This is a genomic window from Acinetobacter sp. LT1, from assembly GCF_059800965.1.
Window position 1 is genome coordinate 1 of sequence record NZ_JBBAXE010000020.1, and the last position, 57,671, is coordinate 57,671.

General features: G+C 39.1%; 54 protein-coding genes and 2 pseudogenes (1 of these 56 running past the window's edge). 18 read left to right on the plus strand and 38 right to left on the minus strand.

All coding sequences use genetic code 11. The features are described from left to right. Positions 1-110 precede the first annotated feature (110 nt). The 8 genes and pseudogenes from WBW42_RS16210 to WBW42_RS16245 all read right to left on the minus strand — a co-directional run. A pseudogene (locus tag WBW42_RS16210) lies at positions 111-206 on the minus strand (GNAT family N-acetyltransferase); the annotation flags it as partial. A 405-nt stretch (positions 207-611) separates the two neighbouring features. Beyond that, positions 612-1,187, minus strand: coding sequence for a DUF4126 domain-containing protein (locus WBW42_RS16215; protein ID WP_032070578.1), 576 nt, complete (start codon positions 1,185-1,187; stop codon positions 612-614). 122 nt (positions 1,188-1,309) lie between these two features. Then, positions 1,310-1,444: a zinc ribbon-containing protein gene (locus tag WBW42_RS16220; protein ID WP_080777074.1), complete on the minus strand. Its 135-nt coding sequence runs from the start codon at positions 1,442-1,444 to the stop codon at positions 1,310-1,312. Between the two features lie 331 nt (positions 1,445-1,775). Continuing rightward, positions 1,776-2,042, minus strand: coding sequence for a hypothetical protein (locus tag WBW42_RS16225; RefSeq protein ID WP_005071845.1), 267 nt, complete (start codon positions 2,040-2,042; stop codon positions 1,776-1,778). A gap of 158 nt (positions 2,043-2,200) precedes the next feature. Continuing rightward, the gene (gene acnD / locus WBW42_RS16230; RefSeq protein ID WP_032070577.1) at positions 2,201-4,807 is read right to left on the minus strand and encodes a Fe/S-dependent 2-methylisocitrate dehydratase AcnD; all 2,607 of its coding nucleotides are present in this window, start codon (positions 4,805-4,807) and stop codon (positions 2,201-2,203) included. Then, positions 4,807-5,964: a bifunctional 2-methylcitrate synthase/citrate synthase gene (gene prpC / locus WBW42_RS16235; RefSeq protein WP_004795430.1), complete on the minus strand. Its 1,158-nt coding sequence runs from the start codon at positions 5,962-5,964 to the stop codon at positions 4,807-4,809. The genes acnD and prpC overlap by 1 nt, the downstream gene beginning before the upstream one ends. A gap of 259 nt (positions 5,965-6,223) precedes the next feature. Beyond that, positions 6,224-7,108 carry a methylisocitrate lyase gene (gene prpB / locus WBW42_RS16240; RefSeq protein WP_002120750.1) on the minus strand — a complete coding sequence of 295 codons (885 nt, stop codon included), beginning with the start codon at positions 7,106-7,108 and terminating at the stop codon, positions 6,224-6,226. Further along, positions 7,101-7,811 carry a GntR family transcriptional regulator gene (locus WBW42_RS16245; protein ID WP_001153627.1) on the minus strand — a complete coding sequence of 237 codons (711 nt, stop codon included), beginning with the start codon at positions 7,809-7,811 and terminating at the stop codon, positions 7,101-7,103. The genes prpB and WBW42_RS16245 overlap by 8 nt, the downstream gene beginning before the upstream one ends. 45 nt (positions 7,812-7,856) lie before the next feature. On the opposite strand from WBW42_RS16245, the pseudogene WBW42_RS16250 reads away from it, so the two are divergent. Then, positions 7,857-7,991 (plus strand): annotated as a pseudogene (locus WBW42_RS16250) (hypothetical protein). Between the two features lie 335 nt (positions 7,992-8,326). Next, complete coding sequence (locus tag WBW42_RS16255; protein ID WP_002120735.1) at positions 8,327-9,541, plus strand: amino acid aminotransferase; 1,215 nt, start codon at positions 8,327-8,329, stop codon at positions 9,539-9,541. Between the two features lie 48 nt (positions 9,542-9,589). Here the strand turns inward: WBW42_RS16255 and dld are convergent, their stop codons facing one another. The 4 genes from dld to lldP all read right to left on the minus strand — a co-directional run bounded on the left by dld (position 9,590) and on the right by lldP (position 15,170). Further along, a complete protein-coding gene (gene dld / locus WBW42_RS16260) occupies positions 9,590-11,296 on the minus strand; it encodes a D-lactate dehydrogenase (RefSeq protein ID WP_032070576.1) in 1,707 nt (568 codons plus the stop codon). Between the two features lie 292 nt (positions 11,297-11,588). Then, complete coding sequence (lldD, locus tag WBW42_RS16265) at positions 11,589-12,734, minus strand: FMN-dependent L-lactate dehydrogenase LldD (protein WP_045126663.1); 1,146 nt, start codon at positions 12,732-12,734, stop codon at positions 11,589-11,591. Continuing rightward, a complete protein-coding gene (gene lldR, locus WBW42_RS16270) occupies positions 12,731-13,483 on the minus strand; it encodes a transcriptional regulator LldR (RefSeq protein WP_002120807.1) in 753 nt (250 codons plus the stop codon). Before lldR ends, lldD begins: the two co-directional genes overlap by 4 nt. A 19-nt stretch (positions 13,484-13,502) precedes the next feature. After that, positions 13,503-15,170, minus strand: coding sequence for an L-lactate permease (gene lldP / locus WBW42_RS16275; RefSeq protein ID WP_170815249.1), 1,668 nt, complete (start codon positions 15,168-15,170; stop codon positions 13,503-13,505). Positions 15,171-15,544: 374 nt separating this feature from the next. On the opposite strand from lldP, the gene WBW42_RS16280 reads away from it, so the two are divergent. Further along, complete coding sequence (locus WBW42_RS16280) at positions 15,545-16,915, plus strand: phosphohexomutase domain-containing protein (protein WP_016802479.1); 1,371 nt, start codon at positions 15,545-15,547, stop codon at positions 16,913-16,915. A 241-nt stretch (positions 16,916-17,156) separates the two neighbouring features. Here WBW42_RS16280 and pgi read toward each other — a convergent pair whose 3' ends face one another. The 17 genes from pgi to tviB form a co-directional block, all read right to left on the minus strand. Continuing rightward, entirely contained in the window at positions 17,157-18,833 is a 1,677-nt protein-coding gene (gene pgi, locus WBW42_RS16285) for a glucose-6-phosphate isomerase (protein WP_002120828.1), read from the minus strand. Continuing rightward, positions 18,830-20,092 carry a nucleotide sugar dehydrogenase gene (locus WBW42_RS16290; protein WP_002120822.1) on the minus strand — a complete coding sequence of 421 codons (1,263 nt, stop codon included), beginning with the start codon at positions 20,090-20,092 and terminating at the stop codon, positions 18,830-18,832. The genes pgi and WBW42_RS16290 overlap by 4 nt, the downstream gene beginning before the upstream one ends. A gap of 17 nt (positions 20,093-20,109) precedes the next feature. Beyond that, entirely contained in the window at positions 20,110-20,985 is an 876-nt protein-coding gene (gene galU / locus WBW42_RS16295) for a UTP--glucose-1-phosphate uridylyltransferase GalU (RefSeq protein ID WP_005079612.1), read from the minus strand. 29 nt (positions 20,986-21,014) lie between these two features. Next, positions 21,015-21,617 carry a sugar transferase gene (locus WBW42_RS16300; protein WP_002120766.1) on the minus strand — a complete coding sequence of 201 codons (603 nt, stop codon included), beginning with the start codon at positions 21,615-21,617 and terminating at the stop codon, positions 21,015-21,017. 36 nt (positions 21,618-21,653) lie between these two features. After that, positions 21,654-22,457 carry a glycosyltransferase gene (locus WBW42_RS16305; RefSeq protein ID WP_032025572.1) on the minus strand — a complete coding sequence of 268 codons (804 nt, stop codon included), beginning with the start codon at positions 22,455-22,457 and terminating at the stop codon, positions 21,654-21,656. After that, complete coding sequence (locus tag WBW42_RS16310; RefSeq protein ID WP_032070573.1) at positions 22,450-23,352, minus strand: glycosyltransferase family 2 protein; 903 nt, start codon at positions 23,350-23,352, stop codon at positions 22,450-22,452. Before WBW42_RS16310 ends, WBW42_RS16305 begins: the two co-directional genes overlap by 8 nt. Continuing rightward, entirely contained in the window at positions 23,345-24,328 is a 984-nt protein-coding gene (locus WBW42_RS16315; protein ID WP_017400312.1) for an EpsG family protein, read from the minus strand. Before WBW42_RS16315 ends, WBW42_RS16310 begins: the two co-directional genes overlap by 8 nt. Positions 24,329-24,424: 96 nt before the next feature. Further along, positions 24,425-25,507, minus strand: a complete 1,083-nt coding sequence (locus WBW42_RS16320; RefSeq protein WP_002120759.1) for a glycosyltransferase — start codon at positions 25,505-25,507, stop codon at positions 24,425-24,427. 7 nt (positions 25,508-25,514) lie between these two features. After that, positions 25,515-26,066 (minus strand): dTDP-4-dehydrorhamnose 3,5-epimerase, encoded by a 552-nt coding sequence (gene rfbC, locus WBW42_RS16325; protein WP_017400311.1) that lies wholly within the window; start codon positions 26,064-26,066, stop codon positions 25,515-25,517. Further along, complete coding sequence (gene rfbA, locus WBW42_RS16330; protein ID WP_016802687.1) at positions 26,056-26,946, minus strand: glucose-1-phosphate thymidylyltransferase RfbA; 891 nt, start codon at positions 26,944-26,946, stop codon at positions 26,056-26,058. The genes rfbC and rfbA overlap by 11 nt, the downstream gene beginning before the upstream one ends. Further along, on the minus strand, positions 26,943-27,836 hold the full coding sequence (rfbD, locus tag WBW42_RS16335; RefSeq protein ID WP_017400310.1) for a dTDP-4-dehydrorhamnose reductase: 894 nt from the start codon (positions 27,834-27,836) through the stop codon (positions 26,943-26,945). Before rfbD ends, rfbA begins: the two co-directional genes overlap by 4 nt. A gap of 2 nt (positions 27,837-27,838) precedes the next feature. Beyond that, positions 27,839-28,906 carry a dTDP-glucose 4,6-dehydratase gene (gene rfbB, locus WBW42_RS16340; protein WP_032070572.1) on the minus strand — a complete coding sequence of 356 codons (1,068 nt, stop codon included), beginning with the start codon at positions 28,904-28,906 and terminating at the stop codon, positions 27,839-27,841. 18 nt (positions 28,907-28,924) lie between these two features. Then, positions 28,925-30,088, minus strand: a complete 1,164-nt coding sequence (locus tag WBW42_RS16345) for a nucleotide sugar dehydrogenase (protein WP_016802684.1) — start codon at positions 30,086-30,088, stop codon at positions 28,925-28,927. A 16-nt stretch (positions 30,089-30,104) separates the two neighbouring features. Next, a complete protein-coding gene (locus WBW42_RS16350; RefSeq protein ID WP_002120719.1) occupies positions 30,105-31,352 on the minus strand; it encodes an oligosaccharide flippase family protein in 1,248 nt (415 codons plus the stop codon). Next, entirely contained in the window at positions 31,349-32,284 is a 936-nt protein-coding gene (locus WBW42_RS16355) for a glycosyltransferase family 2 protein (protein WP_032063258.1), read from the minus strand. Before WBW42_RS16355 ends, WBW42_RS16350 begins: the two co-directional genes overlap by 4 nt. Before the next feature lie 10 nt (positions 32,285-32,294). Then, a complete protein-coding gene (locus WBW42_RS16360; protein ID WP_032070571.1) occupies positions 32,295-33,155 on the minus strand; it encodes a glycosyltransferase family 2 protein in 861 nt (286 codons plus the stop codon). A 29-nt stretch (positions 33,156-33,184) separates the two neighbouring features. Further along, the gene (gene tviB, locus WBW42_RS16365) at positions 33,185-34,459 is read right to left on the minus strand and encodes a Vi polysaccharide biosynthesis UDP-N-acetylglucosamine C-6 dehydrogenase TviB (protein WP_032070570.1); all 1,275 of its coding nucleotides are present in this window, start codon (positions 34,457-34,459) and stop codon (positions 33,185-33,187) included. A 354-nt stretch (positions 34,460-34,813) separates the two neighbouring features. Here tviB and WBW42_RS16370 point away from each other — a divergent pair, with 354 nt between their 5' ends. The 5 genes from WBW42_RS16370 (at position 34,814) to bamJ (WBW42_RS16390) (ending at position 40,215) form a co-directional block, all read left to right on the plus strand. Then, the gene (locus WBW42_RS16370; RefSeq protein ID WP_002120808.1) at positions 34,814-35,914 is read left to right on the plus strand and encodes a polysaccharide biosynthesis/export family protein; all 1,101 of its coding nucleotides are present in this window, start codon (positions 34,814-34,816) and stop codon (positions 35,912-35,914) included. A 4-nt stretch (positions 35,915-35,918) separates the two neighbouring features. Next, on the plus strand, positions 35,919-36,347 hold the full coding sequence (locus tag WBW42_RS16375; protein WP_002120825.1) for a low molecular weight protein-tyrosine-phosphatase: 429 nt from the start codon (positions 35,919-35,921) through the stop codon (positions 36,345-36,347). Positions 36,348-36,366: 19 nt separating this feature from the next. Then, positions 36,367-38,553, plus strand: coding sequence for a polysaccharide biosynthesis tyrosine autokinase (locus tag WBW42_RS16380; RefSeq protein WP_163114357.1), 2,187 nt, complete (start codon positions 36,367-36,369; stop codon positions 38,551-38,553). A 191-nt stretch (positions 38,554-38,744) separates the two neighbouring features. Further along, on the plus strand, positions 38,745-39,470 hold the full coding sequence (gene bamJ / locus WBW42_RS16385) for a BamJ family beta-barrel-assembly machinery protein (protein ID WP_009387700.1): 726 nt from the start codon (positions 38,745-38,747) through the stop codon (positions 39,468-39,470). A gap of 49 nt (positions 39,471-39,519) precedes the next feature. Beyond that, positions 39,520-40,215 carry a BamJ family beta-barrel-assembly machinery protein gene (bamJ, locus tag WBW42_RS16390; protein ID WP_025464203.1) on the plus strand — a complete coding sequence of 232 codons (696 nt, stop codon included), beginning with the start codon at positions 39,520-39,522 and terminating at the stop codon, positions 40,213-40,215. 48 nt (positions 40,216-40,263) lie between these two features. Here bamJ (WBW42_RS16390) and murJ read toward each other — a convergent pair whose 3' ends face one another. Beyond that, a complete protein-coding gene (murJ, locus tag WBW42_RS16395; RefSeq protein ID WP_170825815.1) occupies positions 40,264-41,814 on the minus strand; it encodes a murein biosynthesis integral membrane protein MurJ in 1,551 nt (516 codons plus the stop codon). Positions 41,815-41,886: 72 nt separating this feature from the next. Then, on the minus strand, positions 41,887-42,456 hold the full coding sequence (gene ampD, locus WBW42_RS16400) for a 1,6-anhydro-N-acetylmuramyl-L-alanine amidase AmpD (protein WP_016802679.1): 570 nt from the start codon (positions 42,454-42,456) through the stop codon (positions 41,887-41,889). Positions 42,457-42,627: 171 nt separating this feature from the next. On the opposite strand from ampD, the gene nadC reads away from it, so the two are divergent. Next, positions 42,628-43,473 (plus strand): carboxylating nicotinate-nucleotide diphosphorylase, encoded by an 846-nt coding sequence (gene nadC / locus WBW42_RS16405; protein ID WP_045126664.1) that lies wholly within the window; start codon positions 42,628-42,630, stop codon positions 43,471-43,473. Here the strand turns inward: nadC and WBW42_RS16410 are convergent. The 6 genes from WBW42_RS16410 to WBW42_RS16435 form a co-directional block, all read right to left on the minus strand. Next, complete coding sequence (locus tag WBW42_RS16410; RefSeq protein WP_000938939.1) at positions 43,470-43,637, minus strand: ABZJ_00068 family colistin stress protein; 168 nt, start codon at positions 43,635-43,637, stop codon at positions 43,470-43,472. The genes nadC and WBW42_RS16410 overlap by 4 nt on opposite strands. A 378-nt stretch (positions 43,638-44,015) precedes the next feature. Beyond that, positions 44,016-46,184: a phosphocholine-specific phospholipase C gene (locus tag WBW42_RS16415; RefSeq protein ID WP_032070568.1), complete on the minus strand. Its 2,169-nt coding sequence runs from the start codon at positions 46,182-46,184 to the stop codon at positions 44,016-44,018. A gap of 20 nt (positions 46,185-46,204) precedes the next feature. Continuing rightward, positions 46,205-46,339, minus strand: coding sequence for a hypothetical protein (locus WBW42_RS16420; RefSeq protein ID WP_255787789.1), 135 nt, complete (start codon positions 46,337-46,339; stop codon positions 46,205-46,207). 132 nt (positions 46,340-46,471) lie between these two features. Next, a complete protein-coding gene (rph, locus tag WBW42_RS16425; protein ID WP_002120794.1) occupies positions 46,472-47,188 on the minus strand; it encodes a ribonuclease PH in 717 nt (238 codons plus the stop codon). Between the two features lie 159 nt (positions 47,189-47,347). Further along, positions 47,348-48,490: a fatty acid desaturase family protein gene (locus tag WBW42_RS16430; RefSeq protein WP_080777080.1), complete on the minus strand. Its 1,143-nt coding sequence runs from the start codon at positions 48,488-48,490 to the stop codon at positions 47,348-47,350. A 30-nt stretch (positions 48,491-48,520) separates the two neighbouring features. Further along, a complete protein-coding gene (locus WBW42_RS16435) occupies positions 48,521-49,546 on the minus strand; it encodes a ferredoxin reductase (RefSeq protein WP_032070566.1) in 1,026 nt (341 codons plus the stop codon). 173 nt (positions 49,547-49,719) lie between these two features. Between WBW42_RS16435 and WBW42_RS16440 the strand changes: the two genes are divergently transcribed. Further along, positions 49,720-50,358: a TetR family transcriptional regulator gene (locus WBW42_RS16440; RefSeq protein ID WP_000027531.1), complete on the plus strand. Its 639-nt coding sequence runs from the start codon at positions 49,720-49,722 to the stop codon at positions 50,356-50,358. Positions 50,359-50,496: 138 nt separating this feature from the next. Continuing rightward, positions 50,497-51,144 carry a TetR/AcrR family transcriptional regulator gene (locus WBW42_RS16445; protein ID WP_032012571.1) on the plus strand — a complete coding sequence of 216 codons (648 nt, stop codon included), beginning with the start codon at positions 50,497-50,499 and terminating at the stop codon, positions 51,142-51,144. Positions 51,145-51,235: 91 nt separating this feature from the next. Here the strand turns inward: WBW42_RS16445 and WBW42_RS16450 are convergent, their stop codons facing one another. Further along, positions 51,236-51,853, minus strand: a complete 618-nt coding sequence (locus WBW42_RS16450) for a thiol:disulfide interchange protein DsbA/DsbL (protein WP_005804825.1) — start codon at positions 51,851-51,853, stop codon at positions 51,236-51,238. A gap of 180 nt (positions 51,854-52,033) precedes the next feature. Between WBW42_RS16450 and ubiG the strand changes: the two genes are divergently transcribed. The 7 genes from ubiG to WBW42_RS16485 form a co-directional block, all read left to right on the plus strand. Further along, entirely contained in the window at positions 52,034-52,747 is a 714-nt protein-coding gene (gene ubiG / locus WBW42_RS16455) for a bifunctional 2-polyprenyl-6-hydroxyphenol methylase/3-demethylubiquinol 3-O-methyltransferase UbiG (RefSeq protein ID WP_005804826.1), read from the plus strand. After that, on the plus strand, positions 52,744-53,445 hold the full coding sequence (locus tag WBW42_RS16460) for an HAD family hydrolase (protein ID WP_080777078.1): 702 nt from the start codon (positions 52,744-52,746) through the stop codon (positions 53,443-53,445). Before ubiG ends, WBW42_RS16460 begins: the two co-directional genes overlap by 4 nt. Before the next feature lie 68 nt (positions 53,446-53,513). Continuing rightward, on the plus strand, positions 53,514-54,260 hold the full coding sequence (locus WBW42_RS16465) for a YciK family oxidoreductase (protein WP_002120710.1): 747 nt from the start codon (positions 53,514-53,516) through the stop codon (positions 54,258-54,260). A gap of 216 nt (positions 54,261-54,476) precedes the next feature. After that, entirely contained in the window at positions 54,477-54,890 is a 414-nt protein-coding gene (locus WBW42_RS16470) for an RcnB family protein (RefSeq protein WP_005071792.1), read from the plus strand. Positions 54,891-55,101: 211 nt separating this feature from the next. Next, on the plus strand, positions 55,102-55,431 hold the full coding sequence (locus WBW42_RS16475) for an RcnB family protein (protein WP_002120775.1): 330 nt from the start codon (positions 55,102-55,104) through the stop codon (positions 55,429-55,431). 120 nt (positions 55,432-55,551) lie between these two features. Beyond that, positions 55,552-56,907 carry an amino-acid N-acetyltransferase gene (argA, locus tag WBW42_RS16480; RefSeq protein WP_016802669.1) on the plus strand — a complete coding sequence of 452 codons (1,356 nt, stop codon included), beginning with the start codon at positions 55,552-55,554 and terminating at the stop codon, positions 56,905-56,907. Positions 56,908-57,242: 335 nt separating this feature from the next. Continuing rightward, a protein-coding gene (locus WBW42_RS16485; protein ID WP_032057290.1) for a sulfonate ABC transporter substrate-binding protein crosses the window boundary here: on the plus strand, positions 57,243-57,671 show its beginning. 540 nt of this gene lie beyond the right edge of the window; the window shows 429 of its 969 coding nt (coding positions 1-429); the start codon lies at positions 57,243-57,245; its stop codon lies beyond the right edge, outside the window.

Consider the following 57,671-nt stretch of genomic DNA (forward strand, 5'->3'; position numbering starts at 1 on the left):
TTTACTGCTTCAATTTTGAATTCTTCAGGGTATCGTTTACTGCTCATAAGCACCTCGTTAATTAGCCATTTTATCTAACTAAAAGGTGTCTACAAAATCGGTGGCTATTCAGTCAAAGGGTGACGATCTTCATCTGCTAATTCATTAATATAGTTGTTATAACTCTCTTTAAACCTTAAATGAGGTTTTACCAACATAACGGTCATTTATTCATTACTCCCGATAAAATTGTTCTTTTTACAACCAAACTTAAACATAACATATTGTTATCAATAGCAACTCTTATTCTTCTCAACATCTTAAATGATTAGGTAAAAGTAAGCCCCCTCTATTCGCCCCCTCTGTAACTACAAAACGCCCTACACCATGTTTCAATGTACGTTTTAACCTACAAACTTTTAGGGATTTTGCGGATTGGCGACACCCTCCTTCTTTACTATTATGAACTCATGCAGGAACAGGATGTTCCGGAACACAAAACAACAATAATAGGTTCAAGCACCAGGAGCGTGAGATACGACAGGAGTCATATCTAGTACCCAAATACGAAAAAGCCCAACAGGATGTTGGGCTTTTTTTATTGCTGTTTAAAAATGATGTTTAGGCTAAACCTATAGAGGACTATGCGCCTGTTCTTGCTTTTTATGGCGTATCCAACGTACCGCTAAAATTACCGCAATCAGCACTACTACCGCGACAAGCGCAGGCACTAACATGGCTGAAACTGAAAGTAAGATTGCTCCAATCCACTCTCCTGTCGCAACGACAAAATTACCCAAGCCACCCGTAGTTGCAGTCGAAACACCGCGTGCAGCGACTGTACTCATTTGCACCACACCAGCCGTACCACCGCCCACAATAATCGCTGCCGCCCAACTGGCAAACTGAGACATTTCGCCACTACTAACCGCCATTGTCGCTAATGTACCCGCGATCATCGCCGCAGGAGTCGCGACTGTGTCTAAGGCATTATCGACCCAAGGAATGTAATAGGCTGCAATTTCACATACCGTTGCCACGCCCAAAGCCAAACACACCGATGGCAGAGCTAACCATTCAAATCCTTTCGATGGCTCAAACCATCCCATCATGGTGGCAATGCTCATGACCAGTAGCGGCACAAACACGCGAAAACCGCAGGCAGCGCTCAGCCCCACGCCAATACATAAACCCAATATTGTTTCCATAACGGTTTCCTTTTCATGCCCATCGCGGGTCTTGTTATGTAAGTCTTATTTTTAAACTAACAAAAAGCCCCATCGGGTGACAGGGCTTTTTGTTAAATGCGAACGCAAATATTATTTCATTCTTAACGTTTAAACTCAGTGCAATAGCATTTAGTGCAAGGTGGTAAAGGGTCTGTGTTAATTTCTAAAAACACTCTATGTCCGCACTGAGCACAGAAATAGAAGCCTGTTCCGGGTTTTTCGCCAGCTGTTACCATGATTACATTCCTATAATCGTATATATATTAAACAGGAATATAACCCACTTAAAGTGAATGTCAATTGTCCATTTCGCCCGATGATGATGGCATAAATGCAAAAAATGTTATTTGTACGATTTATCTTACATAGATTTAGGGATTTAGCGGATTGGCTGTCTCCTGCTTTTTTTCTAATATGAACTCATACAGGAACAGGATGTTCCGGAACATAAAACAACAATAATAGGTTCATGCATCAGGATCGTGAGATACGACAGGAGTCATATCTAGCAACCAAATACAAAAAAGCCCGACAGGATGTCGGGCTTTTTTTATACGATAAATCACTTTAAAGAAAATACATTCGAATCAAATTTGCCGCAATAAGCATAAGAATAATAGCTGTTAAACCTGTCAACAAATTGAGTAGTACTTTAGCGATATTTGATAAGTTTGCTTTATAGATCTTAACATTTATACCATAGGCACTTGCTCCAAGAGCTCCACCAATAGCACCTCCAACCAACATAAGTACGAGTGGCCAGCCACATAATAGATGAGCTTTAACTGGTAACTTCCTCTCAGCTTGATTATCTAATTTATTTGTTGTTTCCAATTTTTGATCCTTTTTTATATGGATATTTATCTAAAAAAATCTATTTTAAATGCAATTTTTATGAGGCTATCAACTCTTTTTACACAATGTATAGTAAAAAACCCCATCATCAAGATAGGGCTCTTTAGAATAATTTTCAATCAGTTGTAGACTAAAAATTAAGCCACTTGGCCTTCTAAAAAGTCTTGCGCAAAACGCTGTAATACACCGCCCGCTTCATATACAGAAACTTCTTCTTCTGTATCTAAACGGCAAGTCACAGGCACTTCAAGAATCTCTTCTTTACCATCCGCTGTGGCACGTTCAATCACTAAAGTTAAAGTCGAACGCGGCGCAATATTACCAATCACACTATAAAGCTCTGTACCATCTAGTTTTAACGTCTTGCGGTTTACGCCCGGTTTAAACTCAAGTGGTAACACGCCCATACCCACCAAGTTAGTACGGTGAATACGCTCAAAACCTTCAGCCACAATCGCTTCAACACCTGCAAGGCGTACACCTTTTGCAGCCCAGTCACGGCTTGAACCCTGACCGTAGTCAGCACCCGCAATAATAATTAACGGCTGCTTACGGTTCATGTAGGTTTCAATCGCTTCCCACATACGCATCACTTCGCCTTCTGGCTCTACACGCGCTTTTGAACCTTGCTTAATGGTACCGTCTGATCGAACCACCATTTCGTTATAGAGTTTCGGGTTGGCAAATGTTGCACGTTGTGCAGTCAAGTGGTCACCACGGTGCGTTGCGTATGAGTTGAAGTCTTCTTCTGGTACGCCCATTTTATGAAGGTATTCACCCGCAGCCGAGTCCATCAAAATCGCGTTTGAAGGCGACAAGTGGTCGGTAGTGATGTTGTCACCCAAAATCGCAAGCGGACGCATATTCGCCAAAGTACGTGGTGCAGCCAACGCCCCTTCCCAATATGGTGGACGGCGGATGTAAGTACTTTGCGGACGCCAGTCGTAAAGTGGGCTTTTCGCTTGCTCAACTTCACCTAAGTCAAACATTGGAATGTAGACTTTACGGAACTGTTCAGGCTTCACGGCTTCTTTAACTAAGGCATCAATTTCAGCATCAGACGGCCAGATGTCTTTGAGGTAAATCGGGTTACCTTCTTTGTCATGACCTAACGCATCTTTTTCGATGTCAAAACGAATCGTACCTGCAATTGCATATGCCACAACAAGCGGTGGAGATGCCAAGAATGCTTGTTTTGCATAAGGATGGATACGGCCATCGAAGTTACGGTTACCAGAGAGTACTGCTGTTGCGTACAAGTCACGGTCAATAATTTCTTGTTGAATGACTGGATCTAACGCACCCGACATACCATTACAAGTCGTACAAGCGTAAGCCACAATACCAAAACCAAGTTGTTCTAAGTCTTTTAGAACACCCGCTTCTTCAAGGTAAAGTGCAGCCGCTTTTGAACCCGGTGCAAATGATGATTTCACCCAAGGTTTACGAACTAAACCAAGTTCATTTGCCTTACGTGCCAACAAACCTGCCGCCACAGTGTTACGTGGGTTAGAAGTATTGGTACACGAAGTAATTGCGGCAATAATGATTGCGCCATCTGGCATTAAGCCATCAGAACGGTTTTCAACAACACCTGCAATGCCTTTTTCTTTTAGGTCCGCAGTTGAAACACGTGCATGTGGGTTTGATGGGCCAGCAATATTACGTGTGACTGTCGATAGGTCAAAACGAAGTACACGTGGGTACTCTGCTTTGGTCATGTCAGCTGCCCATAGGCCGATTTCTTTTGCGTACTGTTCAACCAATGCCACTTGAGCATCTTCACGGCCTGTGAGGCGTAAGTAGTCGATTGTGTTTTGGTCGATGTAGAACATCGCAGCCGTAGCGCCATATTCTGGAGTCATGTTCGAAATGGTTGCACGGTCGCCCACAGACATACTGTCAGCGCCTTCACCAAAGAACTCAAGGTAAGCACCAACCACGCGCTCTTTACGCAAGAACTCAGTCAGAGCAAGTACGATATCTGTTGCTGTAATGCCTGCCTGACGCTGACCTACAAACTCAACACCAATAATGTCTGGCAGACGCATCCAAGATGCACGGCCCAACATTACATTTTCAGCTTCTAAACCACCCACACCCACAGAAATTACGCCCAAAGCGTCTGTATGTGGTGTATGTGAGTCTGTACCGACGCAAGTGTCTGGGAATGCTACGCCATCACGCGCCTGAATCACCGGAGACATTTTCTCTAGGTTAATCTGGTGCATAATGCCGTTCCCCGCAGGGATTACATCGACATTTTTAAATGCTGTTTTAGTCCACTCAATAAAGTGGAAACGGTCTTCGTTACGACGGTCTTCAACAGCACGGTTTTTTGCAAAAGCGTCTGGGTCAGCACCACCGTATTCCACTGCTAAAGAGTGGTCGACAATCAGTTGTGTTGGCACAACTGGGTTAACTTTAGATGGGTCACCGCCTTTGTCTGCAATTGCATCACGTAAGCCTGCAAGGTCAACCAATGCAGTTTGACCCAAAATGTCATGACACACCACGCGCGCAGGGTACCAAGGAAAGTCCAAGTCCTGACGGCGTTCAATCAACTGCGTTAAATAGGCAGTTAAGTTCTCGGCATCGGCACGGCGTACCAATTGCTCTGCAAGTACTTTAGATGTGTAAGGCAGTTTTTCGTATGCGCCTGGCTGAATATCTTCAACGGCTTGACGCACGTCGTAATATTCAAGCTGGGTTCCTGCCAGCGGTTTACGGTATTTTGTGTTCATTAACCACGCTCCGCCAATGGTTTAAATTCGAGGTTTTCAGGGCCTGTGTAGTTCGCGCTTGGACGAATGATTTTGCCGTCTTGACGTTGTTCAATCACGTGCGCTGACCAGCCTGCTGTACGTGCAATTACGAATAACGGTGTAAACATTGCAGTTGGAACACCCATTAAGTGATAGCTCACCGCACTGAACCAGTCGAGGTTCGGGAACATGTTTTTCACTTCTTTCATCACTGCTTCTAAACGCTCAGCGATGAGGTACATTTTGGTGTTCTCTTGTGCTTCTGCTAAGTCGTGCGCAACTTTCTTGATCACTTCGTTACGTGGGTCAGAAACTGTATATACAGGGTGACCAAAACCGATCACAACTTCTTTATTTTCAACACGTTTACGGATGTCAGCTTCTGCTTCGTCTGCGTTGTCGTAACGCTGTTGAATCACGAATGCAACTTCGTTTGCACCACCGTGCTTAGGTCCGCGAAGTGCACCAATACCGCCTGTAATTGCTGAGTACATGTCTGAACCTGTACCTGCAACTACACGTGACGTAAATGTCGATGCGTTAAACTCGTGCTCAGCATACAAAATAAGCGATGTATGCATTGCTTGAATCCATTCTTCAGATGGTTTTTCGCCATGAAGTAAATGTAAGAAATGCGCTGCAATTGAGTCGTCATCTGTTTCAACTTCAATACGACGACCGTTGTTGCTGAAGTGATACCAATAAAGCAGCATTGAACCTAAGCTTGCCATTAATTTGTCAGCAATGTCTTTTGCGCCCGCTTCGTTATGGTCTTCATGTTCTGGCGTTAAGCAACCTAGAACTGAAACACCTGTACGCATCACATCCATTGGGTGTGCAGACGGTGGTAATTGCTCAAGTGCAGTTTTAAGTGCTGCAGGTAAGCCACGAAGTGCTTTTAATTTTGCTTTATACGCTTTGAGTTCAGCTTTGTTTGGTAATTTGCCATGTACGAGCAAGTGAGCAACTTCTTCAAACTGGCTACCTGCTGCAAGGTCAAGAATGTCATAGCCACGATAGTGCAAGTCGTTACCGCTACGTCCTACGGTACACAGTGCTGTGTTGCCTGCAACTTGTCCGCTAAGTGCAACTGATTTTTTTGGTTTGAAGCCTGTTGTTGTTTCATTTGAGCTCATAGAATCATCCTTTATATCAACCAGAATTTGTTGTTTGTTCAATTTTTACTTGGGTAAAAACGCGACAGCTTCTTGCCGAGTTCTCATCCAATTTTTGGATTAACCTGCCGTTCGCCTTACTTTTCACGGATGAAAAGTAAGCAAAAATCCTTGTTGGTCTGACGATATATCCCTATATCGCAGTCCAACGTAGCGGCATCCATGCCGCCCTCACGATAGCCAAGACCATCGCTTCCCCTTCTTTTAAAAGAGGGCTTGTTTATTTCTTTTTAGCAAATGCGTTGTCTAAGTAGTCTTCAAACGCGTAGTAGTTAATGCGTTCATATAGCTCTTTACGCGTTTGCATAATATCAACCACGTTCTTTTGCGTGCCTTCTTTACGCAAGGTTTCATACACAGTTTCGGCTGCTTTGTTCATAGCACGGAAAGCAGAAAGCGGATAAAGCGCAAGGCTTACATCGGCAGATGCTAACTCTTCAGTAGTAAACAGTGGTGTAGAACCAAACTCGGTAATGTTTGCCAAAATTGGTGCGCCAGTCTTCTGAGCAAATTGCTTGTACATATCAAGCTCGGTAATTGCTTCAGGGAACAACATGTCTGCACCCGCTTCAATGTAGGCACCCGCACGGTCAATGGCAGCTTGTAAGCCATCTACAGCCAATGCATCGGTACGCGCCATAATCACGAAGCTGTCATCACCACGCGCATCGACCGCTGCTTTAATACGGTCAACCATTTCTTCTTGAGTCACAATGGCTTTGTTCGGACGGTGACCACAACGTTTTGCGCCCACTTGGTCTTCAATATGCATTGCCGCAGCACCAAACTTGATCAGTGCTTTTGTAGTTCGAGCAATGTTAAATGCAGAAGCACCAAAGCCTGTGTCAGCATCGACTAATAATGGAAGATCACATACATCGGTAATACGGCGTACGTCTGTCAACACATCATCAAGGTTACTGATTCCCAAATCAGGTAAGCCTAAAGAACCAGCGGCTACACCACCACCTGATAAGTAAATCGCTCTATAACCTGCACGTTTTGCCAAAAGTGCATGATTGGCATTGATGGTTCCAACCACTTGTAATGGCTTTTCTTGGGCTACTGCATCGCGAAATAGCTGACCTGCGGATTGTTTAGCCATTGTTATGTTCTCCTTGTGCTTGTAGCAGTGTTTGCTCAATAATTTTGTAAGAAGCATTGATATGTCGATGCATGAGCAGCTCGGCAAGTTCACCATCGCCTTCTGCAATTGCATCTAAAATACGGATATGTTCGTCCCAAGCTTTGCTCGGTCGATCGGGTGTGTTTGAAAACTGAATTCGGTACATACGGATGAGGTGATAAAGCTCATCACATAGCATTTTTTCTAGGGTTTTATTGCCACTACTTTTGATAATGCAGTAGTGAAAATCGTCCTGCCCTTCTTGCAAGTAATATCCCTTACCTGCTTTAAAGTTTTCATCTTCAGCATGCATACGCAAAACATCACGTAGCGCCAAGATTTGCTTTTTATCAATATGCTGTGCCGCAAGTTTGCAAGCCAAACCTTCTAATGACGCACGAATCTGGTAAAGCTCTTTAAACTGTTGCAGTGAAAGCGAAACCACGCGCGCGCCCACATGTGCAGTGCGCTCAACCAAACGTTGACCTTCGAGGCGATGAATCGCTTCACGCAAAGGCCCACGGCTAATACCATAAGTCCGCGCCAGTTCAGGCTCAGAAATTTTGCTACCTGCCGGAATTTGACCCAAAACAATCGCCGTCTGTATTTGTTTAAATACATTCTCGGTCAGTGTTCTTCCCTGACTTTGTAGTGGCTCTGGTGCGAAGGTCAAATCTTGCATATTGTCGACAATTTTTAATCAATTATGAGTTTTATAGCGGTATGAATGAAAAAAATCAAGGTGATTGTTGACACTTCACAGAACGCATCAGGTCAATTTTTATAGCCTCACCGCTTATATCACCTTATATTTAAAGCATTAAACCACTTGCCAATTAGTATTTATAAAACAGTTATTTAATATTATTTTACCTATAGATTTATGGCACTTTTTTAGCTACTTTTCGACCTCTAATCTTTTGTTTCAAACTTTAGTCTACAACCAATGTATTACAGCAAGATTGTAGACAATCTGCTTGAATGAAAGCATGAGTTAGAAATTAGTTTCTATTTACCGTAATTTCTTTTAAATCTTTTTATCATTTTCATCCAAAAAATATCGATATTAGTGAAATTATCAGGTGCTTCACGGTAGCTTTATTGATACATTATTGAGCATCGACATAGTTGTAGCGTATTTTTCGAGACAGAAAAAACCCAGCACTATGCATATTGTTGAATGAAAGGACTTTTTTGATGTTTCAACATATCCCCCCATACGCAGGCGATCCAATTCTCTCTTTAATGGAACAGTTCAATGCTGATACTCGTTCTGAAAAAGTAAACTTGAGTATTGGTCTTTATTATAACGAAGACAGCATTGTTCCTCAGTTAGAGACCATTATTGAAGCGCAAAAGCGTATCGAGCCTAAAAACGGTAAAACCAAACTTTATTTGCCAATGGAAGGCTTCAAACCTTACCGTGAAGCAATTCAAGCACTTTTATTCGGTGCAAACAGCCCAGCAGTTAAAGCTGGCCGTGCTGTAACCATCCAAACACTTGGTGGTTCAGGTGCATTGAAAGTTGGTGCGGATTTCTTAAAAACTTATTTCCCAAATTCAGACGTTTGGGTAAGCCAACCAACTTGGGACAACCACGTTGCGATTTTCAATGGCGCTGGTATCAAAACTCATTTCTACCCATATTTCGATGCAGAAACGCGCGGTGTAGATTTTGACGGTATGTTGTCTACACTTAAAACTTTGCCTGAGCAAAGCATTGTGTTATTGCACCCATGCTGCCACAACCCAACTGGTGCTGACTTAAACCCAGCGCAATGGGACCAAGTGATTGCAGTATTAAAAGACCGTAACCTTATTCCATTCCTAGACATCGCTTACCAAGGTTTTGGTGACGGTATGGAAGAAGATGCGTATGCAATCCGTGCTTTAGACCAAGCAGGTCTAAACTTCATTGTGAGCAACTCGTTCTCTAAAATCTTCTCTTTATATGGCGAGCGCGTTGGCGGCTTAACTTTCGTATGTGACGATGCAGAAGCTGCTCAGTGCACATTCGGTCAGTTGAAAGCGACTGTACGCCGTATTTACTCTAGCCCTCCTACAACAGGTGCTTGGTTAGTTGACGAAGTGTTAAATGACGCTGCACTTAACCAACAATGGCAAGGCGAAGTGAAAGAGATGCGTGAGCGTATTATTAAAATGCGTAGCATCTTGAAAGATGAACTTACTAAAGCATTACCAGACCGTGACTTTAGCTACCTTGTAAACCAAAAAGGTATGTTCAGCTACACAGGTTTAACTGCTGAGCAAGTGGATATCTTGCGTGAAGAATATGCAATCTACTTAGTACGTAGTGGCCGTATTTGTGTAGCAGGTTTAAACATGAACAATGTTTACACTGTTGCTAAAGCAGTTGCAGAAGTGCTTGCTAAATCAGTAGAAGCAGCATAAATCATCTATTAAAAAAGGCGCTTCGGCGCCTTTTTTTATGTCTCGATATTAAGATTTAGCTTTGCCCCAATATTTCAGTTTTGAGGTATGACCAATCCCTACATTAAAACTATTGGTTGGGTCGAGTTTTTGATAGAAATTGGCTAAAGCAGGTTTAGCAATGTAGAGATGCCCGACATTATGCTCTGCCGGATATTCAGCACGGCGCGCATCAAGTAATTTCCACATTTGATGTTCCATTTCTAATGGGTCATGACCCTTTTTAAGAATATAGTCCTGATGGAACACATGACAAAAGAAATGTCCATAATAGAGTTTATGGAGGATTTTATTTTCCATCTCGGCCGGCAGTTGCTCTACCCACTCACGGTCATTACGACGTAAAGCAATATCAAGCGCCACAATATCTTCAACTTCACTACGGTGCGTATCGCGATAACGAATTGCAGCTCCTGCAATCGCAAAACGGTGTAAGAAGGCCTTTCGCCCTTCTTCTTCGCTGCATACGAAATAACCGCCTGACTGGTGCACTGCAAAATATTCTTTTAAAAACTGCTCAGTCTGTGCTTTTGAATTATTTTCGACACGTAAAACTAAATGGTGCTCATAACGGTCTCGATACTCGGTCATACGCTTAGGCAAATGACTTGGTAAAAAGAAGGTAATCGCCTGTAAAATCTGGTCTGTTAAACCTTTAATTTTAAATTTTTCTAAAAAGCCATCGACTTTATCTTTCATCGCAAAGGCTTTTGGAACATTGGCTGTGCCAAACTTTTCAATAAATAAAAACGTGTCTTTTCCATACTTTTCACCAATCAAGTAAGCATCTCGATGAATATATTCGCCTGCAATTGGCAAGCTTGGCAGTGAGGTCAGTAAGTAACGACGAATCGCTGTTAAGTCATCGGCATCATTAGTACCAATATAAAAAACATTGCTCTCTACTTTTTCATAAGTATCAAGACGTACCGCAAACACACAGACTTTACCTGCCGAACCCGAAGCCTCAAACAAACGTGACGGGTCTGCATTAAAACGTGCAGGTGTATCTTCATCAACTTGCGTTACATCATGCGCATAGCGATGGTCGGACGCCTGCTTTTCGCCATCATCTAAAATATCTAAGGCTTGGTATTGCTGTTTCTCTAAACGAGTCAAAATTTCTTCAGGAGTCGAGCCTAAATTCACACCTAAATGGTTCACCAGTTCTAATTGACCAGCAGCATTCACCTGAGCATATAACGCCAGTTCAGTATACGCAGGACCACGGCGTACCAAGGCACCACCAGAGTTATTACACACCCCACCAAGTACCGATGCACCTATACAAGATGAACCAATTACTGAATGTGGCTCACGGTCATAGCCTTTTAAAATTTGCTCTAAATTATCTAAGGTCGCACCCGGCAAACAAATCACTTGCTTACCGTCATGAATGACCTGAATGCCCTTTAATCGGCGCGTACTCATCACCAAAACAGGACGGTCATAATCATCGCCATATGGGGTTGAACCACCAGTGAGTCCTGTATTGGCCGCCTGCATAATCACAATACAGTCTGCCTCAATTGCAGCCTGCAACACTTGCCATTGCTCTAGCAAGGTCCCCGGCACCACCACAGCAAGCACTTTCCCCTCACCAAAACGACGACCTTGGCGGTACTGACGCGTACTTTGATCATCGGTCAAAACATAAGAACGCCCTACAATATTCTGTAAACGTTCGATCACTGCTTGAGGAGAAAATGTTTGCATGATGGTTTCCTTTTGGTCATCCATTTATCAAATTAGACCAACACGACGGGATCTTACCGTTTGTAATTTATAATTTAATTAGCTCATTCCCTAATGTGAATCAGCCCTGTATTTACTATCGTGGTTGGCGGCATGGATGCCGCCGTTTCGATGCGGTAGCAAGGACGTACCGTCATCGAAACTAAAGTTTTTGGTTACTTTTTTAAAAAAGTAACGTCAATTAGCTACTTACATTGAACTTTTTCCGATAAGACTCCGTCGTGCCAATATCATCAAAGTTAATACGGAAATGTTAGAACTTCATCGCCTGTACTAAACAATCCGCATTAATATCCGAAATCGACTTAGCACCCGTTAAGGTCATCGCAACACGTATTTCTTTATCGATCAAATCAAGTAAGTTCGAGACCCCTTGTCCACCTGCTGCTGCCAAGGCATAAACAAACGCACGGCCAAGTAAAACCGTATCTGCACCGAGTGCCAACATACGCACCACATCCAGGCCATTACGAATGCCTGAGTCAGCCAAAATCGCTAAATCACCTTTGACGGCATCGGCAATTGCAGGCAATGCACGAGCAGACGACATCACACCATCTAACTGACGACCACCGTGATTTGATACCACAATCCCATCTGCACCAAAACGCACGGCATCTTTGGCATCTTCAGGGTCTAAAATACCCTTAATCACCATTGGCCCATCCCAAAATTCACGAATCCACTCAAGGTCTTTCCATGAAATGGATGGGTCGAAGTTCGAGCCTAACCAGCCAATATAGTCTTCAAGCCCAGTCGGTTTACCTAAATATTTAGAGATATTACCCAAGTCATGCGGACGCCCCATTAAGCCGACATTCCACGACCAATGTGGATGGAACATAGACTGCATATAACGGCGCATCGCAGCATTTGGTCCACTCATCCCCGAATGGGCATCACGGTAACGTGCACCTGGCACAGGCATATCTACAGTAAACACAAGTGTTGAACAGCCAGCTGCTTTTGCTCGTTCCAAAGCATTACGCATAAAACCACGGTCACGTAATACATAAAGCTGGAACCACATTGGGCGGTTAATCGCAGGTGCAACTTCTTCAATCGGACATACCGAAACCGTTGAAAGCGTAAATGGAATACCTTTTTTATCGGCTGCCATCGCGGCCTGCACTTCACCACGGCGTGCATACATACCTGTTAAACCCACAGGAGCTAATGCAACCGGCATAGACAAAGTTTCGTTAAACAGTTTTGTCTCTAAACTTAACGCTGACATGTCGTTGAGCACACGTTGACGCAATGCAATTTCTGACAAATCTTGTACGTTACGCTTTAAGGTATATTCCGAATACGCTCCACCATCAATGTAGTGAAATAAAAATGGAGGTAAGCGACGTTGTGCCGCAGCACGATAATCATTGCCAGAAGAAATAATCATTTTGAATCAACTCTATTTAAACGATTTGCACGTTTCTGGCGAGCTTCATCTTCATCCAGAGAACGCACATGATTAATCACAAATTCAATATGACCGCAGACAGCTTGGCGTGCGGCTTCGGGATCTTTACGATCAATAGCATCCATCACCTGAAAATGCTGCTCGCTGAGCAAGTCACCATTGACCGGATCGTTATAAACTTTCTTACGTCCTAACAAGACGTTGTATTGCAGCAAATCAAACAGGCTACGCATCATTTGAATCAGCACCACATTATGAGATGCTTCAGCAATCGCTAAGTGGAATTCAGCATCGGCCACCGCAGCCTGTGCTGAGTCACCCGCATTTTGATGGCGACTAATTTCATTAAAATAATGATGGATTTTGGCGCGATCTTCAGGCGTTGAGCGTAATGCGGCATACCAAGCTGTGCCACCCTCAAGCAATAACCGCGCCTCTTGCACATCAAAACGGTACAGCGGATCTTCTTCAATCAGGTTACTAATCGGGTTCACAATCAGTTGCTGTGGCCACTGTTCAGGTAACTGCTGAATATAAGTCCCATCGCCACGGCGGCTACTGAGCACCCCTTGACTATTGAGCTGTTGAATTGCTTCACGCAAAGACGGACGAGAAACTCCTAAACTAGTTGCAAGCTGGCGTTCGGCAGGCAAACGGTCACCTTTTTTCATGTGACGCTCTTCAATTAATGCCTGCAATTTCATGACCACTTGATCGGAGATTCTCATCGCGTTTCCTTCACTGGAGTTATGGAATCATCCACGGAACCAGATAAGCCTGAACCGTAATAATGATGCCAACAAAGACAGTGAATATGATGCTATGTTTTACCGTGAAACGGAACAAGTCAGATTCTTTTCCAACTAAGCCTACTGCTGCACACGCAATCGCAATTGACTGTGGAGAAATCATCTTACCTGTCACACCACCACTGGTATTAGCAGCTACCAATAACACTTCCGGAATACCAATTTGCTGAGCCGTAGTCGCCTGTAGAGCCGAGAACAAAGCGTTTGAAGAGGTATCTGAACCCGTAAGGAATACACCAAGCCAGCCCAAAAATGGTGAGAAGAAAGTAAACGCATGACCCGTATGCGATAGAGCCAAAGCCAAAGTTGCAGATAAACCTGAATAGTTCGCAATAAAAGCAAAAGCCAACACCATACCAATTGAATAAATCGGTGTTTTTAACTCATTGAGTGTTTCACCAAAGGTTGTAACTGCCTCACTTGCTTTCATTTTCAAGAAAATAGCAGTGATGATTGCGGCAATAAAAATTGCAGTACCTGTTGCAGAGAACCAGTCAAACTTATAAATCGCTTCGTATGGCTTCATCTCTGCCACAATTGGCGGCATTTTTTCGACCAATTTATGCAAATACGGCACTTCAAGTTTAAAAATCCAGTGCTCAAGAGCGCCATCTTTTGCAAATAATGCTTTAAATGGCTTAATACTCCAGATGGTGACCATCACCGTTAAGATGGCAAATGGAGACCATGCCTTCACAATTTTGCCAATGCTATAACGTTGAACCGTAGTAGGTTGTTGAGTTAAAGTTTGACCCGCCTCAGGTTCAAAACGGAAAATATGTTTGGGTTTCCAAACACGGAACAGTAAAGTTAAGCTCACCAATGATGCAATTGCTGCAGTAATGTCTGGTAACTCTGGACCAATGAAGTTAGATGTAAGATATTGGGCAATCGCAAAAGCACCACCACCGACTAACACCGCAGGCCAAGTTTCTTTAACACCACGCCAGCCATCCATAATCGCCATGATCCAGAACAGCACAATAATGACTAAAAATGGCAACTGACGACCCACCATCTGGCTAATTTCCATGGTGTCTACACCAGAAACCTGCCCCGCTACAATAATTGGAATACCCATTGCACCGAATGCCACTGGCGCCGTATTTACAATTAAACATAAACCAGCAGCATAAAGTGGTTTAAACCCTAAACCGACAAGGAGTGCAGCGGTAATTGCTACAGGAGCACCAAAACCCGCCGCCCCTTCAAGGAAAGTACCAAATGCAAAACCAACTAATAGCATTTGCAAACGTTGGTCTTCGGTAATTGACAAAATGCTTGACCGAATAATCTCAAACTGGCCTGTTTTTACCGAAATTTTGTATAGAAAAACTGCCCCGATAATGATCCATGAAATTGGCCATAGACCGTAGAAGAAACCGTAAATGATTGACGCAAAGGCCATTTGGCCCGGCATTTGATAGAAAAAGAGCGCAATCAATAATGCAATAATGACTGTGCCCGTACCCGCGATACTGCCTTTTAAACGAAAAACTGCTAATGCTAAAAAGAAGAAAATAATCGGGATTAATGCAACCGCACTGGACAGCCAAATATTATTTAAAGGGTCATAAAGTTGTTGCCACATATTGAGCATTGTCATCTCCTTGAAATGCCGGGGCGAATTTTTGTACCTTAAATTCTTAAACATTCAACACAATTGGTATGACCAATTAAAAATTAAGTGCAAATGTTGTTCCTTAAACCACAGGAGACATCATAAATGCAGATATTAGCAAGATCAATCATTAAATAGTCACCATAATTGGTAAGACCAATAGTACTAAGTAAAATCAAGCTCTTTCTAATTTAGAAATTTTCTTATTAGACTAAAGTCTTAAAAATACTTTCTTATAAACTTAAATATGACTTACAGAAATGAAGTGAAAAATTTGAATATAAAAACTATAAACATACCTGTTTCATGATCTATGTATAATGTGCACACAACTCAAACCACTTGTATTGAATTGAATAATGACTACTTTAACGTGTTTTAAAGCTTATGATATCCGAGGTAAACTCGGCACCGAATTGAATGAAGAAATCGCCTATAAAATTGGCCGCGCATATGGACAAATCTATAAACCAAAGACCGTGGTTGTAGGTTGTGATGTTCGTCTAAGCAGTGAATCTTTAAAACAAGCGACCATCCGCGGTTTAAATGATGCGGGTGTGAATGTGCTTGATTTAGGCATGACAGGAACTGAAGAAGTCTATTTCGCCGCTTTCCATTTAGATGTACAAGGTGGTATTGAAGTAACTGCGAGTCATAACCCAATGGACTATAACGGTATGAAATTGGTTCGAGAAAATGCTCGTCCAATTAGTGCTGATACCGGTTTAAAAGAAATTCAGGCTTTAGCAGAAACCAATAACTTTGAAGAAGTTAGTCAAAAAGGTACAACGCAAAGTTATAACATTTTACCTGAGTTCGTTGATCACTTAATCACCTACATTGAACCTGTAAAAATCCGCCCCCTTAAATTGGTGGTAAACGCAGGTAATGGGGCTGCGGGTCATGTCATTGATGCCATTGAAGAAAAATTTAAAACGCTTAACGTACCTATTGAATTTATTAAAATTCACCATGAAGCAGATGGTACTTTCCCAAATGGGATTCCCAACCCAATTTTAATTGAAAACCGTGACAGTACCCGTAATGCTGTAATTGAGCATAAAGCAGATATGGGAATTGCCTGGGACGGCGACTTTGACCGCTGCTTCTTATTTGATGAAAAAGGTCAGTTCATTGAAGGCTACTATATTGTTGGTCTATTGGCTCAAGCTTTCTTGATTAAGCAATCAGGCGAGAAAATTGTGCATGACCCGCGTTTAGTGTGGAACACATTTGATATCGTAGATGAATACAAAGGTGTCGCTGTACAGTCAAAATCTGGTCATGCGTTCATTAAAGATGTGATGCGTGAACACAATGCGGTATATGGCGGCGAAATGAGTGCCCATCACTATTTCCGTGACTTTGCTTACTGCGACAGCGGTATGATTCCTTGGTTACTCACTATTGCCCTACTTTCTGAAACAGGACAATCACTTTCAACCTTAGTTGAAAACATGATTACCAAGTTCCCTTGCAGTGGTGAAATCAACTTTAAAGTAGCTGATACACAGATCACTATTCAAAAGATTTTTGATTTTTATGCCGATCAAAATCCACAAATTGACCGTACCGATGGTGTAAGCCTCGACTTTGGCGCATGGCGTTTTAACGTCCGTGCTTCAAATACTGAACCATTATTACGTCTCAATATTGAAAGTCGTGCAGACCGTCAAGCTCAGCCAATGCAGCGTTATGTAGATGAGTTGACTAGGTTGATTCAGTCTTAGTTTAAGTCATACAAATAGAATAGGAGGACACTATAGTCCTCCTATTTTTTATCACTTCTAAAACATCCCATAAGTAAGATTAGTGCCATCCAATACATCATGATTCAGGTGCTTATACTATTTTTGATCAACCACAGTACAGCCACGAAAAAGGCTTCTCGTCATATCGAGAAGCCTTTTTAAATAGGTTAGAATATTGATATATCATTTATTATAATAACCCAATATTCATCTTTATTATTTATTCGCTTTTCCCTAACAAAATTTTCAACAAACCACGTGTCGAGGCATCAAATGCTGATAAATCACTTTGCTTACGATTTAAAATTGGTAAAAGCTGATCAGCAATTTGCTTCCCTTTTTCAACTCCCCATTGATCGAATGGGTTAATGTTCCATATCACTGACTGAACAAATACTTTATGTTCATACAGAGCAATGAGCATACCTAAGCTATAAGGGTTAAGCTCTTGAAGTAACAATGTTGAGCTTGGCTGATTACCTTCATACTGTTTGTAAATTGGCAAAGTTTCTAACTCAGCAGTATTCAGCGCCTGATTACCAAATGCAAGTAATCTCGACTGAGCCAAACAGTTGGATAAAGCTAAATGATGCTGCTCAACCAATGCTTCAGCACTATCAGCATAGGTAAAATGGTCTGCATTATATCGGTGGATTGGAGCAATAAAATCACAAGTTACCGAGAATGATCCTTGGTGTAATAACTGGTAAAATGCGTGCTGTGCATTTGGACCAACTTCACCCCAAACAATAGGACATGTATCTAATTCAACTTTTTGACCATCACGTTGTACTGATTTACCGTTAGACTCCATTTCAAGCTGCTGTAAATAAGCAGCAAAATATTTCAAACGGCCATCGTAAGGTAAAACTGCATGAGTTTGCATATTTAAGAAATTATTATTCCAGATCCCCAATAATGCCATTAGAACTGGTATATTCCGCTCAAATGGTGCTTGTTGGAAATGTTCATCAACAGCGTGAGCACCAGCTAAAAGCTGTTTAAAACCATCTACACCGATCAATAAAGCAATTGGTAACCCAATACAAGACCATAGTGAGTAACGCCCTCCTACCCAGTCCCACAGCAATAACTGGTTTTCAGGAGCAATTCCCCATTCGGTCATTTTATTAGCTTTGGTCGATACTCCAATAAAATGACTCTTCAATACACGAGTACATTCCCCTAATGCTTTTTCTAACCACTGACGAGCTGTATGTGCATTTGATAACGTGTCAATCGTACCAAATGACTTAGAGGAAATAATAAATAATGTTGTTTCTGGGCGTAGTCTATGTAGCTTTTCAGAAAGCTGACTACCATCCATTGTTGAAACAAAATGTACATTTAAAGGCTTTTCTGTTTGCACTTTAAAGTCAGACAATGCATGAGTTACCATAAGTGGCCCCAAGTCGGACCCACCTACTCCAATATTTACTACATCCTGAATAACTTCACCAGTTGCACCACGATATTGTCCAGCATGGATTTTTTCAACCAATGCATACATTCGTTCAAGCTGTAAATGAACTTGTTTGGTCAGTTCAGGAAACTGTGCATGTCCCTCTGGTAAACGTAATGCCCAATGCATCGCTGCACGTTGCTCTGTACAGTTTACTTTTTCTTGTGAAAATAAACGTTCAATCCATGGTTTTAATTGCTTGGCATTAGCCAAAGTCACCAACTGATCTAAAACAGTTTGATTTACACGATGTTTACTATAATCAAAAAGAAGTTGATCAAAATGAACGGAATACTTCTGAAAACGTTCTGGCTCCGCAGCAAACAACTCATTTAAGTGAAGATGTTCATACTGTTTCCCTAATGACTTTAACTGTGACATAAGCATTGAGCTTGGCAGCTTTTCTTTTGGGAATTGCTCTATATTTTTACTCATAAACGACCTACTCCTTCATATGCAAAACCTCGGGCCTTGACATATGCAGGGTCATAAATATTACGCCCATCCAAAATGAGTGGATGTTTCATGTTTTGTTGTAACCGTTTAAAATCTGGCCCCCAATATTGCTTCCATGCCGTCACCAAACAAAGCGCATGAGCGCCATTAACTGCATCATATTGATCAGCGCATAATATTAAATCATCACGTTTGCCATATTTTTTTTCAATTTCATTTAACGCTAGTGGGTCATGTAAACGCACTCTTACCCCCTGCGCCCACAATGCCGTTAACAAGACATGAATTGGCGAATTATGTGTACTGGAGGTATTTTCCTTAAAGGCCGCCCCCCAAATTGCAACGGTTTTTCCATTTAAATCACAATGATAATAATTCCATAATTTACGGAATAAAATTTCTTTTTGTTGCTCATTAATTTCCCAAACCTGTTCTAACAATCGACTTTTTATCCCAGTTTTTGATACAGTACTCGATAAAGTCAGAATATCATGAGAAAAGTTTTCGCCACCAAACCCCGCACCAGCGGATAAATACGCTGCACCAATACGTGTATCTGCTGCAATACCATGTTTAACATTGGCAATATCAATACCCAATTTTTCCGCAACTACAGCCAAGTCATTCATATAACTAACGCGCGTTGCCAACATGCCCGAAATGCTCAGCTTGGTAAACTCCGCGTCTAGTATTGGCATAAAAAGATATTGATAACTAAAACGGAAAAACGGTCGTAATAATTCGCGCATAATATCGCATGCATATTCAGTTTCTGCGCCAACGATTACATGTTTTACATTAAGGACACTATTGATAGCATTGCCTTCCTGGATTACATCAGGAAAATACACCCACTCATCTTTTGGTAAATACTGTTTAAGTTTTTGGGTTCCTTGTAAGCCAAAAGTTGAACCATTAATCATTAAACGAGGATGAATAATTGGACGCTGGCTAAGTTTTTCTACTGTATTTAAAGCAAGCTGCAATTGCGTTGGACTATAACAGAATAAATAAACTTCAGCGTCTAACGGAATTGCTGAAAAAGAACATTCTTCTAAAAAACCAGCTTGGCGTTGTTTATCTAAATAGGAATTTACTTCTTTATCTTGAAACGTCAAGATACAAGCTTGTTCCTCACAGGCAGGGCTGGTACACCAAAATACCTGATTACCATACTCAGCCAACAATGCTGCCATTACTCCGGCATGTAAAGTTGCACCAAAAACCGCAATTTTCATTTTATACCTACAATCTCTTATTGTTCTAACTCAGCAATCATCGTTTTAAATGCTTGTCCTAATTGCGGGTGTTCAACCCCATAGTGCAACACAGCCTTTAAATAGCCTAACTTACTACCACAGTCAAAAGTTTGACCTTGCATACAATAAGCTTCTACATGGTCTGTTTGCTGTAATAAAGCAATCGCATCAGTCAATTGAATTTCATTGCCAGCACCTTTAGGGGTTTGTTCTAAAAGTTGCATAATTTTTGCGGGTAAAATATAGCGTCCAACTACTGATAAATTTGACGGTGCGGTGCCTATAGCAGGCTTTTCTACAATGCCTTGCATGACGATACTTTCACCAGCAGCAGGTGAATGTGACACATCGACGATACCATACTGATCAACCAAATGTTCTGGCACAGCTTCAACCATAATTTGGGCAGCATGTACTGTTTCGTAACGCTCTATCATACGAGCCAAATCATTTTTTTCAGATTTATTTTTAACCAACACATCAGGTAAAAGTACAGCAAAATCATTATCACCTACTATACTCTTAGCACAGAGTACCGCATGCCCTAAGCCTAAAGGCTTTGGTTGACGTACACTCACAATACTGACATCTTTAGGTAAAATATCAGTAATTTCTTTAAGCAAATCATATTTTTGTTTTTGTTCTAATGTTGTTTCCAATTCAAAGTCATGGTCAAAATAATCTTCAATAGCAACCTTCGCAGAATGAGTCACAAAAATAATTTGCTTTATACCTGCTTCAACTGCCTCACGTACCACATACTCAATGGCAGGGCGGTCAACAACTGTAACCATTTCTTTGGGAATCGATTTACTCGCTGGTAAAAAACGGGTACCTAAACCCGCAACTGGCAAAACTGCTTTTTTAATCATTGAACTGTTACCAACTATTATTTAAAAACTTAATTATCTCGGGAACCAGTGAAACGACTTGCGCCCACTGCTTGATCCGGTGCGTTAATTCCTTCTTTTTTCAGCATGACTTCTGCTGTTTTAAACATAATTTTAAAATCGAGCCAAAGATTTTGTGTATTCACATACTGCACATCTAGATCGAACTTTTCTTCCCAACTCAAATTATTACGTCCACTTACCTGTGCTAGACCAGTCATACCCGGTCGAACTTCATGACGACGCATCTGCTCTGGTGTGTAATATTCCAAAAAATCTGGCAACTGGGGACGTGGTCCTACAATGCTCATATCGCCTTTAAGCACATTAATCAGCTGAGGCATTTCATCGAGTGTAGTAGAACGTAACTTTTGCCCAAAAGGGGTAATCCGCTCTTCATCTGGTAAAATATTACCTTCTTGATCAACCGCATCCTTCATAGAGCGAAATTTAATCATTTTAAATAATTTACCATCTTTGCCCGGACGTTCTTGTAAGAAAAAGACAGGGGAACCTAAGTTTTTCCTAACTTTATAAATTACAATCAAAAAAACAGGCATTAGAAGAATTAAGGCAGATAGGGCAATAATGATATCTACAAGCCTTTTTAACATCTGAATATACCTACAAATTTCATTTTAAATGCTTCATTATTTAGAAAATTGATTTAAACATTTTGCGTTAAGCCTACTACGCCCCATATCATAAATCCATCCCCATTTATTGAAGTATTGTATCGCGCTTTTTAAGTGTGCTTTAAGTAATTGTTTGTTTTTATATGATGCTTGTTCGTGAACATGCACTACTTGTGCTAATGGATAGTACACTGTACCAAATTGGTCAGCACAACGACGAGATATATCCACATCTTCCATATACATAAAGAAACGTTCATCAAAACCATTAATTGCTAAAAGTTTTGCCGCATCGAATAACATAAAGCAGCCTGAAAGATAAGGCACAAAATATGGCTGATTAAGTGAATAATCTTTTAACAAATATTGTTGATCAAGCTTTTTGGCAAAAGATGGGGAAAAGCGACGGGCAAACAGGTTCAAGGGAGTTGGTATTAACCGCGCACCATGTTGGTCTTCACCAGTATCATAGACAATTTTTGGTAAAAACAAACCTTCAGGTCGGCTTTGAGCAAAGTCTAGCAATTGGGCAAATTGCTCAGCATCAAAGTAAATATCTGGGTTACAAATGAGAAAATAATCGCTTTTTGGCGCATATTTACGGATGGCAATATTATGTCCATAACCAAAACCAAAGTTACCTTCTGATTTTTCATAAACAACTTTAGGATGTTGAAATGTTGCAGCCCAGTTACTTGAATGGTTATCTACCAAAATAACTTTTTCAATGCTTGGAGTGGCAAATAAACTGTCGAGTGTTGCTTTTAACTCTGCATAGCTATGTTTATATAAAACGATCGAAGCAATGACTTTAGACATCTTTATTTTGTCCCATAAGCAACCCGTCCTTTAACCCTCTAAAATATGATTTAATATATTGCCATTTGTTTTTTTCAAAACAGATTAGAATAATCTGATGTACACCATTAAAGAGCATTTCTCGAACTACTAACATAGACGGCACATGTGGTTCACGCATCATAAAAAAAGCATTTCGCACCCGAAAATATCGTCTAAATGCAGAATGAACCGGAACATTAAAAAATTTTAGATTTAATACATTATCTCCAATTGTATGGCGCATAACAGCCTGGGCAGAAACAAAGTTCTTATAGCCTAAATACTCAGCCCGTAAACACCACTCTGTATCAACATAATCAATAAAGTAATAATCACGCATTAAGCCAACAACTTTGAGCGTTTCTACTGAAATTAAAGAACCAGATGAAATGAGTAAGGTAGAATGCAAGGGCTTCGTAATTTGAGATACATCATGCTTTTCTCTAAAACCACTTTTAGTCACACTAATAGTTTTATAGTAAAAATTATAACGGTCATCAATAAACCGTGGACCAATTGCACCAACTTTCTCACCTTGCCCCTGCAAGTATTGATAGTCTGAATATAAGGCCTGGACATAGCCATCGGGAATAGAGCTGTCTTGATCAAAGAATAAAATATAATCAGCACCATTTTCTATTGCAAATTCAATACCTTTATTTTGTGCTGTAGCAATACCATAGTTTTTTTCAAGAAATATACTTTTAGCTTCATGAATATTTTTGAGTTGGGCTGAGTCTACATTTGTAGAACAGTTATCTACAATACAAGGAATCACAGACTGACTTGACAACTGCTTAACTAATTTTTTTACATTCTCCAAAGACGGGTTAAATGTAACAATTATCGCCCAAACGTTAGATAAGCTAGACATTAAATAATACTCTAATAAAATTAATATTCACAACAGGTGGTGAAGATAGGAAATATGTATTAAAGAAATATGGAATCAATACAAAAAATGAAACTAATTTATATATTGAGGCATAAGGAGAATTATAAATCAAACCTAAAGCCAACAAACAGAAAAATAATGAAATATCTGCATATCTGATCGCAATACTAGGATATGTAGATCCGACTATAAAATATAAAACTAATAACATTAAAGAAATAAATGCCATTATAATATTAATATTATTATACTTCTTATCAATATAACAAATAAAAATAACGAAAAGACTACTTAAAAAAATATATAAATTTTTAAAAGAATATGGATTAAAAATTTCACTATAACTATCTACATTATAAACTTCGTAGTTAGATCGAACAATTAATTGACTAAATATATAGACCACCAAACTAGACAATGAAAAGGCCAATATCTTTCTATTAGAAAAGAAATAAAATATAAAATATAAAACTATAACAATTGATGTCCCATAATGACATAATAAGGCCATTAAACAGAACAGAGCCTTAATCCATAACTTATCAACAATAATAAAGGCATATACTAATAAAGATATAGCTAATCCCATACGTATTTGAGTCATTTCCCAAATTGGAAAGAAGACAACTAGATACATAAAAAGCATATATAAAAATGACAAAAATGATTTCTTATAAAAAAAATCATAAAATGCTCTAATTTTTAGTAATAGACCAAAAAAAGCAAAAAAACCAAGCATCCAAATAAAGCCATTATTAATATAATGAAATATATTTGAAGCTATTTTAAAAACAGGTTCAACATTTTGATGCCCATATGAATAATAATCTAGATATGTATAATAATCACTATCAACATTTGGCCCTCTATTTGCAACCACAATTGAAAGCAATAAAATACCTATTGCAATAAAAAAGAAAAAGAAATTTCTTTTCTTTAGAATAAGACCATTCATAACTCACACCAATATTAATATTTCATTTCTTCATATCATTATATTTTCTCTAACCAATATAATCAGGAAAAAATATATCTTAAAAAAACAAAAAATTTACTTAAGCTTAGACAATAAAATTCCTATTTGGCTCTTCCATAGAAATCTGTCAGAGAATTTAACTATATTTTGACGGTTAAAATCACTTTCACCAAGCCATTGTATAATTTCAGGAATATCAATTATATCTTCACTTGCTGGAACCTTATAAACGAATGCACTTTCCTCAAGGTCATCATCAATTTCTGAAAAAATAACTGGCAGACCTTTCGCAATATATTCTCTATTCTTCAAGGAATTCAAATAATAAATATTACTTCTATGGCGCCCTAAACTTCCTACACCAATATGGCTCATAGCATATATAGCTTTTAACTCATCCCCACTTTTATGCCCATGAAAAGTTACTTTATCTTTTAAGCCATATTCATCCACCATATTCTGAAGAGATGATGAAACTTCATTTTCTCCTCCCACGATATGGAAATGCAGATTAGTTCCATTATAATTTTTTAATGCGAGGATAAAACGGTCTATCCCATGCCAAAAGCTAATCGAAGATACACTAATAAAATGAATTACATCTCTACTTGGTTCTTCAAAATATATTTGCTCTGAAGCATCAATACCATTAGATATTTTTATACAATCAATACCATATATTTTTTTATCACTCGAAAATGTAACTATTTTATCTATATATTTTCTTAAACTTTTTGTTACCAGTAAGTTTTCTATCCAAAACCCTACCTTTGCCCTTGAAGTTAATAATTCACCATAATATGGATAAGTTGGTAATTCCAAGATAATATATTTAAATTTTGGACGGATTTTCTTGAGAAAAGATAAAAAATATGGAGTGAAATAGAACTTCCTAATATAAAGTATTTCATATTCAGGTTGAGTAGATAGATATCTCTCAACACTTTGAAGTATTTCTTTAGTTCTTTTAAAAACTCCTTCTTCTGTAAGAAAGAATTTTTGCGCATGAATTGTATATTCTGTATTAGAACATCCAGCTAACTCTGTAACATAACCATTTTGCTCAAAAGCTTTCACTTGGGCATTAATTTTCTTGGCCAATCCATCACTAGGATTAGCCAAGTCAACAGTATTAGTTAAGAAAAATAATTTCTTCATTCTTGCCTTATTTTATAAACAAAGATGCGACTTGATCTTTATCACTCACCAATACTTCATCAACTTCCGCCAAAGGCCAGTCAATTGCAAGTGTTGGGTCATTCCAAATAATGGCCCCTTCACTTTCTTTATTGTAGTAGTTTGTGGTTTTATACAAGAACTGGGTATTATCTTCTAAAGAGATAAAACCATGGGCAAATCCTTCAGGAATCCAAAACATAGTTTTGTTTTCTGCACTGAGTTCTACCCCAACCCATTCACCATAGGTTTTTGAGTCTGGGCGAATATCTACAGCCACATCCCAAACGCGACCTTGTACAACACGTACCAGTTTTCCTTGTGCATAGGGCGCGTTTTGATAGTGTAAACCACGCAACACACCTTTTTGTGACAATGAATGGTTATCTTGCACAAAAGTTGGAACTGGTAAATTTAAATCTTCAAGTGCTTGAGCAAAGCGTTGTTGGTTAAAACTTTCCATAAACCAACCACGGTCATCACCAAAAACACTTGGGTGAAGAATCAAAAGCCCTTCAATTTTAGTCGTTTCAACCTTCATTTGATTCTTCCCAAACTTTTTTCAAATATTGACCATATTCGGTTTTTTTCAATGCTTCTGCACTATCTAAAAGCTGTTCTTTACTAATCCAGCCTTGGTGGAAGCCAATTTCTTCCAAACATGCCACTTTGAAGGACTGACGCTTTTCAATGGTATAAATGAAATGGCCAGCTTCAAGCAAAGATTCATGTGTGCCTGTATCTAACCATGCAAAACCACGACCAAGTAATTCAACGTTAAGTGAGCCGTCTTGTAAGTAAGCGTTGTTAATGTCAGTAATTTCCAGCTCACCACGTGCAGAAGGTTTCACCTGTTTTGCAAACTCAACGACACGGTTATCGTAGAAATATAAGCCTGTTACTGCATAAGGCGATTTTGGTTGGGTTGGCTTTTCTTCTATACTTAGCACTTTGCCAGCCTTATCAAACTCAACAACACCAAAACGCTCAGGATCTGTCACATGATAACCAAATACCGTTGCTCCATGCTCACGTGCAGAAGCAGCCTCTAATTGATGACTAAAGTGCTGACCATGGTAAATATTATCTCCCAAGATCAAGCAAACATTGTCTTGACCAATAAACTCTTCACCAATTAAGAAAGCTTGAGCCAAACCATCTGGAGAAGGTTGCACTTTATAGCTGAGTTCAATACCAAATTGCGAACCATCACCCAAAAGTTTTTCAAAGTTTGGTAAGTCTTCCGGAGTTGAAATAATCAATACTTCACGAATACCCGCAAGCATTAATACTGAAAGCGGATAGTAAATCATTGGTTTATCATAAATCGGCAAAAGCTGTTTTGACACACCTTTAGTAATTGGGTGCAAGCGTGTACCTGAACCGCCCGCTAAAATAATACCTTTACGTTTTAAGCTCATTTGTTTAAAAGCTCCATTAATGCGCGTTTAACACCTTCTTGCCAGACTGGTAGAGTCAATCCAAAAGTGCGTTGTATTTTCTGATTATCTAATCGTGAATTGTGTGGTCGTGTTGCAGGCGTTGGGTAAGCACTTGTTGGGATCGGGTTAACCTTTTGTATCGCCAACTCTTGCCCCAAAGTACGGGCTTGTGCAAATGCATAGTTTGCGTAGCCAAACCAAGAAGTCTCACCACTTGCCACCAAGTGATAAATACCAACTTTGTTTGCGTCTGCCACAGTTTGTGGAATAGCCTGCGCAGTGATGTCAGCAATCAATTCAGCTGAAGTTGGTGCACCAATCTGATCATCAATAATTGACAATTCTTCGCGTTGTTGAGCTAGGCTCAACATAGTTTTCAAGAAGTTTTTCGCTCTTGAAGCATATACCCACGAAGTTCTGAATATTAAATAGCGACAGCCACTATCAACAATCGCTTGCTCACCCAAAGCCTTGGTTTTCCCATAAATATTTAATGGTGCAATTGCATCAGTTTCCACAAAGGCTGTTGTTCCCATACCTTCAAAAACATAGTCTGTTGAGTAATGCACCAATAAAGCATTCGTTTTCAAACAGGCTTCAGCTGCAGCTTTTACAGTTTGATGATTGACGATATCAGCTTGTTCTTGCTCAGTTTCCGCCAAATCGACAGCCGTATAAGCAGAAGCATTGACTACCACATCTGGTTGTACTGCCAAAATCGTGTCATAAATCGCCTGTGGTTGGGTCATATCACCAGACAAGCCATCTAAACCATGGCGGTCTAAAGCAATGATATCTCCTAAAGGTGCAAGAGCGCGTTGCAGCTCCCACCCCACTTGTCCATTTTTGCCAAGCAATAAGATTTTCATAGTTATCCTTGATATTGCTTGTTTAACCAAGACTGGTATTCACCACTTTGTACGTGCTCAACCCACTCTTTGTTATTTAAATACCATTCAACTGTTTTACGTAAACCAGTTTCAAATGACTCTTCCGGTACCCAGTTGAGTTCGTCTTTGATTTTGGTTGCATCAATTGCATAACGCACGTCATGGCCTGGACGGTCTTTTACATACGTAATCAGATCTTTATACTGTGTAACACCTTCCGGTTTATTTGGTGCAAGTTCTTCAAGTAGATCACAAATTGCATATACAACATCAAGGTTAGCTTTTTCGTTATGCCCACCAATGTTGTATGTTTCACCTACCACACCTTGAGTCACTACCGTATAAAGCGCACGCGCATGGTCTTCTACAAATAACCAGTCACGAATTTGCTGACCATTTCCATAAACTGGTAATGGTTTTGCTTGTAACGCATTTAAGATCATTAGTGGAATAAGCTTTTCCGGAAAATGAAATGGGCCATAATTATTTGAGCAGTTAGTCACTAATACAGGTAAACCATAAGTACGATTCCATGCACGTACCAAATGGTCTGAACTTGCTTTACTTGCTGAATATGGTGAGCTTGGTGAATACGATGTAGTTTCGGTAAATAAATCCGTTGTGCCTTCTAGGTCACCATAAACTTCATCAGTTGAAATATGGTGAAAACGGAAAGCTGCTTTCTTTTCATCGCTTAGACCTAACCAATAAGCACGGCTAGCTTCTAACATTTGATAAGTACCAATCACATTGGTTTCAATAAACGCATAAGGACCGGTAATAGAACGGTCTACATGTGACTCTGCCGCAAGATGCATAACTGCATCTGGCTGGAATGTCTCAAATAACTTATCTAAAGCAGCTCGATCACAAATGTCTGTTTGAGAAAACTGATAACGTGGATTATCTGCCACAGAAATTAAAGATTCTAAATTTCCTGCATAAGTCAGTTTATCAACATTTAATACTTCATTTTCTGTATTTTGGATAATATGACGAACAACCGCTGAACCAATAAAACCAGCGCCACCAGTAATTAAAATTTTCATACAACTACCTAAGTATAATTAATTTTCACCAAATAAATCACGAGTATAAACTTTGTCAATGACGTCTTCGAGCTCACTCACCATACGGTTTGCAATAATCACATCCGACTCTTGTTTAAAACTGTCAAAATTGGTCAAAACACGTGAGTTAAAAAATGTTGACTCATTTAAACTTGGCTCAAACACGACGACTTCAACACCTTTGGCTTTCAGGCGCTTCATCACACCTTGAATTGCAGATTGTCTAAAGTTATCTGAACCTTGTTTCATTACTAAACGATACACACCAACCACTTTGGGTTTTCTTGCCAGAATTTGCTCGGCAATAAAATCTTTTCGTGTTGTATTTGACTGGATAATTGCTCCGATCAAATTTTGCGGGACATCTTGATAATTGGCTAGCAATTGCTTTGTGTCTTTTGGTAAACAGTATCCACCATAACCAAATGACGGATTGTTATAGTGCGCTCCAATACGTGGATCTAAACCTACAGCCTGAATAATATCTTTTGAGTTTAGTCCACGTGATGCACAATATGAGTCTAACTCATTAAAATAAGCAACACGCATTGCCAAATAAGTATTTGAGAAAAGCTTTACAGCTTCTGCTTCCGTTGCATCCATTTGTAGTACATCTACGTCAGGCCTTAAACTAGCATTTTTAAATAATTTTCCAACTAATGCACCAACCTCTGAGGTATTACCTACCACAATCCGTGAGGGATGCAAGTTGTCGTACAATGCCTTGCCTTCACGCAAAAATTCCGGAGAAAAAACAATTTTTAAGACCGGAAAAGTCTCCTTCATACGCTCAGTAAAACCGACAGGAATTGTAGACTTCACCACAATAATCGCATCGCTTTTTAATTGGTTTAAATCTTCAAGCACAGATTCAATCGAACTCGTATCGAAATAATTGCTTGCTTCATCGTAATTGGTTGGTGTAGCAATAATAATGACTTCCGCATCTACATATGCAGAATTTTTATCTAATGTTGCTTTAAAGTTTGAATTATCAATCAAATATTCTTGAATAAGGTCATCATGAATAGGAGATATGCCTTGATTAAGTTTATCAATTTTTGTGGCATCAATATCGAGGGCAGTTACTTCATGTTGTTTAGAAAACAGCATCGCATTCGATAAGCCCACGTAACCTGTACCAACTACTGTTATTTTCATAAAATAACCTTTACATTTACGTTAAAATTTTTGAAAAATATTTTCTTACATATATGAAAAATGACAGTGTAAGAATTGTTTCTGTCAGCAAAATAGCACTGGCAACTCCATAAACATGCAAATATTTGACAAAGAAATAGAAATAACTGAAGTGAAAAAATAATCCTAACAGGTAATATTTTTTTAAAATTCTGCTATTTTCTGTTGGAATAATAATTAAATTAACAAGTACCATCGCCATAGACACAACAAATTGCGTCATAATCATAATACTTAATAAACTTGTGATTTTATATTCTGGTCCAAATAAAAAACTATAAATATATTTACCAATCAATAGATTGCCGACAAAGGCCACAATACTAATGCCTGCAAAAAAGATAGCAACTTTCTTTGCATTTTGAATTAACTCTTGATATTTTTTTTCATGGCTCAAAATACACATTCGACTATAATAAGCCTGTGTAACCGGAGTAAAAAGCTGTTTAATAACTACCGCCAACTTATCAGCCATAGCATACAACCCTAAAAAAGCATCACCAAAACAGAATTTCACGACTATAGGATTTAAATAGGTAAATCCCAAAGTAAAAAGTGATGCAGTAAAGTTGTGATAGCTGTCCTCTGACAGTTGTTTCATTTTATAGATAGAAAGAGATTTAAACCGAAAAGTTACTATATTTTTTCGATAAAAATAGATAATTGCTGCCAAACCAATTGAAAAACTAATTGCAACTTGAATTATCACTGCAAGCAACACATCACTTTTTTGATGAATTAACCAAAAAATTAACCCAACTGAGACAACCCGGCCAATAACAGAAAAGAAAGCTAAAACTGAGTTACGCCCAAGTCCTTGAAAAACCCATCCAGAAAGTAAAATTGTGCTAAAAGCTGAAAGAATACCTACAAATAATAAGGTTGCATCCATATGAGACAAAGGTAACAGTAACACCCCTATCCCGCCCAATACAGATACAATTAAAAAAATCAAAAACTTTGCACTTTGTACATTACTATAAAGTTCATCCATTTTTGATTTATTATCAAGACTGATACTCATTTTCTGCGCTGCTGACATATTGAAACCAAAGTCAATAAAAAAAGCAGCGAGAAAACTTACCGTTTGATAAAAGCTAACTTGTCCAAATCCTACTAGTCCTAGAATATTCGCTAGATAGGAAAATGACACCAATGGAATAACCATATTGGCAATTTGAATAATATATAAATAAAAAACTTCTTTATTTATTGTCTTACTCATAACAGACACCAAACCACAAAACTAAGTAACCGATCTTCGCCTGTTACAGTCTTGCTAAAGATTTGGAGTCTATTCGAAAATGAAAGATGACCTTGCAATAGATCAACAAAAGCTTTTTGATCCAACGAAAGCTCCATTCTCTGCATCTCTCTTTGTTGAATATATGGTAAGAAACTTCTTCTTATCATATCTACTTTTAACAATATTGTTTTATATAAACTTGCCATACGGATCTTATGTATTAAAGTAGGCTTTTCCATGCCTACAACACCTACAGTATTATTCCCATGTTGGCGATATTGAATTAAGCTTTCATCTAAATAAACAATTCTTCCCTCAAAAGCTGCAATTAGAATAATCCACCAATCATGCATCCTGAATTCTTGAGGGATAGGTTCAAATATTTGCTTTAATGAGCGATTAAACATCATGGCACAACCAGGCACATGATTGCTCAACAAAAAATCAAATGGCGTAGAACATAAATGACTTTTTGATGAAACCGCAAAATAAGAAGGTGAAAGTATGTGTAGTTTTTCATCAACAATTTGTAAATCTGAAAAAACTAATGTTGGTCTTTTTTCCACTCCCTCTTCAAATTGTAGCTTACCTAACATTTTCTCAAGTTTGGTAGGAATCCAAAAATCATCCTGATCACACAACGCAATATATGAATTTTGACAGTAAGAAAGTGTCCGAATAAAATTCCTTGAGGCCCCATTACCCCCAGTTTTTTCATGAATTTCTAGTTTGCCTTTTTTAAATAAAGAATGTGCTTCACAAATAGCTATTGTTTGATCTTTTGAACCGTCATCGCAAACATGCACAATAAAATTTTGATAAGTCTGTTGATCAAGAGAATCCAATAGCTCTGTAATATATTTTTCTCCATTGTATGTAGCTAATGCAATATCAATCCTATCTTCTAACACTTTGGAGACCTCAATCATGCAATACTTTACTTATACAGCGTGGATGGGCGCCATTAAATGCAGTACGTAAAACAAGTAATGCATCATTCATTTTTCCACCCAATATTTTTTTGAAAAATAACTTTAAAATTCGTAATTCAGCATAAGAGTAATAATATTTCAGAGTCAGTACTAAATCATATAACCTTTCTTTCTCACGCCATTCACTTATTTCTTTTTCAGCACGTGATAAAGAATGATTGATATAGCTACGAGAAGATATGTTAAAAACCTTACTTTTTTGCTCGATACAATTAATCTTTCTAAAAAAACTAAAATCCACACCATAGAGAGCAAAGTGTGAATCAAACAACTCCATTTTGTTTTCTATAAAATATAGTTTTACACCTTTAGAAATTACCAAACCTGAACCTATAGAGAATATTTCTTTTGCATTAGAAATGATCCCATCTTTTTGCTCTATCGCCCCATTTACCAAGGGGTAATATTGCACGTTATCGCTCATAGAAATGATTTTCGGCAACTCAATGTCAATCCCTTGTACGGTAAATAGCATGTTCTGATACTCAATATTAATTTCCGTATCATCATCAAATAAGACATAATAATCAGCGTCATATTGCTGGATAAAATCGTTATAAATCCAACTCAAAGGCTTATTTTGCACCTGATTTTCTAAAACAACATGGTGGTGTTTTTGTACCAATGCAGACAACACTGCACTATTTTCATCTATTACTGTAGGACCATTATTTACAATAAGTAAATAATCCAATTTTCGCTCAAAACCTAGCAAGCTTTGTATAGTCAAAGCATCTTCTAATGCTTTACCATACACAATGACTACCAACGCAATTTTATTATTATTCATATCAAATAAGATGACCTATGAACTCGTGATTACAATCTGAGATTTGACTCTTCTTTATCCAAAATATATTTCAAATCATAAAGCACATGCTTTTCTTTACCTAAAGCATGGAACTCGTCAACACTCATAGATTTAAATTGGTTATGTGCTACAGCAATAACGATCGCATCATACAAGCCTTGTTGCAGTTCTTTAATTGGTGCTAAACCATATTCGTGTTGTACTTCTGTATCATCTACCCACGGGTCATAGATGTCTAAGTCTAAATCGTATTCTTTAAGGGCTTTAATAAAGTCGACAATTTTTGTATTACGAATATCTGGACAGTTTTCTTTAAAGCTAAGCCCCATCACCAAAATACGTGCCCCAACAACTTGTATTCGCTGCTTCACCATTTCTTTAATGAGCTGTGTTGCCACATATTCACCCATACGATCATTTAAACGACGGGCAGCCAAAATAATTTCTGGATGTAACCCAATCGATTGAGCTTTATGGGTCAGATAATATGGATCTACACCAATACAGTGCCCACCGACCAATCCTGGACGATAAGGTAAAAAGTTCCACTTCGTACCTGCCGCCTTGAGCACATCTTCCGTATCGATATTTAATTTATTAAAAATAAGCGCTAATTCATTAATCAGAGCAATATTCACATCACGCTGCGTGTTTTCAATGACCTTAGCTGCTTCTGCTACCTTAATACTAGGTGCTTTATGTGTCCCCGCTTCAATAATCAAGTTATAAACGTCATCAACATAATCCGCCACTTCAGGGGTTGAACCTGAGGTGATTTTTAAAATATTAGTGACACGGTGCTGTTTGTCACCAGGATTGATACGCTCGGGGCTATAACCTGAAAAAAAGTCTTGGTTAAATTTTAAACCTGAAACTTTTTCTAAAACAGGAATACACACTTCTTCTGTTGCACCTGGATACACAGTAGATTCATATACAACTATGTCACCCTTTTTAAGCACCTGACCAATACTGGTCGATGCTTTAATTAAAGGTGTTAAATCTGGTTGTTTAAAGTCATCAATTGGTGTTGGAACAGTCACAATAAAAAAGTTACAACCTTTTAAATCATTAAGGTCAGCACTATAAGTCAATTGAACTGCTTGCTTCAGCTCCTCTGAAGAGACTTCTAAGGTATGATCTTGACCACTCTTAAGCTCATCTATACGTTTTTGATAAATATCAAAACCGACAACAGGTACTTTTTTACCAAACTCAACTGCCAACGGCAGGCCAACATAGCCCAACCCAATAATTGCTATTTTTAATTTGGCAATTTGCATACAAACGAGCCTTTTCCTTAGAGTATATATCTAATAAATCATGCTTTTGGCATTAACTGTGCAGCGTACTATATCAGATTTTTAATTACCGCCGTATGCCAATTGTATAAATGTGTTTACAACATTTATAATCAATCTTTCTCCACTTAGCCCAAACTATACATTTTTAATATTTCTACACTGTGAATACTGTTTAAAAGCCCTCCCCAGTTAAACTAAACATACAAAGCCTTGCGATTTTTCGGTGTTTTTTCATTACTTTTCAGCTAGAATCAGTTCAGCCTGCGTTTAATAGACACTTGTCACTAAGCAGTAGCCAATATCAATTAAAGATAAATACACAAAGGGTTGCGTGTGAAGTATTGCCAGTTTTTTTCTGTTCTTGCCTTGAGTTTGAGTGCCGCTAGCTGTGCGGTTACTTCCGGTTTACAAACTTATGATCTTCCAAGTGAAGGTGTTTATAAAACTGACCTCGGAACTACCGTAAATGTAGTTAAAATTTCTCAAGAAACGCTACCGGTCATTCAGCCTGCTCAAATTAACTATCAACATGACTACGCATCCTTATTTAAAACTCAACAACCTATTTATCGTTTAAGCTCAGGTGACGTTCTTTCTATTCAGCTCTGGGCTTATCCAGAAATTACCCCTCCGCTCAATAACATTAATAATGAACAGTCAACTCAATCAAATGGTTATCCAATCGATCAAACGGGTTATATTCAATTTCCTTTAGTTGGCCGCTACAAAGCTGCTGGTAAAACGCTTGCTCAAGTAAACCGTGAATTACGTGGTCAACTTGCCCGATTCTTAAAAAATCCGGATGTTATAGTTCGTGTAGTATCTTATGAAGGACAGCGCTTTTCTGTTCAAGGTAGCGTCACAAAAGGTGGGCAATTTTATTTAAGTGACCAGCCTGTAAGTATATATACTGCATTAGGTATGGCAGGTGGAGTCACCACTACGGGTGATAACACTTATATTCAACTCGTTCGAAATGGTCGGACCTATAATCTAAACACAATTGATTTAGAAAAAGCTGGCTATTCACTTCATAAGCTACTCGTTCAACCCAATGACACCATTTATGTCAGCACACGTGAGAACCAAAAAATTTATGTCATGGGTGAAGCTGGAAAAAGTCAAGCTTTACCAATGCGCGATCAGGGTATGACTTTAAGTGATGCTCTCGGGGAAAGTTTAGGTATTAATCCAGCTTCTGGTAGTGCAAGTAAGATCTATGTAGTGCGTACTAATCCAAATGATTATACCACTGAAATTTATCACTTAAATCTTTTAAGTATTGGTGATTTTGGTCTAGCGAATCAATTCAAACTACGTAGTAATGATATTGTCTACGTTGATGCGACTGGTTTAACACGTTGGCAACGTGTAATTAACCAGATTATTCCTTTCTCAAATGCTTTATATAACATAGACCGTTTGGGACAATAATATTATGCAAATTAAAAATATTTTAGTCGTATGTATTGGAAATATCTGTCGTAGTCCTATGACAGAGTATTTGTTAAAACAGCAATACCCCCAACTAAATATTGAATCTGCTGGTATTTCTGGACTTGTAGGTCATCAAGCAGACAGTAAAGCACAACTTTGTATGCAACGCTTAGGCATCGATATGCAACCACATATTGCCCGTAAACTTAATGCTTCGCATATTAAAAAAGCTGACCTTATTTTGGTCATGAGTCACAATCAGCAAAAGCATATTGAGCAGACTTGGCCCTTTGCAAAAGGTAAAACCTATCGCCTAGGCCACTGGCAGAACAAAAATGTGCCTGATCCCTACCAGCACGATCAAGTTGTTTTTGATGAAACTTTCCAACTCATTCAGCAGTGTGTGGCTGATTGGAAACCTTATATTTAACGTATAGATTTTTAAGCATATGAACCAACAGAATACTAATACCGAAGATACAATTGACTTAAAAGAACTGTTTTTTTCGCTGATCGCTCAGTGGAAGCTTATTGCTCTATGCGTTATTTTAAGCGTTGTATTTGCTCTACTCTATTTACGCGTAACGCCAGATACCTATTCGGTTGATGCTTTGGTCCAAGTTGAAGACAGTAAAGGGGCTTCTGCTGCACTTTTAGGTGATTTGTCGCAAATGATTGAGCAAAAATCACCAGCGCAAGCTGAAATTGAAATTTTAAAATCTCGCTTGGTTCTAGGCTCTGTCATTAAAGAGTTACATCTAAATATACAAATTTCCAGTACAGAAGATACGCTTACTCACCGATTATTAAGCGACACAGAATATAAAACCGAGTACACAAAAAAATCGGTTTTATTTCAAGATAACCTTAAAAGTTTTGAAGTGCGTGAATTTGAAGTTCCGAATTATTATCTAGACAAAAACTTACTTCTTAATTTTGATAAACAATCTTTAACTTTAACTGACCCAGAAACTGAAGAGGTAATATTAACAGTTCCGTTGAACCGGGCTAACCATGTTACTGGGCCACATGGACTCTGGAAGGTTGCAATTTTTGCCAAAGATCAACTTGATGCGACCTATAATATTACTAATTTGTCCTTACCTGCTGCTGTAAATTCACTTAGCGTAAATTATTCTGTCGCAGAACGTGGCAAACTTACAGGTGTTTTAGGTCTAAATTATCAAGGTCAAGATAAAGAACATATTACTAAAGTTTTAAATGCAATTCTGGCAACTTATAGTGCACAAAATATTGAACGTCGTTCGGCTGAGTCTGCTCAAACTTTAAAGTTCTTAGATGAACAACTTCCAGATCTTAAAAAGCAATTAGACGATGCAGAGCGTCAATTTAATAAGTTCCGTCAACAATACAACACAGTTGATGTCACTAAAGAGTCTGAGTTGTACTTAACTCAAAGTATTACTTTAGAGACCAAAAAGGCTGAGCTTGAGCAAAAGCAAGCTGAGATGGCGGCAAAATATACTGCTGAACACCCTGCAATGCGTGAAATTAATGGGCAGCTCGCTGCTATTAATAAACAAATTGGTGAGTTAAATAGCACCTTAAAACAACTACCTGATGTGCAACGTCAATATTTACAATTGTATCGTGAGGTAGAGGTAAAAACACAGCTCTACACAGCGCTTCTCAACTCGTACCAACAACTTCGTATCGCCAAAGCAGGTGAAATAGGCAACGTACGTATTGTTGACACTGCAGTCGAGCCAGTTAAGCCAATTAAACCAAGAAAACTGTTAGTTCTTATTTTATCTTTATTTGTGGGCGGTTTTATTGGAACACTAGTCGCCCTACTACGTAATATGTTACGTACAGGCATTAAAGATTCTGGGCAAATTGAAAATGAGTTGGATTTACCAGTCTATGCAACCGTACCACGTTCTCCAATTCAAGAAAGTCGTATCAGGATTTTAAAGAAAAAGAAGAGTATTCCTATTCTTGCAGTTAAAAATAGTGATGATATTGCAATTGAAAGCTTACGTAGTATCCGTACCGCGATTCACTTTGCATTAGCAAATGCAAAAAACAATATCATTATGATTGCTGGCCCTTCACCAGAAGTTGGTAAATCGTTTATTTCAACCAACCTTGCAACTATTTTTGCTCAAAGCGACAAGCGTGTATTACTCATTGATGCCGATATGCGCCGTGGTTATATGCATAAATACTTCGATGTAGATGTTAAGCCAGGTCTTTCTGAGTTATTGAGTGGACAAGCTGATCTACAAAAAGTTTTGCATAAAACTCAAGTTGCTAACCTTGATGTGATTACTCGCGGTAAGAGTCCAACAAATCCTTCAGAGATTTTAAGCTCTAACCAATTTAAAGAACTACTTGAACAACTACAAAGTCAGTATGACCACATCATTATCGATACTCCACCAGTACTTGCAGTAACCGATGGTATTATTATTTCGCAATATACAGGCGTGAACTTAATTGTTGCGCGTTATGCTAAGTCGCAAATGAAAGAGCTTGAATTAACGCTTAATCGCTTTGAACAAGCAGGTGTTAAAGTCAACGGCTTTATTCTTAACGATATTCAACGTGCGAGCGCGGGTTATGGTTATGGCTATAACTATGCCTATGCTTATAAAGCACAAAAAGAAGATTAATCGTAAAGTGATAAAAAAACCGGATCAAATGATCCGGTTTTTTATTTAAGATTTTTTTAAGTCTATCCCTACTAAAACTAACTAAAATATATAAAAAACCACTCGTTTTTTTTCTTAAACATTCTATGCTTAAGCATGCTAAGATCAAAAGCAGCTTTTTTAGACTCAAATGATTATTTTTGGAACCTTTTATGAGTAAAGCCTTACCCATTGCTGTCGCTGTAGTTTTAGGCGGTGCTGCACTTGTACCAGTTTATTATGCAAGCCAACATCCGACCACAGAAGTCGGAAGCAAAGCAAATAAAAATGCCTCTCCAATTGAAAAAATCAGTTATGTTCTTGGGTACGAAGTTGCTCAGCAAACTCCACCTGAACTTGACACAAAATCATTTGTGAAAGGGATTCATGATGCTCGTAATAAGCAACCAAGTGCTTATACTCAAGAAGAGTTAAAAGCTGCTGTTGCTGCTTATGAAAAAGAATTGCAGCAAAAAATGCAACAACAAGATAAACCACAGCAAGCCGCTGGTGCAGCGTCTGAATCTGCAGATGTTCAATTCCTTGCAGAAAATAAAACAAAAGCTGGTGTAAAAACTACAGCGTCTGGTTTGCAATACATCATTACTAAAGAAGGCACAGGTAAACAACCAACTGCGCAGTCTATGGTTAAAGTACATTACGAAGGCCGATTAATTAATGGTCAAGTATTTGATAGTTCGTATAAGCGCGGTGAGCCTGTTGAGTTTCCTCTCAATCAGGTTATTCCAGGCTGGACTGAAGGACTTCAGCTCATGAAAGAAGGTGGTAAAGCGACGTTCTTCATTCCATCTAATCTTGCTTATGGTCCTCAGGAACTTCCTGGTATTCCAGCAAACAGTACGCTGATTTTTGATGTAGAACTCATTTCAGTGAAATAAAAACATTCAGGAGAGTAAAACAGTACTCTCCTTTTTTTTGGAAAACGGCATGAAAAAAATTGGTTTAATTATTGCAACATCAACAATGAGTTTATCTGTTTTTGCTGCTGCACCTATTACAAATAAAAGCTCGGCGAAAGAACAGTTTAGCTATAGCTATGGCTATTTAATGGGCCGTAATAATACTGATGCTCTAACAGATCTAAATCTTGATATTTTTTATCAGGGTTTACAAGAAGGTGCTCAGAACAAAACCGCACGCTTAACTGATGAAGAAATGGCGAAAGCGATTAATGATTATAAAAAAACTTTAGAAGCTAAGCAACTTGTTGAATTTCAAAAAATAGGACAACAAAATGCTCAAGCAGGTGCTGCATTTCTTGCTGATAATGCAAAAAAATCGGGCGTAATCACGACTAAATCAGGCCTCCAATACCAAGTATTAAAAGAAGGTACAGGTAAAAAACCGAAAGCTGTATCACGTGTTAAAGTGAATTATGAAGGTCGTTTACTCGACGGAACTGTATTTGACAGCTCAATCGCACGTAATCATCCAGTTGAATTTCAGCTTAGCCAAGTGATTGCAGGCTGGACTGAAGGTCTACAAACCATGAAAGAAGGCGGTAAAACTCGTTTCTTTATCCCTGCAAATCTCGCTTACGGTGAAGTCGGTGCAGGTGACACGATTGGTCCGAATAGCACTTTAATTTTCGATATTGAATTGCTGCAAGTTTTGCCAAAATAAATGTATTAGTATAAAAAAAGCGATCATTTAAGATCGCTTTTTTTATTTTTAGTGTTTTAAATCTCTAGGTCGAAAACCCGTAAAGATTAAACCGATCAGGTAAGCAATTATCCCAACTACGCATAGCCCTACGACTTCGGCAACACGTAACCACTGTGAAAGCTCTCCGTTATACCAATTGAGCCCAAACCAAAGCGCTGCAATCATAGCGAGGTTTGCTAAACCATATTGAAGTCCTAATTTCTTCCAATGCGGACCAAATCGGAAAATATTACGCTTATGCAAATAGAAGTAGAGTAAACCAGCATTTACTAACGCTGAACCTGAAGATGCTAGTGCAAGTGCCATATGTTCTGCATGCCAATCAATAAGCTTAAAGAAACCAATAAATACAACGTTTAAAATTGCATTAGCTGCGACCGACATTAAGCCTACGCGCACTGGTGTTTTTGTGTCTTGTTGTGCATAGAAACCTGGGGCGAATACTTTAATGAGCATGAAAGAAATTACACCAGCACTCATACATTGCAATGCTAGAGCTGTCATTTGTGTATCACGTAAATCAAACTCACCACGCTGGAATAATGCTTGAATAATCGGTGTTGAAAGCATAAATAAAGCAATACTTGCCGGTAATCCTACCAATACAATGACTTTTGCAGCCCAGTCGATCATACCGCGGAACTTTGCTTGATCCTGCTCTGCATGACGGGCAGAAAGCGAAGGCAAAATTACTGTACCAATCGCAACCCCAATTAAACCTAAAGGTAGCTCAGTCATGCGTTCAGCACTGTAGAGCCAAGACACTGAACCATCTTGCATGAAAGATGCCCAAATCGTATTTAGCAATAGGTTAATCTGAGTCACCGATACACCAAATAATGCTGGAAGCATTAATTTTAAAATACGCTCTACACCCTCATGTTTAAAATCAACTTTAGGTGGAATCAGTAGGTTTTTACGCCACAATTCAGGAATTTGTATCGCTAACTGTAATACCCCAGCCGCAACAACTGACCAGCCTAATGCTTTGATTGGCTCAGCCATATACGGCGTAAGCCACCACGCTCCTGCGATCATCGCTACATTTAACAAAACTGGTGAAAAAGCTGGTGAGGCAAACGAACCATAACTATTTAAGATGCTGCTAGCAAAAGCCGTGAGCGACATAAACATTAGATATGGAATAGTCAAACGGAACATGCTGACGGCTAAATCGAACTTTTCTGGATCACTGTGGAAGCCCGGTGCGTACATATAGATGATTGCAGGTGCTAAAACCATAGCCACAAAAGTGAGTAAGGTCATAACTGTTAGCAAACAGCCAAATACCCGACTAATTAAAATCTGTACTTCAGCGTGTGCTCGACCCGTTTTATATTCAGTTAAGACTGGGATAAAGGCCTGAGAAAAGGCGCCTTCGGCAAATAGTCGTCGAAAGAAGTTGGGAATACGAAAAGCGACGACGAAGGTATCAAAATCTTTACCTGCACCAAACACGTTGAGCAATACGACGTCACGCACGAGCCCTAACACTCGTGACAACATCGTCATTGCACTGACAATAAAAGTCGATCGCCACAATGCCATCGCACTCACCTACAGCTATATTCGAAAGACGCTATTGTAATGAAACTAGAAAATCTTTTCGTTGTGAAATGATGAATGAACTCAAGTTTTTTTCTGTGCTAACAGTTGTCTAAAGTGTTGCCATTTAAAATAAGGCCCCGGATCGGTTTTTCGGCCTGGTGCAACATCCGAATGCCCTGCAATATGGTTTTTAATTTCAGGATAAGCCTGACGGATAGCGGTAACAACGTCAGTTAATACTTCATATTGTACATCTTCAAAAGGTAAATCATCGCTTCCTTCAAGCTCAATACCAATTGAATAATCATTGCATTCAACTTTGGCTAAGTAGCTTGAACGCCCTGCATGCCATGCTCTGTCGTTAAAGTTAACAAACTGTAGGACTTCACCTGTTCGTAAAATTAACAGGTGTGTAGAGACTTGCATACCTTCAATAGTCTGAAAATAAGGATGAACTGACCAATCTAACTTGTTTTGAAAAAACTGCTCAATATATCCCCCTCCAAATTGAGACGGCGGCAAGCTAATATTATGAACCACAATCATTTGAATTTCGGTGCCAGTCGGACGCTGGTTAAAATTTGGAGAAGGGATTTGTCTCGCCCCTTTTAATTGTCCATCTATAACTTCATACGGTGTGATTTGCTTCATTGAGACGCCAATAAATTGCTTGCCAATTGTTTTAGTTTAAAACAGTTATGTGCTTTTCAAAGTAGTAAATGCGATTGTTTATCGCGATTAATCTCATAAAACAGCTTATTTTTCAGGTCGACGATGCTAATATATCGCAAGTTTTAGGGTCATCGACAAAATGGAAACCGTATGAGCATACCTCAGTCTTTGCTTGAACAATCAATTCAAATCAATATTCAACAAGCATTACAAGAAGATATTGGGGACGGTGACATTACCGCCATGCTCACCCCAGAAGATGAACAGGCTACCGCAACCATTATTAGCCGCGAAGATATGGTCTTAGCTGGACAACCGTGGGTTAATGCGCTCATCTCAGCTTATGACAATAGTGTTCAGGTGACTTGGCTAAAACAAGAAGGTGAACGTGTTGCTGCAAACGAAGCCTTTTTAAAGCTTGCTGGTTCTGCACGTAGCTTACTGACTGTAGAGCGCCCTGCTTTAAACTTTATTCAAACTTTGTCTGCTGTTGCAACAAAAACTGCTGAATATGTTCAACATCTTGAAGGTTTAAATACAAAACTTCTCGATACACGTAAAACTCTACCAGGCTTACGTATTGCACAAAAATATGCGGTTGCTATCGGGGGCGGACAAAACCATCGTCTTGGCTTATTTGATGCGTTCTTAATTAAAGAAAACCATATTATGGCAGCGGGTGGTATTGCTCAAGCAATCACCAAAGCACATCAAATTGCACCGGGCAAGCCTGTTGAAGTCGAAGTTGAAACTTGGGATGAATTAAACCAAGCACTTGAAGCTGGGGCGGACATTGTCATGCTCGATAACTTCAGTCAACAGCAAATGATTGATGCCGTAAAACATGTAGCAGGTCGCTGTAAACTCGAAGCCTCTGGCAATATCACTATTGAAAACTTGCGTGAAGTTGCCACCACTGGCGTTGACTATATTTCTATGGGCGTTCTGACTAAAGATGTTAGAGCTGTTGATTTATCTATGCGTTTTAATGCTTAGATAAAATCTGCGTCATTATTGGTATTTTTTTGCGACTTGGTCATGTCTGCCGCTTGTGTTTTTTGCCACGCTGACTGAGTCGCTTGTGCCCCACTATCACGTGGATCGGCCGCCATTAAAACAAATGTAACTACTGCTAATAATACAATAAAACCTTGTAGCATAAATTTTCCCCATTACTTTAAAAAAATTCAGGGTTTCAAGGTAAAAGATAAATATGTCCAGGCTTAGGAGATTCTGTTACAAAAGGTAAGTCTTTATTTTTATTATTCATCTATACGACAATATTTTACGCATAAAGTTTTATATCAACAGCCTAAACCCTGCATTTACTATCGTGACAGGTGACATGGATGTCACCGTTTCTCTGTGTTATATAGAAGTAACATCAGAGAAACAGAGGTTTTTGTCACTTTTGACCTTTCAAAAGTGAGGAAGCCTATACAACATCTATTTGAATTTCATGTGATATAAGGCCGTGCTTTTTTATCAAAGTCATCTAAATGGACTTTAAATAACAATTCCAATTCAGGCTATATAACTTAAGACTCTAGATAACCCATATATGGATCAGAAATTGAATCTTCTTGAGTTTCAATACGTCCTGCAAAACGACGGCTAAACGTAGCATCATCAGCTAATGTCACAGTAAAGTCATACCAGCCACCAAATTCAGACATATCCCAAACTAATTCTTTTTCAGAACTGTTCGTTTCAATCGCCCATGTCTTGTTTGGAAGATAAGCATTTGCTTTGACTGTGAGCTTGACTGACTTATTACCATCATGACGCACTTTTAAATACAAATTCGCATCACACTCTTCCACACATACTCTAATTTCCGGTAAAGCTTGAGTCTGATTAGCTTGACTTAAATTACCTTTAAACGCACGGTGAAAACCATTTGGTCCAAGTACCCATAAATCATACTGTCCATTTGTAGCATTCCATACATCATCGAGCTGTTTACCCGCCTCAACCATATAACGACGTGGAATAGCCGTAAGATCTAATCGGTTATAGACATGGAAAACGGCTGCCTGTTTACCTGTATTAGAGAACATCAATTTAACTATTTTTTGAGTGGTATCGACTTTGGCACTGGTGTGTAAAATATATGGCAAAGCACGTGATGGCCTAATTCCCATTTCCTGCTGAGGAAATTGCTGCTGGCTCGGAACAGGAACTTGTGGCAATAAAGCTTGAGCAACACGAATCGCATCGGCTTCGGCTTTGGTTTTCTTCCCATCTAGTTCAGCAACAGGCAGAACATTCGGTGTTTTAAAATTAAATGCCGTCGTTAAATCACCACATACAGCACGGCGGTAAGGGCTAATGTTAGGTTCTTGCACACCAAAGCGTTTTTCCAAGAACTGTAAAATAGAAGTATGGTCAAAGACTTGAGAATTTACCCATCCTCCACGGCTCCACGGCGAAATCACATACATTGGAACTCGTACACCTGGTCCATACACTCGACCATCTGGCTGAGGTTGAGATTTTGAAGTCGCTACTGCTGGATGGTTAAAGTACTCATAAGACACTTGCTGATCGTTTAAAGTCGTTTTTCCATATACAACACCGTTTAAATCTTTAGACGGTGCACTTGGTGAAGGGACATGGTCAAAGAAACCGTCATTTTCATCGAAGTTCACCAATAAAACGGTTTGGCTCCACAACTCAGGGTTCTCAGTTAATGCATTTAATACTTCCTGAATATACCAAGCGCCTTGTACAGGACTAGATGGCCCCGGATGTTCACTGTAAGTTGCAGGAGCAACTAACCAACTCACTTGTGGTAATTTACCTTGTGCAATATCAGCTTTAAAAGTTCCTAAAAAACCACCGTCCGGCATGGTATTGGCAATACCTTTGTAAAGTGGTTGAGTCGCATCAATCTTTTCATCGTATGCTGGACACGTTAGCGTGTCGTTACTGACAGGTTGACCAGATTGCTCATTTGCACGGCGATACTGTTTGAAACCAGCTAACGGGTTATCGGTAAAGTTATCTGGCATATTTTGATAGACTTTCCATGTTACGCCAGCCTGCTGTAAGCGCTCAGGATAAGTCGTCCATTCATAACCTTCTGTTGATGCCCCAATCCCATCAAATTCATTTACAACACTCGCAACACCTGCACCTGTAGGACCATTAGTTCCAGTCCAAATAAACTTACGGTTTGGGTTGGTCCCAGCATGCATAGCACAGTGGTAAGCATCACAAATGGTAAAAGCATTCGCTAAAGCAAACTGATATTCGACTTCTTGTTTTTTATAGTAGCCCATCGACTGTGGTTTTTTATAAGCGACCCAATCACTCATACGGCCATTGTCCCAAGCTGCTTGGCCATCAGACCATGAGTGAGGTGTACCTGAAACACGCTGAGCATTTCCTAAACGACTATCTAAATGGTAAGGCAATACTTTCTTTTTATTCGCATCATATTGTTCCCAAACCTTTCGGCTTTCCGTCATTGGAATTGTAAAACGATCACCAAAACCACGTACACCTTTTAATGTTCCGAAATAATTATCGAAAGAACGGTTTTCCTGAGTCAAAATCACGATGTGTTTAACATCTTGAATAGTTCCACTTTCAACTTTGGCATCAATAGCTAAGGCTTTTTGAATACTCAGCGGGAAACTCGCTAAAGCAGCTGTCCCAAACATGGTTTTTGTAGAGTTTAAAAGAAATTCGCGACGATTCATTAGTTCTATCCTAGTTCTTATTATGGTGCACAGTGCATTTTGCAATTACTGGTGGGCGGTGTTGTTGGCGATGAATTATCTGAGTCGTTATCATCGTTACAAGCACTGAGCATGAGTGCTAAAGAGGTAATTAATAAAAGTGAAAGTTTTCGCATTGGTTTTTTCCAAACGGTTTAAATGCGAACTACTAATAAAGCGTTAAAGTGACAGGCACGTGATGTTTTTATGTCGATTTGATGAAGGCATAAAAAAACGCATCCAAAGATGCGTTTTTAGAAAGCGTAAAATTACCAGCCTAAAGCTTCTTGTTGCTTTTTAATGAGCTCGGCAATCCCTTTTTCAGCCATTTCTAGCATGGCATTGCTTTGAGCGCGGGTAAACGGTTTATCTTCGGCAGTACCTTGAATTTCAATAAACTCGCCAGCTTGTGTCATTACTACATTTAAGTCAGTTTGACAGTTCGAGTCTTCTTCATAGCAAAGGTCAAGCAACACTTCGTCTTGATACATACCGACAGAAATTGCAGCAACCAACCCTTTAAGAGGATCATGCTTAATTTTCTTTTGAGACAATAAAACATTCATCGCATCAACCAATGCTACAGCAGCACCAGTGATTGAAGCAGTACGAGTACCACCATCTGCCTGAATCACGTCACAGTCGATGGTAATCGTGTTTTCACCGAGCTTTTTCAAATCAACCATCGCACGTAAGCTACGGCCAATCAAACGTTGGATTTCTTGAGTACGACCAGTTTGTTTGCCACGAGCCGCTTCACGGTCACAACGTGAATGGGTTGAACGCGGTAACATGCCATATTCTGCCGTTACCCAGCCTTGGCCTTGGCCTTTTAAAAAGCGTGGCACTGAGTTATCAATGCTTGCAGTACAAAGGACTTTGGTGTGACCAAATTCGACCAGCACAGAACCTTCAGCATAACGGGTGTAGTTTCGTGTAATTTTCACTTCACGTAATTGGTCTAATGCACGTTGGTCAATACGCATAATCCTTCCTAACTTATCTTAAATACAAACTTGGGCATAGTATAGCAAAGGATTTTGACAGGTTGAGTTTATTCCCTACTTTCAAATGTAAGTCTGTAAGTTTCATAACTCAAAAATAAAAATAGCCCCTAAAAAGGAGCTATTTTTAATTAACTGAGATTAAGCAAATTTGAATTTTGCTTTTAACTTTTCTAATGTCTGCATCACTTTTCCAGTGGTATGGTTTGGCAGTGAACATTTCGCTAAACGTACCCATACACTCCAGAACTGACGCATAAAGTTCGCTTCGTTATAGTTAATGCCATATTCTGCGCAAAGTGCCTTAATTTTCGGTGCTACTTCTTTATAGCGGTTGGCTGGCATATCTGGAAATAAATGATGCTCAATCTGATGGCTTAAGTTACCACTCATAAAATGCAGCCATTCTGTACCACTAAAGTTACTTGAACCACGAATCTGGCGTAAGTACCACTCTGCCTTAGTTTCGGTATCAGTATTATCAGGCTCAAACGTTTCTGCATCTTCAGTAAAGTGACCATTAAAAATCACAGCAGATGACCACAAGTTACGAATAATATTCGCAACTACATTGCCTGCAAAAACCGGTAAAAACATAGGACCAGAGATCACAGGGAAAAACACATAATCTTTTAAAATTTGGCGCGTTGCTTTTTTACGGACCTTAGCCGCATCTTTCCACACCTGTTTCCAGCTTTTGGTTTTATAAACTAATGCATCTTCAAGATGTAGATTTTGTACACCTACATACCATTCAAAGAAAAACATTAACTGTAGAGCCAAAGGAATATTAAATAGGTGACGAGGTTCCCACTTCTGTTGATCACTTACTCGCAAAATACCATATCCGACATCGTGGTCTTTACCAACAATATTGGTATAGGTGTGATGTACATAGTTGTGTGTTTCACGCCAGTCATCACCAGAGGCAATGGTATCCCAATCATAGGTATTACCATTCAGACTTGGTTCATTTAACCAGTCAAACTGACCGTGCATAACGTTATGACCAAGTTCCATGTTTTCTACAATTTTAGAAATACCCAGTAAACCTGTACCCAATAACCAGACAGGAGGAATCCAGCCACCAAACATCAACATGCCACGTGATGCGATTTCGGTATATCGAACAAAATTACGTACTTTATAGATATATTTTGCATCTTGCTCACCAAGACTTTGCATAACGTCTTGACGAATCTGCTCAACACGGCGACCAAACTCTTCAGTCTGTTCAGGTGTTAAATGAGCAGATTTAGAAACAGTAGAAAATTCTAATGCCATATTCATAGGGTTAATCCTCTTTAATTCTTTTTATAGATCAATTGTGACTGGGCTTAATGCCTGGCTCACGCATAGTTTAATTGGGCGGTTCGGTTGATCTTCAATATCACCAGTTAACAGGTTTTGAGTAACTCCGCTTACCTTGGTACAGCTGCATTTATTGCAAACACCCATACGGCAACCATGTTGTGGGCGTAAACCGGCTTGCTCTGCACTGCTCAGTAAATTTGTTTCAGCTAAAAACTCGTGTTGGGCACGGCGGAAAATAACAGGCTGTGCTGCATGTGTACCAGTCACGTGAAGTGGTTGGAAATATTCTTGATGAAGCTGCGACTGAGCACCTTTTTGGGCATAAATTTCATTGGCTTGTTGCATCATGCCGTGATGACCACAAACATAAGTTGCTGTTTGCTCGAAATCTGGAACCAGCTTTTGCAGTAAGCTTCCAGTTAAATGCTGCTTTTGCTCGGTGGTATTAAAAAAGTGATATTGAAGCTGCGGGTGCTGTTCTGCCAAAGCTTTTAATTCAGTATGAAAAATTTCCGCACGATTAAAATAAATGACATGAATTTGTTCAAGTTGCTGTTTTAAAGCTTGCTGCAAGAGTGAATAAATTGCAGTTATACCGCTTCCTGACGCAATCAAAATTGCAGGATGCCGACCTTGGTGCAAAATAAAATCACCTTGTGGTTGTGAAATCTCAACACACTCACCCACATGTAATAGTTGAGCTGCACGAGACACCAAACCTTGTACTTTAATACCTAAAGCGATTTCACCCTGAGTAGTCACTTCAATAATTGAATAACTACGTTGTTGGTAAACGCCATCGATAAGTAAAGTCAGCAAAATACTTTGACCCGCTCGAACTTGATCGAAATTAAAATTACGATTTGGTTTAAGTCTAATGAGCACCATATCGGTATGCAGTGGCTGAACTGCAGTAACTTCTGCAAGTACCCTTTTCCACGCCCAAGTCACGTTAATTTTCTGCAAGACAAAATCAACGAAATCTTCTCGAACCCAATGTGGCTGATAACTAAGTGTTGCGTTCATACGTTCCTCTTTTGTATCTGGCTATTTATTTGAGTGAACACATGTTCGTATAGTGAACATATGTACACTATATTTATAACTATTCACTCAGTCAACACTTGTTCACTATTTTTTTTATGAAAGTTTGCTCTTTTTTGTTAGACTTTGGCTCACGGTTTAAATAGGTTCTTTTAATGTCGATACGGGATGAACGAAAACAGCAAAGTCGTCAGGCACTTCTCGATGCAGCCTTGCATCTAAGCACGTCTGGGCGTTCGTTCAGTAGTATCAGTTTGCGTGAAGTTGCACGTGAAGTAGGTTTAGTACCGACAGCGTTCTACCGTCATTTTCAGGACATGGACGAACTCGGCAAAGAACTGGTTGACCAAGTTGCCTTACATTTAAAAAGCGTCTTACATCAACTTGGACAAAGTTATTTACAACATAAATCTGCTAAAACCCAGACCAGTATTGAGCTATTTGTGCAGGCGGTAAATCATAGCCCTAAGCAATGGCAATTTATGATTGCTGAACGTTGGGGTGGCTCAGAAACAGTCCGTGCAGCAATTGCCAGAGAAATTGAATTTCTGATTGAAGATCTAACAACTGATCTTACTAAACTCGAAAATTTTAAACATATTCAAAATCCTCAAGACTTAAATGTCTTATCTACCATTTTGACTAATATGTCATTTACATGGGCAATGACGTGGCTCAACCTATCGAAACAATATCAAGGTGAACAGCTCAAGCTGCAACAAATAGCCTTTATTGAAAATGCTTCTACACAAGTTCGTTTACTGTTTAGAGGGATTGCAAACTGGGAACGATAGAAGCGGCAAATGACAAAAAACAGGTTATGTGGTAATACGTAAAGAGAGAAAGAAAAAGGCTAAAAATTTCGAGAAAAGTCTTTTTCTTTTTTACAGGAAGTAAACTATTAGTTAGGCCAAACTGGTGTGGGAATACCTATGAATCTTGATCGTCATACACAGTTTTTGATGCGTAAAGAAAAAATTCTGAGCGTGGCAGAAAAGTTGTTATTAGAAAACAATCAGGAAATTACTCTAGATGAGTTAGTGGCCGAGCTAGATATTGCTAAAGGCACACTTTATAAGCATTTTAGAAGTAAAAATGAGCTTCTACTTGAGCTCATTATTCAAAATGAAAAGCAAATTTTAGAAATTTCTAAAAAATATAATACAGATTTCAAAGAGTATGCTCCTCATTACATGCTTCACCATTTGCTTGCACCAGGTAAAACGATTCTATTGCATCAACTTGAAGAAAATCTGACGATGACAGAGTCTAAGTTGAAGCATCTTTTCGAAGAGCTTTATGAAATTCGCCAACAGCGTATTTTAGCAATTAAAGATATTACCGAAAATTATTTAAAATCATTGAATTATGATATGTCGATTCGTGACTATTTGTCTTATATCTGGTCACTGACTTATGGTGCATCACTGCTTTTAAATTCTACTTATTACCAGCGTTCGATTGGTTCTCGCCAAAAATTAATTAATTTATATATTAATCAGGCATTATCACTGCCGACTCAAACAACTAATTTTGATGTTTTAAATTTTCAGATTGAAGATGAAAATCAGCAAAATTAATTGAATTATTTCGTGATAATTAACGATAAATTAAATATAAAAATGGGCTTCACATGAAGCCCATTTTTTTTTGAAGTAAAGCCTAAACAACTTATTTTGCTTTACGTTCTTTCTCAATTAAATAATTAAGAACTTGAGTGACTTTACCATCTTCACCCTGCACAACATATTTACCATTCACGACAACTGCAGGTACGCCTGTTAATTGGTACTGTTGAGCAAGTTTATTTGACTCGGCAACTTTCGCAGTCACAGCAAATGAGTTGTAAGTACTATTAAATTTCTGCTCAGGTACGCCATAACGAGTAAAGAATTTCGCAGCAGAAGCCTGATCAAAAATTTGTTGACCGTTCACCTGAATCGCATGGAATAGTGGTAAATGCGTGCGTTTACGTACACCTAATGCCTCAGATGTATAATAGGTACGCGCCCCTTGTTCCCACATTTTATTCATTGCAGCAGGTGTACGTACAAAACGTACATCTTTAGGAATCTGTTTTAACCACGTTTGCATATGCGGTTCAAGTTTAAAACAGTGTGGGCATCCATACCAAAAGAACTCTCGAACTTCGATTTTCCCCGGAACTTCCACTTTGCCTGGATTGGCAATCACGGTGTAGTCTTTACCAGCAACAAAATCTGCTGCCATTGCACCACCCGATACGGCCATAATTGCTGCACTCAAACCACCCAAAACCAATTTTTTCATTGCTACATCTTTTCCTCTAAGTTGTTATGCATTAGCTTATGCCCTAAATATAAAACAAATATGCTAAATTCGTTTTGCTTCTGTGAAGTTTTTTATTGGGTTTATCGCTTTTTTCCCAATAATCGCTACACTAACGGCGAACTACATCCAAAAAGATAACTCAAGTTTAGAGGTAGCACCATGTCGCAATTGAATGTTGATTTACAAGAAATCGCAAAGTTTGAAGCACTTGCTGCCAAATGGTGGGATCAACATTCTGAATTTCGCCCACTTCACCAGATCAATCCACTACGTCTAAACTGGATTGATGAACGTGCAGGCGGTCTTGCTGGTAAAAAAGTACTTGATGTCGGCTGTGGTGGCGGCATCTTGGCCGAAAGTATGGCACGTCGTGGTGCAGATGTATTAGGCATTGATATGGGTGAAGCACCTCTAGCTGTCGGCCGTTTACATGCTCAGCAAGAAAATGTTCAAAATATTGAATATCGCCAAATTCCTGTAGAAGAATTAGCACAAGAACAAGCAGGTCAATATGACGTGGTGACTTGTATGGAAATGATGGAACACGTTCCAGATCCGGCATCTATTGTAAAAGCTTGTCAGGCTCTGGTTAAACCGGGCGGCCATGTGTTCTTCTCGACCATTAACCGTAACCCAAAATCTTATTTATTTGCCATTATCGGTGCAGAGTACGTCCTACGCATGTTGCCAAAAGGTACGCATGATTATCATAAATTTATTCGACCATCTGAAATGGCACATGATATTCGTAATGCAGGTCTTACGTTAAAAGAAATGACTGGCCTACATTACAACCCACTGACCAAGCATTACTGGTTAGCGCCAAATGTTGACGTTAACTATATGGTTCATACGATTAATACAGGTGCATGATGAAAGCTGTTTTATTTGATTTAGACGGTACGCTTATCGATACAGCTGCGGATTTCATTCGTATTATTCAGCAAATGTGCCGTGATGCAAGACGCCCTGTTGTAGAAGCCGATCTTATTCGCACTCAGGTGTCTGAAGGTGCACGTGCGATGGTGAAATTGGTCTATCCAGAGCTAGATGTGGCCAATCCAATATTCTTGGCACATCGTCAAAACTTTTTAGATCTGTACGGCAATAATATTGTGGTTGATACAGATCTGTTTGAAGGCATGTATCCACTTCTAGAAGAGTTAGAAGCTGCGCAAATCCCGTGGGGTATTGTGACCAATAAACCACGTGGTTTAAGTGAATCTCTTTTAGAAAAGTTAAATCTGACAGAACGCTGTGCGGTTTTGGTATGTCCTGAAGATGTCAGTAAAACCAAACCAGACCCTGAACCAATGTATTTGGCTGCTAAACAGTTAAACATCCAAGCAGATGAAATTATTTATGTGGGCGACCACCCACGTGATATTGATGCTGGTCGCAATGCCGATATGTATACCATCTTGGCAGCTTATGGCTATTTACCTATCGAACACCGTGATGATTTAACCGCTTGGCAGGCCGATTCGATTGTAAATACAGTGACAGAATTACACGATATGTTACGTCAAAAGCTTCCTGCTCTACAGGAAAATCAGCGTATGATAAGTTAACATCAGAGTTTTATAGACTTTTTTAACGGTTAATCGTTTTATCAATATAAAAAGAAGGAGGTTTACCAATGAAATATTCAGAATACCAACCTCGTCCGGATCTACTCAAAGATCGAATTATTTTAATTACCGGTGCTGGTGATGGAATTGGGCGAGCTGCGGCTCTAAGTTATGCCCTACATGGTGCAACCGTTGTCCTACATGGTAGAACCTTAAATAAACTTGAAGTTATTTATGATGAAATTGAGAGTCTAGGTGCACCTCAACCCGCGATTTTACCGCTACAGCTTTCAAGTGCCTCTGACCGTGATTATGACTTTTTAGTCGATACGCTCGAAAAGCAGTTTGGACGTCTAGACGGTATTTTGCATAATGCGGGTATTTTAGGTGAACGTGTAGAGCTAGCACATTATCCTACAGAAGTATGGGATGATGTGATGGCAGTTAACCTACGTGCTCCGTTTGCCCTCACTCAAGCCTTATTACCACTTTTGCAAAAGTCAGAAAACGCCTCTGTTGTATTTACCAGTTCAGGTGTAGGCCGAGAAGCGCGTGCTTTATGGGGCGCATATTCTGTCTCCAAAATTGCAATTGAAGCAGTGAGTAAAATTTTTGCAGCGGAAAATACTTATCCAAATATCCGCTTTAACTGCATTAATCCAGGCGCAACACGTACCGCAATGCGTGCGAAAGCTTACCCACAAGAAGATCCGAAAACGCTACCTACACCAGAGTCGATCTTGCCTGCCTACCTCTATTTAATGGGTGAAGACAGCTTGGCACTCAATGGTCAAAGTATTGATGCGCAGGATTAAAAAGTTAAAGATGAAAAAGCTAAATTAAATTACGGCCAATCATCAAATCTGGCTTGCCTATACCTGAAAAGATATACAAGCCTTTTTTATTATTGATAAAAACCCTTGATCTATCCGTAATTTTAATTGAACCATTAAATGATCTTCACAGTTTCTCTGCATTTTGCGCGTAGAGTATTCAACATGAGAGACATCAGATGTAAACGAGGATGCATCATGAAAAAGTTGTTCACCATCTTAGCCCTTTGCATAACCGTACTAACCACCAGTATGGCGAGCTTTGCTGATCCTCCTTTTGACCGAGGCCATGGCCCCAAAGGTCCTAAAGGTGGAGGTCCACGTGGTGAGTGGAATGATCGTGGGCCAGGATTTGGACGTGATCATGATGATGATCGTATCCGTGACGAACGCCGTATGCGCGAAGAGCGTGGCTTTGAACGCTTAAAACAACATCGCTGGCAGCCTGGCTATGTTATGCCACAGCACTATCGTGGTAATGGCTATAAAGTCGACTATAAAGACAGTAACTTGCCAAAACCAGGCCGTAATCAGCAGTGGTATAAAATCAACAATGACTATATTTTAGTCGACACAGATTCTAATAGCATTGTGAGTATTCGTGGTTTTTAAGGCGATAGACCCTCGCTATCGCTGAATAAAAAGGATAAAGCCTCTCGGTTTTATCCTTTTTTATTTTTTATATTCTTAAATGATGAATTTTCTTAATTTCTTCTTATTTCATAGAGAGTTTTCACATTTATTCTTCTTGGCCTCCACGATTTATCTGCAATTGTTCACTAATCTTTAGTTATTGAAATCAGCTCATCATTCGAGGTTTACAATGAAAAAATTAACAACAGCGATTGTTCTTTCTCTTAGTGGTTTAGTTGCAACAACAGCCATGGCAGCACCAAACGATCATAATCATCATGGCAATTACCAAAACCATGAAGTAAAAACAGTTAAAGTGATTAAAAAAGATGATCATCGCAATGCGTGGCGAGTAGGTCAGGTGGTACCGCATGAGTATCGACATTCACGTTACGTGATCGACTATCGTCAACATCAAAAATTAACGAAACCAGGTCGTTACCAAAAATGGTATAAAGTGAATGGTAATTATGTACTGGTGAATGAACAAAGTCATAAAATCATTAGAGTGGTTTACTAATTTAAAACTTTTTAAGCACCCAAATTTCAATTTGGGTGTTTTTTTATCTAAAACATGCGGCTTTAATCTTTTTTGTTTAGAATCATCTTTATATCTTTTTGCTGTTGATTCGAGATCGGTATGTCAAGTAAGCCTGTAAGTAAGTCACATAATAACACCCAGCATTATGTACACTGGTTTCGACACTCAGCGCCCTACATTAATGCTCACCGCGATAAAACATTTGTATTGATGTTTGGTGGTGAAGCAGTCCGTCATCCTAATTTTGAACATATTATTCACGACATTGCTTTATTGCACTCTCTTGGTATTCGCTTAATTCTCGTGTACGGAGCACGTCCGCAAATTAATCAAAACCTTAAAGAAAAAGGAATCGAAACTCCTTTTTATGACAACAGCCGTATTACCACACGCGAATCTTTAAGCTGTGTCATGAGTGCTGTAGGTTCTATCCGCCTAGAAATCGAAGCATTGCTTTCTATGGGCTTAGCAAACTCGCCAATGTACGGCGCTCGCATAGATGTGGTATCAGGTAATTTTGTGACTGCTAAACCTTATGGCATTCGTGATGGCATGGATTTCCAGCTTACAGGTGAAGTTCGCTCTATCGATACAGATGCGATTGATCGACACCTCGATAATCATAATATTGTACTGCTAGGGCCAACGGGTTACTCCACTACAGGTGAGGTTTTTAACTTAAGAGCTGAAGAAGTTGCAACTAAAACAGCAACTTACTTAAAAGCAGATAAACTCATTTTTCTAGGTGAGCAACAAGGATTGCTGAATGAAGATGAGCAAATATTACGTGAATTAAGCCCACATCAACTGGACTACTATATTCAACAATACCAAACCATTAGCCCAACACTCACCTTGCATTTGCAACAGGCAAAAAAAGCATCTTTATCAGGCGTACACCGCGTTCATCTTATTTCTTATGCCTATGATGGCGCCCTTCTCGAAGAGTTATTTACTCGAGATGGTATCGGTACCATGATTACCGATGCGCATTATGAAGAAGTTCGCATGGCCAACATTCAAGATGTGGGCGGTTTAATGAATTTATTACGTCCATTAGAAGAAGAAGGTATCTTAGTTTATCGTTCGCGTGAACGTTTAGAGCAAGAGATTAGCCAGTTCGCTGTTATTGAGCGCGATGGTACGATTCTAGCGTGTGCTGCACTTTATCCAATTCCAACCGAATTTAATGAAACACGTTCAGCAGAAATTGCCTGCGTCGCAGTACACCCAAGTTATCGTAAATCGAACCGTGGCAGCCAGATTTTGCAATTCCTTGAAGAAAAGGCAAAAGAACAAGGTATTCGTCAATTATTTGTTTTAACGACTCGAACCGCTCACTGGTTCTTAGAACACGGTTTCCATCAGGTGAGTGTTGATGACTTACCAAATGCTCGTCAGGCACTCTATAACTATCAAAGGAATTCTTTAGTCTTTAAGAAACTGCTTCCTTAGCCTTTGCTAATTTTAAGATATTCTTATTTCAGATAAGCTTAGTTCAAAAAGTACAACCGTAAACACGATTAATTTATGGTTGTACTTTTTTAAATCTAAATTTTTTAAGGTTTTAATATTTTTTATTTTATTTACATTAACTTAATAACAATGCATTAAATATATTTCTATTAGATAAATCATTTTTTCGCATAAGTTTATAGCCTATTGTGTTTAGCTTTTTTTTGCATAAATAAAGACCGAATACTTATTTTTTCTGAAATAAAAATCAATTTAGGGTATCTGCTCATCCAATTATTTTTTTTCTTTTTCTCTTTCGGGGAGTACGAAATCTCATGGCACTTTTCAACACCACTTCATGGGCAAAATATTCAGTCATCGCGGCCAGCCTTGCAGGAGTGATGATGTTAAGTGGTTGTGCCAAAAAAGAGGAACAAGCCACCACAACCTTAAATATCGGCTATCAAAAATATGGGATTCTTCCTATTCTAAAGGCTCGTGGTGACTTAGAAAAAGCATTAAAAGAACAAGGCGTGCAAGTGAAATGGGTTGAGTTCCCTGCTGGCCCTCAATTGCTTGAAGGCTTAAACGTAGGAAGTGTTTCACTCGGTGAAGCAGGTGAAGCACCACCGATCTTTGCTCAGGCTGCCAATCCAAATTTAGTCTATGTCGCAAACCAACCTGCTGCGCCAAAAGCTGAAGCACTATTGGTACAAAAAGACTCTCCAATCCAATCTATTAAAGATTTAAAAGGCAAACGTGTT

What these genes read in the sequence shown, in the direction of transcription:
- WBW42_RS16320 (WP_002120759.1), bottom strand. Translation starts at nt 25,507, where the DNA reads ATGAAGAAATTATTTTTCTTAACTAATACTGTTGACTTGGCTAATCCT.
- lldR (WP_002120807.1), bottom strand. Translation starts at nt 13,483, where the DNA reads ATGAGAATCTCCGATCAAGTGGTCATGAAATTGCAGGCATTAATTGAA.
- rfbD (WP_017400310.1), bottom strand. Translation starts at nt 27,836, where the DNA reads ATGAAAATCTTATTGCTTGGCAAAAATGGACAAGTGGGGTGGGAGCTG.
- WBW42_RS16450 (WP_005804825.1), bottom strand. Translation starts at nt 51,853, where the DNA reads ATGAAAAAATTGGTTTTGGGTGGTTTGAGTGCAGCAATTATGGCCGTA.
- lldD (WP_045126663.1), bottom strand. Translation starts at nt 12,734, where the DNA reads ATGATTATTTCTTCTGGCAATGATTATCGTGCTGCGGCACAACGTCGC.
- WBW42_RS16255 (WP_002120735.1), top strand. Translation starts at nt 8,327, where the DNA reads ATGTTTCAACATATCCCCCCATACGCAGGCGATCCAATTCTCTCTTTA.
- WBW42_RS16280 (WP_016802479.1), top strand. Translation starts at nt 15,545, where the DNA reads ATGACTACTTTAACGTGTTTTAAAGCTTATGATATCCGAGGTAAACTC.
- WBW42_RS16350 (WP_002120719.1), bottom strand. Translation starts at nt 31,352, where the DNA reads ATGAGTAAGACAATAAATAAAGAAGTTTTTTATTTATATATTATTCAA.
- WBW42_RS16305 (WP_032025572.1), bottom strand. Translation starts at nt 22,457, where the DNA reads ATGTCTAAAGTCATTGCTTCGATCGTTTTATATAAACATAGCTATGCA.
- WBW42_RS16410 (WP_000938939.1), bottom strand. Translation starts at nt 43,637, where the DNA reads ATGCTACAAGGTTTTATTGTATTATTAGCAGTAGTTACATTTGTTTTA.
- galU (WP_005079612.1), bottom strand. Translation starts at nt 20,985, where the DNA reads ATGATTAAAAAAGCAGTTTTGCCAGTTGCGGGTTTAGGTACCCGTTTT.
- WBW42_RS16300 (WP_002120766.1), bottom strand. Translation starts at nt 21,617, where the DNA reads ATGTTAAAAAGGCTTGTAGATATCATTATTGCCCTATCTGCCTTAATT.
- WBW42_RS16420 (WP_255787789.1), bottom strand. Translation starts at nt 46,339, where the DNA reads ATGCGAAAACTTTCACTTTTATTAATTACCTCTTTAGCACTCATGCTC.
- WBW42_RS16445 (WP_032012571.1), top strand. Translation starts at nt 50,497, where the DNA reads ATGAATCTTGATCGTCATACACAGTTTTTGATGCGTAAAGAAAAAATT.
- acnD (WP_032070577.1), bottom strand. Translation starts at nt 4,807, where the DNA reads ATGAACACAAAATACCGTAAACCGCTGGCAGGAACCCAGCTTGAATAT.
- dld (WP_032070576.1), bottom strand. Translation starts at nt 11,296, where the DNA reads ATGCAAACATTTTCTCCTCAAGCAGTGATCGAACGTTTACAGAATATT.
- WBW42_RS16415 (WP_032070568.1), bottom strand. Translation starts at nt 46,184, where the DNA reads ATGAATCGTCGCGAATTTCTTTTAAACTCTACAAAAACCATGTTTGGG.
- WBW42_RS16360 (WP_032070571.1), bottom strand. Translation starts at nt 33,155, where the DNA reads ATGAATAATAATAAAATTGCGTTGGTAGTCATTGTGTATGGTAAAGCA.
- WBW42_RS16460 (WP_080777078.1), top strand. Translation starts at nt 52,744, where the DNA reads ATGATGAAAGCTGTTTTATTTGATTTAGACGGTACGCTTATCGATACA.
- bamJ (WP_009387700.1), top strand. Translation starts at nt 38,745, where the DNA reads ATGAGTAAAGCCTTACCCATTGCTGTCGCTGTAGTTTTAGGCGGTGCT.
- ampD (WP_016802679.1), bottom strand. Translation starts at nt 42,456, where the DNA reads ATGAAGCAAATCACACCGTATGAAGTTATAGATGGACAATTAAAAGGG.
- WBW42_RS16290 (WP_002120822.1), bottom strand. Translation starts at nt 20,092, where the DNA reads ATGAAAATTGCGGTTTTTGGTGCAACTTTACATGCCGGAGTAATGGCA.
- WBW42_RS16465 (WP_002120710.1), top strand. Translation starts at nt 53,514, where the DNA reads ATGAAATATTCAGAATACCAACCTCGTCCGGATCTACTCAAAGATCGA.
- prpC (WP_004795430.1), bottom strand. Translation starts at nt 5,964, where the DNA reads ATGAGCTCAAATGAAACAACAACAGGCTTCAAACCAAAAAAATCAGTT.
- rph (WP_002120794.1), bottom strand. Translation starts at nt 47,188, where the DNA reads ATGCGTATTGACCAACGTGCATTAGACCAATTACGTGAAGTGAAAATT.
- bamJ (WP_025464203.1), top strand. Translation starts at nt 39,520, where the DNA reads ATGAAAAAAATTGGTTTAATTATTGCAACATCAACAATGAGTTTATCT.
- WBW42_RS16215 (WP_032070578.1), bottom strand. Translation starts at nt 1,187, where the DNA reads ATGGAAACAATATTGGGTTTATGTATTGGCGTGGGGCTGAGCGCTGCC.
- ubiG (WP_005804826.1), top strand. Translation starts at nt 52,034, where the DNA reads ATGTCGCAATTGAATGTTGATTTACAAGAAATCGCAAAGTTTGAAGCA.
- WBW42_RS16315 (WP_017400312.1), bottom strand. Translation starts at nt 24,328, where the DNA reads ATGAATGGTCTTATTCTAAAGAAAAGAAATTTCTTTTTCTTTTTTATT.
- WBW42_RS16310 (WP_032070573.1), bottom strand. Translation starts at nt 23,352, where the DNA reads ATGTCTAGCTTATCTAACGTTTGGGCGATAATTGTTACATTTAACCCG.
- WBW42_RS16435 (WP_032070566.1), bottom strand. Translation starts at nt 49,546, where the DNA reads ATGAACGCAACACTTAGTTATCAGCCACATTGGGTTCGAGAAGATTTC.
- rfbA (WP_016802687.1), bottom strand. Translation starts at nt 26,946, where the DNA reads ATGAGCTTAAAACGTAAAGGTATTATTTTAGCGGGCGGTTCAGGTACA.
- WBW42_RS16475 (WP_002120775.1), top strand. Translation starts at nt 55,102, where the DNA reads ATGAAAAAATTAACAACAGCGATTGTTCTTTCTCTTAGTGGTTTAGTT.
- WBW42_RS16375 (WP_002120825.1), top strand. Translation starts at nt 35,919, where the DNA reads ATGCAAATTAAAAATATTTTAGTCGTATGTATTGGAAATATCTGTCGT.
- WBW42_RS16245 (WP_001153627.1), bottom strand. Translation starts at nt 7,811, where the DNA reads ATGCAAGATTTGACCTTCGCACCAGAGCCACTACAAAGTCAGGGAAGA.
- pgi (WP_002120828.1), bottom strand. Translation starts at nt 18,833, where the DNA reads ATGAGTAAAAATATAGAGCAATTCCCAAAAGAAAAGCTGCCAAGCTCA.
- nadC (WP_045126664.1), top strand. Translation starts at nt 42,628, where the DNA reads ATGAGCATACCTCAGTCTTTGCTTGAACAATCAATTCAAATCAATATT.
- WBW42_RS16470 (WP_005071792.1), top strand. Translation starts at nt 54,477, where the DNA reads ATGAAAAAGTTGTTCACCATCTTAGCCCTTTGCATAACCGTACTAACC.
- lldP (WP_170815249.1), bottom strand. Translation starts at nt 15,170, where the DNA reads ATGACAATGCTCAATATGTGGCAACAACTTTATGACCCTTTAAATAAT.
- rfbC (WP_017400311.1), bottom strand. Translation starts at nt 26,066, where the DNA reads ATGAAGGTTGAAACGACTAAAATTGAAGGGCTTTTGATTCTTCACCCA.
- tviB (WP_032070570.1), bottom strand. Translation starts at nt 34,459, where the DNA reads ATGCAAATTGCCAAATTAAAAATAGCAATTATTGGGTTGGGCTATGTT.
- prpB (WP_002120750.1), bottom strand. Translation starts at nt 7,108, where the DNA reads ATGGCTAAACAATCCGCAGGTCAGCTATTTCGCGATGCAGTAGCCCAA.
- WBW42_RS16380 (WP_163114357.1), top strand. Translation starts at nt 36,367, where the DNA reads ATGAACCAACAGAATACTAATACCGAAGATACAATTGACTTAAAAGAA.
- WBW42_RS16220 (WP_080777074.1), bottom strand. Translation starts at nt 1,444, where the DNA reads ATGGTAACAGCTGGCGAAAAACCCGGAACAGGCTTCTATTTCTGTGCT.
- WBW42_RS16430 (WP_080777080.1), bottom strand. Translation starts at nt 48,490, where the DNA reads ATGGCATTAGAATTTTCTACTGTTTCTAAATCTGCTCATTTAACACCT.
- WBW42_RS16345 (WP_016802684.1), bottom strand. Translation starts at nt 30,088, where the DNA reads ATGAAAATAACAGTAGTTGGTACAGGTTACGTGGGCTTATCGAATGCG.
- rfbB (WP_032070572.1), bottom strand. Translation starts at nt 28,906, where the DNA reads ATGAAAATTTTAATTACTGGTGGCGCTGGTTTTATTGGTTCAGCGGTT.
- WBW42_RS16440 (WP_000027531.1), top strand. Translation starts at nt 49,720, where the DNA reads ATGTCGATACGGGATGAACGAAAACAGCAAAGTCGTCAGGCACTTCTC.
- argA (WP_016802669.1), top strand. Translation starts at nt 55,552, where the DNA reads ATGTCAAGTAAGCCTGTAAGTAAGTCACATAATAACACCCAGCATTAT.